54 protein-coding genes, 1 tRNA gene and 1 riboswitch (2 of these 56 only partly in view) are annotated in these 56,937 nt (G+C 71.5%); of the genes, 41 read left to right on the top strand and 14 right to left on the bottom strand.

The features are described 5' to 3' along the window. The 3 genes from secF to H283_RS0114770 all read left to right on the top strand — a co-directional run. Positions 1–921: the 3' portion of a protein translocase subunit SecF gene (gene secF / locus H283_RS0114780; protein ID WP_020144304.1), read on the top strand. The gene continues 234 nt to the left of window position 1, outside the view; 921 of the gene's 1,155 nt are visible here — the last part of the coding sequence; its start codon lies off the left edge, out of view; it ends in the stop codon at positions 919–921. A gap of 72 nt (positions 922–993) precedes the next feature. After that, on the top strand, positions 994–1,518 hold the full coding sequence (locus H283_RS0114775) for an adenine phosphoribosyltransferase (RefSeq protein WP_020144303.1): 525 nt from the start codon (positions 994–996) through the stop codon (positions 1,516–1,518). A gap of 28 nt (positions 1,519–1,546) precedes the next feature. Continuing rightward, positions 1,547–3,832, top strand: coding sequence for a bifunctional (p)ppGpp synthetase/guanosine-3',5'-bis(diphosphate) 3'-pyrophosphohydrolase (locus tag H283_RS0114770; RefSeq protein ID WP_020144302.1), 2,286 nt, complete (start codon positions 1,547–1,549; stop codon positions 3,830–3,832). 96 nt (positions 3,833–3,928) lie between these two features. Here the strand turns inward: H283_RS0114770 and H283_RS26760 are convergent, their stop codons facing one another. Together H283_RS26760 and H283_RS0114760 are read right to left on the bottom strand one after the other, a co-directional pair. Beyond that, a complete protein-coding gene (locus H283_RS26760) occupies positions 3,929–5,965 on the bottom strand; it encodes a DUF349 domain-containing protein (RefSeq protein WP_020144301.1) in 2,037 nt (678 codons plus the stop codon). Then, entirely contained in the window at positions 5,962–6,804 is an 843-nt protein-coding gene (locus H283_RS0114760) for a peptidylprolyl isomerase (RefSeq protein ID WP_020144300.1), read from the bottom strand. Before H283_RS0114760 ends, H283_RS26760 begins: the two co-directional genes overlap by 4 nt. Before the next feature lie 227 nt (positions 6,805–7,031). Between H283_RS0114760 and H283_RS0114755 the strand changes: the two genes are divergently transcribed. Both H283_RS0114755 and hisS read left to right on the top strand, forming a co-directional pair. Continuing rightward, complete coding sequence (locus H283_RS0114755) at positions 7,032–7,733, top strand: MBL fold metallo-hydrolase (RefSeq protein ID WP_020144299.1); 702 nt, start codon at positions 7,032–7,034, stop codon at positions 7,731–7,733. Further along, complete coding sequence (hisS, locus tag H283_RS0114750) at positions 7,730–9,085, top strand: histidine--tRNA ligase (RefSeq protein ID WP_020144298.1); 1,356 nt, start codon at positions 7,730–7,732, stop codon at positions 9,083–9,085. The genes H283_RS0114755 and hisS overlap by 4 nt, the downstream gene beginning before the upstream one ends. A 30-nt stretch (positions 9,086–9,115) precedes the next feature. Here hisS and H283_RS0114745 read toward each other — a convergent pair whose 3' ends face one another. Beyond that, entirely contained in the window at positions 9,116–9,727 is a 612-nt protein-coding gene (locus H283_RS0114745) for a hypothetical protein (protein WP_020144297.1), read from the bottom strand. Further along, positions 9,724–10,095, bottom strand: a complete 372-nt coding sequence (locus H283_RS27805) for a hypothetical protein (protein ID WP_156023207.1) — start codon at positions 10,093–10,095, stop codon at positions 9,724–9,726. The genes H283_RS0114745 and H283_RS27805 overlap by 4 nt, the downstream gene beginning before the upstream one ends. A gap of 201 nt (positions 10,096–10,296) precedes the next feature. Between H283_RS27805 and ald the strand changes: the two genes are divergently transcribed. From ald to H283_RS27800, 14 genes are all read left to right on the top strand, one after another. Next, complete coding sequence (gene ald / locus H283_RS26755; RefSeq protein WP_020144295.1) at positions 10,297–11,412, top strand: alanine dehydrogenase; 1,116 nt, start codon at positions 10,297–10,299, stop codon at positions 11,410–11,412. Continuing rightward, on the top strand, positions 11,409–12,395 hold the full coding sequence (gene xerD / locus H283_RS0114730; protein WP_028785609.1) for a site-specific tyrosine recombinase XerD: 987 nt from the start codon (positions 11,409–11,411) through the stop codon (positions 12,393–12,395). The genes ald and xerD overlap by 4 nt, the downstream gene beginning before the upstream one ends. Positions 12,396–12,599: 204 nt before the next feature. Next, complete coding sequence (locus H283_RS0114725; protein ID WP_156023224.1) at positions 12,600–13,436, top strand: ParA family protein; 837 nt, start codon at positions 12,600–12,602, stop codon at positions 13,434–13,436. 14 nt (positions 13,437–13,450) lie between these two features. After that, positions 13,451–14,488, top strand: coding sequence for a ScpA family protein (locus H283_RS0114720; protein ID WP_020144292.1), 1,038 nt, complete (start codon positions 13,451–13,453; stop codon positions 14,486–14,488). After that, positions 14,481–15,137 (top strand): SMC-Scp complex subunit ScpB, encoded by a 657-nt coding sequence (gene scpB, locus H283_RS0114715; RefSeq protein ID WP_020144291.1) that lies wholly within the window; start codon positions 14,481–14,483, stop codon positions 15,135–15,137. The genes H283_RS0114720 and scpB overlap by 8 nt, the downstream gene beginning before the upstream one ends. Further along, complete coding sequence (locus H283_RS0114710; RefSeq protein ID WP_028785608.1) at positions 15,134–16,096, top strand: pseudouridine synthase; 963 nt, start codon at positions 15,134–15,136, stop codon at positions 16,094–16,096. The genes scpB and H283_RS0114710 overlap by 4 nt, the downstream gene beginning before the upstream one ends. 46 nt (positions 16,097–16,142) lie before the next feature. Continuing rightward, positions 16,143–17,225 carry a prephenate dehydrogenase gene (locus H283_RS0114705; RefSeq protein WP_020144289.1) on the top strand — a complete coding sequence of 361 codons (1,083 nt, stop codon included), beginning with the start codon at positions 16,143–16,145 and terminating at the stop codon, positions 17,223–17,225. A 58-nt stretch (positions 17,226–17,283) separates the two neighbouring features. Beyond that, complete coding sequence (gene cmk / locus H283_RS0114700; RefSeq protein ID WP_020144288.1) at positions 17,284–17,991, top strand: (d)CMP kinase; 708 nt, start codon at positions 17,284–17,286, stop codon at positions 17,989–17,991. Next, positions 17,988–18,653, top strand: a complete 666-nt coding sequence (locus tag H283_RS0114695) for a 1-acyl-sn-glycerol-3-phosphate acyltransferase (protein WP_020144287.1) — start codon at positions 17,988–17,990, stop codon at positions 18,651–18,653. Before cmk ends, H283_RS0114695 begins: the two co-directional genes overlap by 4 nt. A gap of 12 nt (positions 18,654–18,665) precedes the next feature. After that, the gene (der, locus tag H283_RS0114690) at positions 18,666–20,165 is read left to right on the top strand and encodes a ribosome biogenesis GTPase Der (RefSeq protein ID WP_020144286.1); all 1,500 of its coding nucleotides are present in this window, start codon (positions 18,666–18,668) and stop codon (positions 20,163–20,165) included. Positions 20,166–20,274: 109 nt separating this feature from the next. Next, positions 20,275–20,348 (top strand) — tRNA-Pro (locus H283_RS0114685). Between the two features lie 278 nt (positions 20,349–20,626). Further along, positions 20,627–21,130, top strand: a complete 504-nt coding sequence (locus H283_RS0114680) for a hypothetical protein (RefSeq protein WP_156023206.1) — start codon at positions 20,627–20,629, stop codon at positions 21,128–21,130. Positions 21,131–21,238: 108 nt separating this feature from the next. Then, positions 21,239–22,222 (top strand): hypothetical protein, encoded by a 984-nt coding sequence (locus tag H283_RS0114675; protein WP_020144284.1) that lies wholly within the window; start codon positions 21,239–21,241, stop codon positions 22,220–22,222. Next, positions 22,222–23,964, top strand: coding sequence for an Ig-like domain-containing protein (locus H283_RS27800; protein WP_156023205.1), 1,743 nt, complete (start codon positions 22,222–22,224; stop codon positions 23,962–23,964). Before H283_RS0114675 ends, H283_RS27800 begins: the two co-directional genes overlap by 1 nt. Before the next feature lie 21 nt (positions 23,965–23,985). Here H283_RS27800 and H283_RS25275 read toward each other — a convergent pair whose 3' ends face one another. Both H283_RS25275 and H283_RS0114660 read right to left on the bottom strand, forming a co-directional pair. After that, positions 23,986–24,789, bottom strand: coding sequence for an acyltransferase (locus H283_RS25275; protein ID WP_043649474.1), 804 nt, complete (start codon positions 24,787–24,789; stop codon positions 23,986–23,988). Between the two features lie 130 nt (positions 24,790–24,919). Continuing rightward, positions 24,920–26,344, bottom strand: coding sequence for a YibE/F family protein (locus tag H283_RS0114660; protein ID WP_156023204.1), 1,425 nt, complete (start codon positions 26,342–26,344; stop codon positions 24,920–24,922). A gap of 158 nt (positions 26,345–26,502) precedes the next feature. Here H283_RS0114660 and H283_RS0114655 point away from each other — a divergent pair, with 158 nt between their 5' ends. The 11 genes from H283_RS0114655 (at position 26,503) to H283_RS0114605 (ending at position 37,588) form a co-directional block, all read left to right on the top strand. Further along, on the top strand, positions 26,503–27,111 hold the full coding sequence (locus H283_RS0114655) for a CDP-alcohol phosphatidyltransferase family protein (protein ID WP_020144280.1): 609 nt from the start codon (positions 26,503–26,505) through the stop codon (positions 27,109–27,111). Further along, positions 27,108–28,157 (top strand): DUF881 domain-containing protein, encoded by a 1,050-nt coding sequence (locus H283_RS0114650; RefSeq protein WP_020144279.1) that lies wholly within the window; start codon positions 27,108–27,110, stop codon positions 28,155–28,157. Before H283_RS0114655 ends, H283_RS0114650 begins: the two co-directional genes overlap by 4 nt. Then, positions 28,154–28,486 carry a small basic family protein gene (locus H283_RS0114645; protein ID WP_028785606.1) on the top strand — a complete coding sequence of 111 codons (333 nt, stop codon included), beginning with the start codon at positions 28,154–28,156 and terminating at the stop codon, positions 28,484–28,486. Before H283_RS0114650 ends, H283_RS0114645 begins: the two co-directional genes overlap by 4 nt. Before the next feature lie 2 nt (positions 28,487–28,488). After that, entirely contained in the window at positions 28,489–29,559 is a 1,071-nt protein-coding gene (locus H283_RS28470; protein WP_020144277.1) for a DUF881 domain-containing protein, read from the top strand. Positions 29,560–29,746: 187 nt separating this feature from the next. Then, positions 29,747–30,136, top strand: coding sequence for a glycine cleavage system protein GcvH (gcvH, locus tag H283_RS0114635; RefSeq protein WP_020144276.1), 390 nt, complete (start codon positions 29,747–29,749; stop codon positions 30,134–30,136). A gap of 105 nt (positions 30,137–30,241) precedes the next feature. Further along, positions 30,242–30,712, top strand: coding sequence for an FHA domain-containing protein (locus H283_RS0114630; protein ID WP_020144275.1), 471 nt, complete (start codon positions 30,242–30,244; stop codon positions 30,710–30,712). Further along, positions 30,709–31,434, top strand: coding sequence for a MerR family transcriptional regulator (locus H283_RS0114625; protein ID WP_020144274.1), 726 nt, complete (start codon positions 30,709–30,711; stop codon positions 31,432–31,434). The genes H283_RS0114630 and H283_RS0114625 overlap by 4 nt, the downstream gene beginning before the upstream one ends. Before the next feature lie 41 nt (positions 31,435–31,475). Beyond that, positions 31,476–31,994 carry a bifunctional nuclease family protein gene (locus H283_RS0114620; protein ID WP_020144273.1) on the top strand — a complete coding sequence of 173 codons (519 nt, stop codon included), beginning with the start codon at positions 31,476–31,478 and terminating at the stop codon, positions 31,992–31,994. 201 nt (positions 31,995–32,195) lie between these two features. Further along, complete coding sequence (locus H283_RS0114615; RefSeq protein ID WP_028785604.1) at positions 32,196–32,780, top strand: MerR family transcriptional regulator; 585 nt, start codon at positions 32,196–32,198, stop codon at positions 32,778–32,780. Between the two features lie 108 nt (positions 32,781–32,888). Next, positions 32,889–32,988: riboswitch (glycine riboswitch) on the top strand. Positions 32,989–33,065: 77 nt separating this feature from the next. Continuing rightward, positions 33,066–35,993, top strand: a complete 2,928-nt coding sequence (gene gcvP, locus H283_RS0114610) for an aminomethyl-transferring glycine dehydrogenase (RefSeq protein ID WP_020144271.1) — start codon at positions 33,066–33,068, stop codon at positions 35,991–35,993. A gap of 107 nt (positions 35,994–36,100) precedes the next feature. Further along, positions 36,101–37,588: a hypothetical protein gene (locus tag H283_RS0114605; protein ID WP_020144270.1), complete on the top strand. Its 1,488-nt coding sequence runs from the start codon at positions 36,101–36,103 to the stop codon at positions 37,586–37,588. A gap of 88 nt (positions 37,589–37,676) precedes the next feature. On the opposite strand, the gene H283_RS0114600 is transcribed toward H283_RS0114605, so the two are convergent. Further along, positions 37,677–38,303, bottom strand: a complete 627-nt coding sequence (locus H283_RS0114600; protein WP_020144269.1) for a histidine phosphatase family protein — start codon at positions 38,301–38,303, stop codon at positions 37,677–37,679. Between the two features lie 72 nt (positions 38,304–38,375). Between H283_RS0114600 and H283_RS0114595 the strand changes: the two genes are divergently transcribed. Continuing rightward, positions 38,376–39,248, top strand: a complete 873-nt coding sequence (locus tag H283_RS0114595) for a PhzF family phenazine biosynthesis protein (protein ID WP_020144268.1) — start codon at positions 38,376–38,378, stop codon at positions 39,246–39,248. 1 nt (position 39,249) lies between these two features. Continuing rightward, a complete protein-coding gene (locus H283_RS0114590; RefSeq protein WP_020144267.1) occupies positions 39,250–39,789 on the top strand; it encodes a DUF1697 domain-containing protein in 540 nt (179 codons plus the stop codon). 137 nt (positions 39,790–39,926) lie between these two features. Here H283_RS0114590 and H283_RS0114585 read toward each other — a convergent pair whose 3' ends face one another. Next, entirely contained in the window at positions 39,927–40,688 is a 762-nt protein-coding gene (locus tag H283_RS0114585; RefSeq protein ID WP_020144266.1) for an RNA methyltransferase, read from the bottom strand. Between the two features lie 190 nt (positions 40,689–40,878). On the opposite strand from H283_RS0114585, the gene H283_RS0114580 reads away from it, so the two are divergent. The 3 genes from H283_RS0114580 (at position 40,879) to H283_RS26745 (ending at position 43,993) form a co-directional block, all read left to right on the top strand. Beyond that, the gene (locus H283_RS0114580; protein ID WP_020144265.1) at positions 40,879–42,042 is read left to right on the top strand and encodes an LLM class flavin-dependent oxidoreductase; all 1,164 of its coding nucleotides are present in this window, start codon (positions 40,879–40,881) and stop codon (positions 42,040–42,042) included. Next, complete coding sequence (locus H283_RS0114575; RefSeq protein ID WP_020144264.1) at positions 42,039–42,650, top strand: CE1759 family FMN reductase; 612 nt, start codon at positions 42,039–42,041, stop codon at positions 42,648–42,650. The genes H283_RS0114580 and H283_RS0114575 overlap by 4 nt, the downstream gene beginning before the upstream one ends. 101 nt (positions 42,651–42,751) lie before the next feature. Then, positions 42,752–43,993, top strand: a complete 1,242-nt coding sequence (locus H283_RS26745; protein WP_156023202.1) for a WXG100 family type VII secretion target — start codon at positions 42,752–42,754, stop codon at positions 43,991–43,993. A gap of 31 nt (positions 43,994–44,024) precedes the next feature. On the opposite strand, the gene lhgO is transcribed toward H283_RS26745, so the two are convergent. Next, a complete protein-coding gene (gene lhgO, locus H283_RS0114565; RefSeq protein ID WP_043649665.1) occupies positions 44,025–45,224 on the bottom strand; it encodes an L-2-hydroxyglutarate oxidase in 1,200 nt (399 codons plus the stop codon). A 7-nt stretch (positions 45,225–45,231) separates the two neighbouring features. Then, positions 45,232–45,639: a GNAT family N-acetyltransferase gene (locus H283_RS0114560; protein WP_020144261.1), complete on the bottom strand. Its 408-nt coding sequence runs from the start codon at positions 45,637–45,639 to the stop codon at positions 45,232–45,234. Positions 45,640–45,664: 25 nt separating this feature from the next. Between H283_RS0114560 and H283_RS0114555 the strand changes: the two genes are divergently transcribed. The 3 genes from H283_RS0114555 to H283_RS0114545 all read left to right on the top strand — a co-directional run bounded on the left by H283_RS0114555 (position 45,665) and on the right by H283_RS0114545 (position 49,557). Continuing rightward, a complete protein-coding gene (locus H283_RS0114555; protein WP_020144260.1) occupies positions 45,665–46,285 on the top strand; it encodes an L-threonylcarbamoyladenylate synthase in 621 nt (206 codons plus the stop codon). 63 nt (positions 46,286–46,348) lie between these two features. Next, positions 46,349–48,310 carry an amylosucrase gene (locus tag H283_RS0114550; protein WP_051103644.1) on the top strand — a complete coding sequence of 654 codons (1,962 nt, stop codon included), beginning with the start codon at positions 46,349–46,351 and terminating at the stop codon, positions 48,308–48,310. 59 nt (positions 48,311–48,369) lie between these two features. Then, the gene (locus H283_RS0114545; protein ID WP_020144258.1) at positions 48,370–49,557 is read left to right on the top strand and encodes a Fic family protein; all 1,188 of its coding nucleotides are present in this window, start codon (positions 48,370–48,372) and stop codon (positions 49,555–49,557) included. A 77-nt stretch (positions 49,558–49,634) separates the two neighbouring features. Here the strand turns inward: H283_RS0114545 and H283_RS0114540 are convergent, their stop codons facing one another. From H283_RS0114540 to H283_RS0114530, 3 genes are read right to left on the bottom strand one after another with little or no spacing between them, the layout of a single operon-like run. After that, positions 49,635–50,774 carry a DUF2332 domain-containing protein gene (locus H283_RS0114540; RefSeq protein ID WP_156023201.1) on the bottom strand — a complete coding sequence of 380 codons (1,140 nt, stop codon included), beginning with the start codon at positions 50,772–50,774 and terminating at the stop codon, positions 49,635–49,637. A 4-nt stretch (positions 50,775–50,778) separates the two neighbouring features. Then, positions 50,779–51,312 (bottom strand): DUF664 domain-containing protein, encoded by a 534-nt coding sequence (locus H283_RS0114535; RefSeq protein ID WP_020144256.1) that lies wholly within the window; start codon positions 51,310–51,312, stop codon positions 50,779–50,781. Then, on the bottom strand, positions 51,309–52,511 hold the full coding sequence (locus tag H283_RS0114530) for a methyltransferase domain-containing protein (RefSeq protein ID WP_043649662.1): 1,203 nt from the start codon (positions 52,509–52,511) through the stop codon (positions 51,309–51,311). Before H283_RS0114530 ends, H283_RS0114535 begins: the two co-directional genes overlap by 4 nt. Positions 52,512–52,792: 281 nt before the next feature. Here H283_RS0114530 and helR point away from each other — a divergent pair, with 281 nt between their 5' ends. After that, a complete protein-coding gene (gene helR / locus H283_RS0114525) occupies positions 52,793–54,973 on the top strand; it encodes an RNA polymerase recycling motor ATPase HelR (RefSeq protein WP_020144254.1) in 2,181 nt (726 codons plus the stop codon). On the opposite strand, the gene H283_RS25260 is transcribed toward helR, so the two are convergent. After that, the gene (locus H283_RS25260) at positions 54,960–55,532 is read right to left on the bottom strand and encodes a MarR family winged helix-turn-helix transcriptional regulator (RefSeq protein WP_020144253.1); all 573 of its coding nucleotides are present in this window, start codon (positions 55,530–55,532) and stop codon (positions 54,960–54,962) included. The two genes, helR and H283_RS25260, sit on opposite strands and share 14 nt — an antisense overlap. Positions 55,533–55,608: 76 nt before the next feature. Here H283_RS25260 and H283_RS0114515 point away from each other — a divergent pair, with 76 nt between their 5' ends. Both H283_RS0114515 and H283_RS0114510 read left to right on the top strand, forming a co-directional pair. Further along, positions 55,609–56,139, top strand: a complete 531-nt coding sequence (locus H283_RS0114515; RefSeq protein WP_020144252.1) for a hypothetical protein — start codon at positions 55,609–55,611, stop codon at positions 56,137–56,139. Between the two features lie 117 nt (positions 56,140–56,256). Next, a protein-coding gene (locus H283_RS0114510) for an MFS transporter (RefSeq protein ID WP_020144251.1) crosses the window boundary here: on the top strand, positions 56,257–56,937 show its beginning. Its footprint extends 696 nt past the window's final position; only the first 681 of its 1,377 coding nucleotides appear in the window; its start codon is at positions 56,257–56,259; the stop codon falls past the right edge of the window.

Below are 56,937 nucleotides of genomic sequence, written 5' to 3'. Positions count from 1 at the left end.
TCCAGCGCCGGCATCGAGGGCAACGTCGTCACGACGATCGTCGGCCAGGACACCGTCCGCGTGCAGTCCGAGGCCGCGGCCGACCGCACCGACGAGGCCAGCACGGCCCTCGCCCAGCAGTTCGGCGTCGACAAGGGTGCGGTCAGCGCATCGCTCATCGGCCCGAGCTGGGGGCAGTCGGTCAGCCAGCAGGCGATCCGTGGTCTCATCGTCTTCCTCGTCATCGTGACCCTGGTCATGGCGCTCTACTTCCGCACGTGGAAGATGGCCGTGTCGGGTCTCGTGGCCCTGCTGCACGACCTCGTCATCACCGTCGGCATCTACGCGCTCTTCGGCTTCGAGATCACGCCGTCGTCGATGATCGGGTTCCTCACGATCCTCGGGTACTCGCTCTACGACACGGTCGTCGTCTTCGACAAGGTGCGCGAGAACACCGCGGACGCGTTCCGGACGAAGCGCATGACGTACTCCGCGGCGGCCAACCTCGCGGTCAACCAGACGCTGGTCCGCTCGATCAACACGACCGTCGTCGCGCTCCTGCCGATCGCGGCCGTGCTCTTCGTCGGTTTCACGCTGCTCGGCCCGGGCACGCTGCTCGACCTGTCGCTCGCCCTCTTCATCGGCATCGCGGTCGGTGCCTACTCGTCGATCTTCATCGCGACGCCCCTGCTCGTCGACCTGCGTCGCAACGAGCCCGCCGTCCGTGAGCTCGACAAGTACGTCGCGCGCCACGGGGCCAAGCAGGGTGCCTCGGCAGCAGCCGCTGGGGCCGAGCCGGCCTACGTCGGCGCGGACTCCACCGGTGCCGCCGCTGACGGGGCTGCCGACGCCTCGGTCGACGGCGCACCGCGCCCCGTGCACAAGTACGCCCAGGCCCGACCGCGCAACCAGCCCAAGCGTGCGCCGAAGTCGCGGCGCTGACGCGGGGCCGCCTCGGCGGCCCCGCGCCCGCCCGCGGTTCGCGCCGCACGTTCGACCACCCCAGGAGACGGCGTGAGCCAGATCAGTGACCGCGTCGCGAGCAAGCTGCGCGACATCCCGGACTTCCCCAAGCCCGGGGTCCTCTTCAAGGACTTCACTCCGCTCATCGCCGACGGTGCCGCCCTCGGGGAGCTCGTCCGCGACATCGCCCAGCGGTATGCCGGTCAGGTCGACGTCGTCGTCGGCATCGAGGCCCGCGGCTTCATCCTCGGCGCGGCCGTGGCCTACGAGCTCGGCCTCGGCATGGTGCCCGTGCGCAAGGCCGGCAAGCTGCCGGGGGAGACCCTCAAGGAGTCCTACGCGCTCGAGTACGGCACGGCCGAGATCGAGGTGCACACCGACGCCTTCGAGCCCGGACAGCGCGTGCTCGTCCTCGACGACGTGCTCGCCACCGGGGGCACCGCCGAGGCGTGCGCCCTGCTCGTCGAGCGGGCCGGCGCCACGGTCACCGCGATCGAGGTCGTCCTCGAGCTGGCCTTCCTCGAGGGACGCAAGCGTCTCGCGGACCGGCCGGTCAACGCCATCCTCACCGTGTGATCACAGAGGGACCGCCTAGACTCTCTTCATGAGCGAGGACGTCCGCAACGAGCTGTCCACCCCGTCGCGGGTGCGCGCCCGTTTCGCCCGGTTCGGGGCCACCCGGCCGGCGGGCAACCCCGTGCTCGAGCCGCTCATGACGGCGGTGCGCCAGAACCACCCGAAGGCCGACCTCTCGGTCATCGAGCGGGCGTATGCCGTGGCCGAGAGCGCCCACGAAGGGCAGATGCGCAAGAGCGGCGACGCCTACATCACGCACCCGCTCGCCGTGACGACGATCCTCGCCGAGCTCGGGATGACGCCCCCGACCCTCGCGGCGGCGCTGCTGCACGACACGGTCGAGGACACGGCATACGGCCTCGACGAGCTGCGCCACGACTTCGGCGACGAGATCGCGATGCTCGTCGACGGCGTCACCAAGCTCGACAAGGTCACCTACGGCGAGGCGGCCCAGGCCGAGACCGTCCGCAAGATGGTCATCGCGATGGCGCGTGACATCCGCGTCCTCGTCATCAAGCTCGCCGACCGCCTGCACAACGCCCGCACGTGGCGTTACGTCAGCCCCGAGTCGGCCAAGCGCAAGGCCAACGAGACGCTCGAGATCTACGCACCGCTCGCGCACCGCCTCGGCATGAACACCATCAAGTGGGAGCTCGAGGACCTCTCGTTCGCGACGCTCTACCCGAAGGTCTACGACGAGATCGTGCGCCTCGTCGCCGAGCGCGCTCCGGCCCGCGAGGAGTACCTCGCCGGGGTGCGCACCCAGGTCACCGAGGACCTCACGGCCGCCAAGATCAAGGCCGTCGTCACGGGCCGGCCCAAGCACTACTACTCCGTGTACCAGAAGATGATCGTGCGGGGCCGCGACTTCGAGGAGATCTACGACCTCGTCGCCGTCCGGGTCCTCGTCGACACGGTGCGCGACTGCTACGCGGCGCTCGGCGCCCTCCACTCGCGGTGGAACCCGGTCCCGGGCCGGTTCAAGGACTACATCGCGATGCCGAAGTTCAACATGTACCAGTCGCTGCACACGACGGTCATCGGCCCGCAGGGCAAGCCGGTCGAGATCCAGATCCGGACCCATACGATGCACCGTCGCGCCGAGTACGGCGTCGCCGCGCACTGGAAGTACAAGGACCAGAGCAACGGCGGCGGACCCGCGCGTCCGGGCGAGATCACGCCGCAGAACGACATGGCCTGGCTGCGGCAGCTGCTCGACTGGCAGCGAGAGACCGAGGACCCGGGCGAGTTCCTCGACTCGCTGCGCTTCGAGATGGGCAGCAGCGAGGTCTACGTCTTCACCCCGAAGGGCTCGGTCGTCGCGCTCCCGATGGGCGGCACGCCCGTCGACTTCGCGTATGCCGTCCACACCGAGGTCGGGCACCACTGCATCGGGGCCCGCGTCAACGGGCGCCTCGTGCCCCTCGAGTCGACCCTCGAGAACGGCGACGTCGTCGAGGTGCTGACGTCCAAGGCCGACGGCGCCGGTCCGTCGCGTGACTGGCTCCAGTTCGTCAAGAGTCCGCGGGCCCGCAACAAGATCAAGCAGTGGTTCTCCAAGGAGCGCCGCGAGGAGGCCATCGAGGCCGGCAAGGACTCCATCGCCAAGGCGCTGCGCAAGCAGAACCTCCCGCTCCAGCGGCTCATGAGCCACGAGTCGATGACCGCGGTCGCGACCGACCTGCGCTACCAGGACATCGAGGCGCTGTACGCCGCCGTGGGCGAGGGGCACGTCTCCGCGCAGCACGTCGTCGGCAAGGTCGTCGCGTCGATGGGTGGCGTCGACGGTGCCACGGAGGACCTCGCCGAAGCCACGGTCCCGACGCGGGCCGCGAGCAGGCGCAAGCCCGGCGACCCGGGCGTCGTCGTCGTCGGCACGGCAGACGTGTGGGTCAAGCTCGCCAAGTGCTGCACCCCGGTGCCGGGCGACCCCATCATCGGCTTCGTGACGCGCGGCAACGGTGTCTCGGTGCACCGCGTCGACTGCACCAACGCCGACCAGCTGACGGCCAATCCGGAGCGGCTCATCGACGTCGAGTGGGCGCCGAGCTCCGCCAGCGTCTTCCTCGTCCAGCTGCAGGTCGAGGCGCTCGACCGCAACCGTCTCCTCAGCGACGTGACCCGCGTCCTGTCGGACCAGCACGTCAACATCCTGTCGGCGTCCGTGCAGACCTCACGCGACCGGGTGGCCATCTCCCGCTTCACCTTCGAGATGGGTGACCCGGCCCACCTCGACCACGTCATGCAGGCGGTTCGCAAGATCGACGGCGTCTTCGACGTCTATCGCGTCAACGGCGGCAAGTCGACGATGTAGCCGTCGGCCTCTGGACGCCGCGCCATGCTGCACGCGAAAGGGCCCACCTGACGAGATCACTTGTCGGGTGGGCCCTTTCGTGGGTGGGGCTGGTGGTCAGCCGCCGAACTCGGCGACGCCGGCGCGGGCCTGGTCGAGCCAGACCTGACGTGCATCGAGCGCCTCGCGGGCCTTCTTGATCTTGCTCGCGCTGCCGGACGCCTCGGCCTTGGCGAGGTCGTCCTGCAGGTCGGCGACGGCACGTTCCAGCTGGTCGACCATGGCCCGGGCCCGGGCCGCGACCTCGGGGTTGCTCGACTTCCACTTGCGGTCCTCGGCGTCCCGCACCGTCTGCTCGACCCGGCGCATGGCCTTCTCGACCCGCTCCATGTCAGACCGCGGCACCTTGCCCGCGGCATCCCACTTGTCCTGGATGACGCGCAGCTGGCCCTTGGCCTTCTCGAGGTCGGTCACGGGCAGGATCGCCTCGGCCTCGACGAGTAGGGCCTCCTTGACGGCGAGGTTGCCGCGGTACTGCTCCTCCTCGGCCGCGACGACCTCGTCCTTGGCCGTGAAGAAGGTGTCCTGCGCCGCCTTGAAGCGCGCCCACAGCTTGTCGTCGTCGGACCTGCTGGCGCGACCGGCACGGCGCCACTCGTCCATGAGGCGCTTGAACGCCCCCGCGGTGGCAGCCCAGTCGGTGCTCGTCGCGAGCTTCTCGGCCTCGGCGACGAGCCGCTCCTTGGCACCCTTGGCGTCGGCGTGCTGCGCGTCGAGACCGGCGAAGTGGCTGCGTCGTGCCTTGTCGAAGCCGTTGCGGGCGCTGCTGAAGCGCTGCCACAGGTTCGACTCCGTCTCGCGGTCGAGGCGGGTGGCGGAGCGCTGGTGCGCCTTCCACTCGTCGAGCAGCTCACGCATCCGGGCGCCGCTCGTCTTCCACTGGATCCGGTTCTCCGGCTGGCCGGCGATCGACTCGGCCTCGGCCACGATCTTCTCGCGCTCGGCCGTGGCCGCCATGCGCGCCTCGGCGCGGTGCTGCTGCTCGACGTTGCGCTTGGCCGCGAGGCCGGACTGGATCTCGTCGAGCTTGGTGGCGAGCGCGTCGAGGTCGCCGACGACGGTCGCGTCCTTGACCTGTGCCGCGAGGGTCTTGAGGCCCTCACCGACGTCCTTGGACGGGACCTCTGGCTGCGACAGGCGCTGCTCGAGCAGCACGGCCGACGCGAAGAGCTCGTCGTACTTGCGGGCGAAGTAGGTCAGTGCCTCCTGGTCGCTGGCGCCGGGGTAGGAGCCGACCTCCTGCTCCTCGCCGTCCTTGGTGCGGACGTAGACGGTGCCGTTCTCGTCGACGCGTCCGAAGGCCGCCGAGGCCGAGTGGTCGGTCGTGATCGGCGCCGGCGCGGCGGGCGCGACCGACGGGTGCGGGACCGCCTTGGCGAGGGCAGCCGGCGTCGGGATCGACGAGGGCTTGGGGATGCTCCCCGGGGACGGCACAGCGGGCACAGCGGGCCCAGCAGGCTCCGTGGGCTCCGTGGCCTCCGCGGGGGCCGCAGCCTCGGCAGCGTCACCGGACTCCGTGCTGCTGACCGACGCCACGGCGTCTGCCGTCTCGACAGCGGCGGCAGCCGGCTCGTCTCCCGTGACCGCGGCGGGCTCGGCGACGGCCGGCTCGCTGGCCTCGGGTGTGGCGACGGGCACCTCGGCCTCCGCCTCGGGGGCCGTGCCGGCCGGCTCGACGCTCTCGGGCGCCACCGCGACCGGCTCGGCCTCGACGACCGGCTCGGCCTCGACGGCAGGCTCGGGCTCGACGACGGGCTCGGGCTCGACGACGGGCTCGGGCTCGACGACGGGCGCGACGTCCGCGGCAGCGGCCTCGGCGCTCTCGCTCGTGTCGCCGGACTCGGTGGCCTCCACCGAGGCGACGGCCTCGGTCGTCTCGGTCGTCGCTGCGGGCTCGGTCGTCGCCGCGGGCTCGGACGTCACCGGAGGCTCGGTCGTGGTGGGGGCGTCGGCCGTGTCGGCCGGAGCGTCGTCGTCGACCGTCTCGACGGTGTCGGCGTTCTCGGCCGCCGGTTCGACCGCGGCCTCGCCGTGCTGCTCCTCCGTCACGGTGGCGGTGGTGTCGTCCGGCTCGGGCTGCTTGATGTCGGTCATGCCTTCTTCTCCGTCACGCTGACGCTGAGGATGCTGATCGGGGAGACGGGGGTTCCGTCCGTCGGGCTGGGGGGGAGGGCCTTGTTCGCGGCGATCTTGTCGACGATGTCGAGGCCCTTGGTCACCTTCCCGAAGATCGTGTAGCCACCGCCGTCGGTGGGCAACTGGGTTTCCTTGTAGGTGATGAAGAACTGGCCACCGTTGCTGTTCGGGTCGGAGGTGCGCGCCATGGCGAGCACACCGGTGGGGTACTTCCCGTCCTTGGGCGCGTTCTCGATGCCGAAGGTGTAGCCCGGTCCGCCCTGACCCGTGCCGGTGGGGTCACCGCACTGGAGGACGTAGATGCCCTCGGTCGTGACGCGGTGGCACGGGCTCGGGGCCCAGAAGCCGCTCTTGGCCAGGTTGATGAACGAGGCGACGGTCTGCGGCGCCTTCGTCCCGTCGAGCTCGAACGTGAGGTCGCCGCACGTGGTCTTGACGGTCGCGACGAAGGTCTTGCCGGCAGCCGTGGCCTTGGCCGGGACCTGCTTCTGCTGCTTCGGGGTGGTCTGGTTCGCCGGGGGAGCGGTGCAGCCGGCCGCGAGCTTCTGGCCGGCAGCGAGCCCGCCCGTGCTCGTCGGGGTGCTCGCGGGCGTCGTCGACCCTGCCGCGGGGGTGGCGGTGGCCGAGCTGCCGACGAGCTTGGGCACGACGATGACCGCGGCGATGACGAGGATGACCGCGAGGATCACACCGAAGACCTGCTTGTCGCGCGTCGAGTCGCTCACCGGCGGCTTGGCGGTCTTCTGCTGCTCCTCGTGGCGGCGGCGCGCACGTGCGCGTTCCTGCTCTTTGGTCACGAACCTCTCCTCGTACGGGCCACATGGGCGGTCCCCGGGCGTTCGGTCATTTTATGGAACGACTGCGGCGCGCACGCAGCGGGACGGGTCACGAGTCCGTGACATCTCCCCTCCGACGCGCGGATTTGCGCCCGGAAGCCTCACGGACGGCATACCCAGTGTGTCGGCACCCACTCCCGAGGGCGTATGCCGTCCGCCCCGGAACGCGTCGTCGCTAGGCTCCCAGCGTGCTGACCGTTGCCTTCCCCGCCCAGGCGTTCGACACCAACTGCTACGTGCTCGCCCCGGGTGCGGGGGAGGAGTGCGTCATCGTCGATCCCGGGATCGGCGTGGAGGAGACGCTGCGCGAGGTGCTGTCGGAGCACCGGCTGCGGCCGGCCGCGGTGCTGCTCACGCACGGGCACGTCGACCACGTCTACTCCGTCACCCCCGTCTGTGGTGCCGACACGGCTGCCTACATCCACGCGGACGACCGCTATCGCCTGCACGACCTGCTCGGACGCAGCAACCCGGGACTCGTCGCGATGCTCGAGCAGCAGTTCGGTGCCGCGGCGACGTGGACCGAGCCGACCAACGTCGTCGAGATCACCGACGGCACCCGGCTGACGCTCGCGGGCATGGAGTTCGACGTGCTCCACGCGCCCGGGCACACCGAGGGCTCGGTCATGTTCGGCATCGACCGTGTGCCCGACGGCATCCGCGGCCAGGTCGACGTGGACCGCACGATGGTGACCGGGGACGTGCTCTTCGCCGGTTCGGTGGGCCGCACGGACCTGCCGGGCGGCGACCCCGCCGCGATGCAGCGCAGCCTGCGCGATGTCGTGCTGCCGCTGCCCGACACGACGCTCGTGCTCCCCGGCCACTACCAGGCGACGACCATGGCCCACGAGCGCGCCACCAACCCCTACCTGAGAGACTTGCCCGCGTGAGCACGCGTCCCGCCTCGAAGTCCGCCGGCAAGGTCACCCCGATCAGCGGCTTCCCCGAGTACCTCCCGTCCGAGCGCATCGTCGAGCAGCGCTTCCTCGACGTCATCCGGGAGACCTTCGAGCTGCACGGTTTCTCGTCCGTCGAGACCCGGTCCATCGAGCCCGTCGAGCGCCTCAGTGCCCAGGGTGAGGACGCCGACAAGGAGATCTACGCCGTGTCGCGCCTGGCCGGCGGCAGCGACGACGACGCCCGCTGGGGCCTGCACTTCGACCTGACGGTGCCGTTCGCGCGCTACGTCCTCGAGAACGCCGGCAAGCTCGCCTTTCCGTTCCGGCGCTACCAGATCCAGAAGGCGTGGCGCGGGGAGCGGCCCCAGGAGGGGCGCTACCGCGAGTTCACGCAGGCCGACATCGACATCGTCGACGTCGGCGAGCTCTCGCCGCACTTCGAGGCCGAGATGCCGCTCGTCATCGCCGACGTCTTCAGCAGGTTCCCGGTGGGCGACTTCGTCATCCAGGTCAACGACCGCAAGATCCCCAACGGCTTCTACCAGGGCATCGGCATCACCGACGTCATCGGCACCCTGCGCATCGTCGACAAGCTCGACAAGATCGGTCCGGAGAAGGTCCAGGCCCTCCTCGTCGAGTCGGGCACGACCGACGCGCAGGCCGACCAGTGCCTCGCGCTCGCCGCGATCCGCTCCGCCGACCTCGGTTTCGTCGAGCAGGTGCGCGCGCTCGGCGTCGAGCACCCGCTGCTCGACGAGGGACTCGAGTCGCTCTCGCGCGTCATCAGCACCGGAATGGCCCACGCGCCCGGCAAGGTCGTCGCCGACCTGCGCATCGCGCGCGGCCTCGACTACTACACCGGCACGGTCTACGAGACCCAGTTCATCGGGCACGAGTCCTGGGGCTCGTTCTGCTCCGGTGGCCGCTACGACGCCCTCGCCAGCGACGGCAGGAACACCTATCCGGGCGTCGGCATCTCCATCGGCGTGACCCGCATCCTCGGCCTCCTCATCGGCCGCGGGCTCGTCACCGCGTCACGCTCGACGCCTGCCGCCGTGCTCGTCGCACTGACCGACGACGAGTCGCGCGAGGGCGCCGTCGCCGTGGCCACGGCCCTGCGGCGCCGCGGGATCGCCTGCGAGGTCGCGCCGTCGGCAGCCCGCTTCGGCAAGCAGATCCGCTACGCCGAGCGACGCGGCATCCCCTACGTGTGGTTCCCGGGGGCGGGGGAGTCCGGCGACGAGGTCAAGGACATCCGGAGCGGCGAACAGGTCCCGGCCACCGCCGACGCCTGGACCCCACCGGACGACGACCTCGTCCCCCAGGTCACCCGCGCCGACTGACCGGCCGCTCACGGCACCGTTGCGGGGTGGTCAGGTGCCGGGCGGCGGGCGCAGTCCCTGGTCGCGCAGCTCGAGCAGGGCCAGCTCCCGGATGACGGCCCGGTCCTGGCGCCGCCAAGCACCGGCAGGGTCGTCGGTCACCCGGGCCAGCGCGCGCATCGGTTGTGTCGCCATCGCCCGGAGCGCGAAGAGGTCGAGGTCCTCGCCGGCATCGATGAAGCGCTGCGACTGGGTCGCGTTGCGCACGAAACGAACTCGGACGTAGAGCCAGACCACGAGGACGAGCAGGATCGGCACGAGCGCCGTGGCTGTACCGACCCCGAGGGCGAGCGTGTCGACCGTGTCGGCCATCGACGTCCCGGCCTGCTGCAGCGTCGTCCCGGACCCGGCGGCCTGGGTCAGCCACGTCTTCAGCTGGTCACCCACGAGCGGCAGCTGCCCCGCCTGGTCGCCCGCGCCGGTGAGGGCCCCGTTGACCGACTGCCCGGCCGAGGTGATCGAGTCCGCGGGGGCACGCAGCTGTTCGACCGTGTCGTGGACCTGGCGACCGGCATACACCCAGAGGCCGATCCACAGGAGCATGAGCACGTCGGAGAGCAGCTGTCGGGTGCGTCGGGCGGGGGTGTCTGCGTAGAGCTTCACGGGCCCATGGTGGCGAAGACGACGACGAAGAACACGACGAGGGCGATGAAAGCCGCGAACCCTCCGACCAGGGAGGCGACGACGAAGCCCCCCGCGAACGAGCGAAGTGCCGGAAAGGCCGTGGCCGCGACGGCGACCGCGATGCCGATCACGAGCAGCACGAACGCCCCGGGAGGCTCCACGCCCTGGAAGACCGGCGCCCAGACGGCCGGCACGGCGAAGAGGACGCCGGCGACGACGCCCGGGCGCCGTGTCAGCCGCGCGCCGGGCTCTTCCGGCCGCCGCGAGGGCCTCCGTTCCCGAGGCAGCCGTGAGCCCGCTGGTGCCACCGGCCAGGTGTATCCGTCGTGCCTCGGCGGATCGGTCACGGCCCCTCCTTCTCCGAGCTCGTCGGCCGCGGGTGCGGGTGAGCACACTCTGGCACGGCGCGAGGCGGTCAGCGGCAGTTGCACGAGGTCGTGACCGGGCCGTGACGCCCACGGATACAGTGGCCTCGCGGCCCCTGCGGGCCCCTTCTCACCAGGGCAACGGCGCCATGGTCGAGTCAGTCCGGAAGGAAGTGCAGCAGCATGAAGGTCGGCATCCCCCGCGAGGTCAAGAACCACGAGTACCGCGTGGCCATCACGCCCTCAGGCGTCCACGAGCTCACCGAGAACGGACACGACGTCATCGTCGAGAAGGACGCCGGTGTCGGCTCGCAGATCAGCGACGACGACTACGTCGCGGCAGGCGCCCGCATCCTCGGCTCGGCCGACGACGTCTGGGGCGAGGCCGACATGGTGCTCAAGGTCAAGGAGCCCGTGGCCGAGGAGTACCACCGGATGCGCGAGGGCCTGACCCTCTTCACCTACCTCCACCTCGCGGCCGACAAGCCGCTCACGGAGGAGCTCGTCAAGCGCAAGGTCACCGGCATCGCCTACGAGACCGTGCAGCTGCCCTCCGGGGCCCTGCCGCTGCTCTACCCGATGTCCGAGGTGGCCGGCTGCCTCGCCCCGCAGGTCGGTGCCCACGCGCTGATGCGCGCCCAGGGCGGCCGCGGCGTGCTCATGGGCGGCGTCGGTGGGGTGGCCAACGCCAAGGTCGTCATCCTCGGCGCCGGCGTGTCGGGCCAGAACGCCGCCAACATCGCGCTCGGCATGGGTGCCGACGTCACGCTGCTCGACACCGACCTCGACAAGCTGCGGATGTCCTTCTGGCGCTACGAGAACCAGGTCCACGGCCTGGCCTCCAACCGCCTCACGGTGCAGCAGCAGGTGCAGGAGGCCGACATGGTCATCGGCGCCGTCCTCATCCCCGGTGCGGCGGCTCCCAAGCTCGTCTCCAACGAGCTCGTCTCCCAGATGAAGCCGGGCTCCGTGCTCGTCGACATCGCCATCGACCAGGGCGGGTGCTTCGAGGACAGCCACGCGACGACGCATGCCGACCCCACCTACACGGTGCACAACTCGGTCTTCTACTGCGTCGCGAACATGCCCGGGGCCGTGCCCAACACGTCCACCTACGCCCTGACGAACTCGACGCTGCCGTATGCCGTGAAGCTCGCCAACCAGGGGTGGCGCGACGCGCTGCGCGCCGACCACGCGCTCGGCCTCGGTCTCAACACGCACGACGGGCACGTCACGTACGCCGGCGTCGCCGAGGCCCACGGCATGACGTCGGTCGGTCTCGACGAGGCCCTGTCCTGACCGAGCAGGTCGTCACCGAGCCACCCGCGGCACGGCCCTCGCGCCTCGAGCGCGACGTCCGCGGGTGGCTCGACCACGTCCGCGTCGAGAGGGGCGCCTCCGACAACACCCTCAAGTCCTACGCGCGCGACCTGCGCTCCTACGCGGCGTTCCTGGCGGCCAAGGGGATCGACGACGCGAGCCGGGTCACCGAGGCAGACGTCACCGACTTCCTCGCGTCCCTGCGCGAGCGCGGGCTCGCGGCCTCGTCCGCGGCCCGCACCCTCGTCGCCGTGCGGGGCTTCCACCGTTTCCTCGCCCTCGAGGGCGAGGTGGCCGGCGACCCGGCCGCCAACGTCGCCCCGCCCAAGCCACCCGCCCGACTGCCCAAGGCGATCCCGATCGAGGCCGTGGAGCGGCTGCTCGCGGCGGCTTCGGTCGGCGACACGCCCGAGTCGCTGCGCGACCGAGCACTCCTCGAGGTCCTCTACGGCGTGGGCGCCCGCATCAGTGAGGCCGTCGACCTCGACGTCGACGACATCGAGACCGTCGGGCCCGCAGCCGGCTCCGGAACTCCCCCGCAGGGCGGGGGAGTGGCGTCCGTCCGGCTGCACGGCAAGGGTGGCAAGGAGCGCGTCGTCCCCGTCGGCCGCTACGCGGTCGAGGCCGTGACGGCATACCTCGTCCGGGGCCGTCCGGCCCTCGCCACGCACGGACAGGGGGGCCCGGCGCTCTTCCTCAACCAGCGCGGGGCACGCCTGTCGCGGCAGTCGGCCTGGGCGATCATCCGCCGCGCCGCCGAGCGGGCCGACCTCACCGAACACGTGTCGCCCCACACCCTGCGCCACTCCTTCGCCACCCACCTGCTCGACGGCGGGGCGGACGTCCGCGTCGTCCAGGAGCTGCTCGGGCACGCCTCCGTCACGACGACCCAGATCTACACGATGGTCTCGGTGCACCGACTCCGCGAGGTCTATGCGGGCGCCCACCCCCGTGCCCGCTGATAAGGTCACACGTGATCAGCGCGAGGCTGACCGCAGCATCCCAGGGCAAGGCCGAGCGGAGTGGAACACCCGGTGAACGAGGAGTCACACGACACCATGCAGTCCGTGCCGTCCGAGGACCTCGACCAGCCCCGACAGAGTCCGGTCAGTGCCGCCCCCCGGGTCGCGCACCTACCAGGCACCGAGTCCGCCGGCTCCGGGGCCATGGGCCCGACCGGCCGTCCGCTGCCGGACTTCCCGAACCCCGTGCCGCTCTCGAGCCACGGGCCGGCGCGCATCATCGCCATGTGCAACCAGAAGGGCGGCGTCGGCAAGACGACGACGACGATCAACCTCGGTGCCGCGCTGGCCGAGCTCGGCCGCAAGGTCCTCGTCATCGACTTCGACCCGCAGGGTGCGCTGTCCGTCGGCCTCGGCGTCAACGCGCAGGAGCTCGACACGACGATCTACAACCTCCTCGTCGAGCGCGGCCACGAGATCCACGACGTCATCCAGCACACGCGCACGCCCAACCTCGACCTCGTGCCGGCCAACATCGACCTGTCCGCGGCCGAGGTCCAGCTCGTCGGCGAGGTCGCCCGCGAGCAGATCCTCGCCCGCGTCCTGCGCCCCGTCGTCGACGAGTACGACCTCGTCCTCATCGACTGTCAGCCCTCGCTGGGCCTGCTCACGGTCAACGCGCTGACGGCCGCGCACGGCGTCATCATCCCCCTCGAGTGCGAGTTCTTCGCGATGCGAGGTGTCGCGCTGCTCATCGACACCATCGACAAGATCACCGACCGTCTCAACCCGCGCCTGCAGGTCGACGGCATCCTCGCCACGATGTACGACAGCCGCACCCTGCACAGCCGTGAGGTCGTGCGCTCGGTCGTCGACCACTTCGGCGAGCAGGTCTTCCACACCGTGATCAGCCGCACCGTGAAGTTCCCCGACGCGACCCTGGCCGCCGAGCCGATCACGTCCTACTCGTCCGAGCACTCCGGTGCCAACGCCTACCGCCAGCTCGCCCGTGAGCTCATCGCGCGCGGCGGCGCGGCCTGATCCGCAGTGATCTGATGACCGAGCAGGACACCGTCGACCGCCCCGCGGTCGACACCGACGACGCTGGCGTGCCCCCGGACGCGATCGTCGAGGTCGCACCCGCGCAGGAGCTGACACCTGGCGGTGTCATCACCCGGCGCTCGGCCGCTCCCTTCGAGGTGCACCTCGACGTCTTCTCCGGTCCCTTCGACCTGCTGCTCGGCCTCATCAGCAAGCACAAGCTCGACATCACCGAGGTCGCCCTCGCCAAGGTCACCGACGAGTTCGTGGCGCACATCAAGACCGCCCAGGCCGCCAACAGCGACTGGGACCTCGGCCAGGCCTCGGAGTTCCTCCTCATCGCGGCGACCCTGCTCGACCTCAAGGCCTCGCGCCTGCTCCCGCAGTCGGGGCCGCAGGACGACGAGGACCTCGCGCTCATCGAGGCGCGTGACCTGCTCTTCGCCCGGCTCCTGCAGTACCGCGCCTACAAGGACATCGCGGCCACCTTCCGTGAGCGGATGGCCACGGCCGGGCGCATCACCCCGCGCCAGGCGGGCCTCGAGCCGGAGTTCGCGGCGCTGCTGCCCGAGCTCGTCATCGCCATCACGCCCGAGCAGTTCGCGATGATCGCCGCCCGGGCGATGACGCCGAAGGTGGTGCCGACCGTCGGGCTCGAGCACCTCCACGCACCCCAGGTCAGCGTCCGGGAGCAGGCGGCGATCATCGTCGAGCGCCTGCGCCACCGCGGACAGGTCTCGTTCCGCAGCCTCGTGGCCGACGCCGACAGCACCCTCGTCATCGTGGCGCGCTTCCTCGCCCTGCTCGAGCTGTTCAAGGAGGCGGCGATCGCCTTCGAGCAGGCCGAGGCGCTCGGCGAGCTCGACATCCGCTGGACGGGCACCGACGACGGCGACATCGCCATCGACGACGAGTTCGACGAGGACGACGCGGGCGACGAGGATGAGGACGACGACGCGGGCGCCGAGGGCGACCCGAGCGACGCGCCGATCCCGGACACCGAGGAGACGGGTGGCGACGCCACCTCACGAAGAGGAGCAGACGATGAGTGACCAGTCGGCGCAGGGGCCCGACGCGACCGTCGAGCCCGAGGGGCTAGGCGACCGCGAGGGTGCCGACGAGCAGATCGCCTTCGACATCAACGACTTCCCGGGCGGCGCCCGCTCGGCGCTCGAGGCCGTGCTCATGGTCGTCGACGAGCCGGTGACCGAGGTCGCCCTCGCGTCGGCGCTCGAGCTGCCCGTCGACGACGTGCGGGGCCACCTGCACGCCCTCGAGGAGGAGTATGCCGCCGCGCAGCGCGGGTTCACCCTGCGCAGCGTCGCGGGCGGATGGCGCGTCTACAGCCGGTCCGACTTCGCCCCCGTGGTCGAGAAGTTCGTCCTAGACGGCCAGCAGGCCAAGCTGACCCAGGCCTCGCTCGAGACGCTCGCCGTCATCGCCTACCGCCAGCCGGTGTCCCGCGCCCGGGTCAGTGCCGTGCGCGGGGTCAACGTCGACGGCGTCGTCCGCACGCTGACGTCGCGCGGCCTCATCGAGGAGGTCGAGGACGTGGGCGAGAGCGGTGCCATGCTCTTCCGCACGACCCCCTACTTCCTCCAGCGGATGGGACTGTCGTCGCTCGACGACCTCCCGGCGTTGGCGCCCTACCTCCCGGACGCCGACGTCATCGACGAGCTCATCGAGGAAGGACACGCATGAGCGAGTACTCCAGATCCCCCCGCCAGCCGCGCAAGAAGGGTTCCGGGCCCACCGGAGGCCCCGGGAGCGTCGGCGGTGCCCGCCGTGGCGGCCGACCCGTGGCGGGCGGCAAGAGCAGCGGCGGCAAGACCGGTGGCAAGGGCTCCGGGCCGCGCTTCGCGGGCTCGACGAAGGCCAGCCAGCCCACCCGGCTGCCCGACCGCAAGCCCGCACCCGAGATCGACGTCCACGACCCCGACGGCGTGCGCCTGCAGAAGCTCATGGCCGCCGGCGGCGTCGGCTCGAGGCGTGTCTGCGAGAACCTCATCGAGCAGGGGCGCGTCGAGGTCGACGGCCAGATCGTCACCGAGCTCGGCGTCCGGATCAACCCGCAGACGCAGGTCGTCCACGTCGACGGCGTCCGCGTCAACCTCGACGAGGACCGCGTCTACCTCGCCTTCAACAAGCCCAAAGGCGTCGTGACGACGATGCACGACGAGCTCGGCCGCATCTCGCTCGAGGACTACGTCGGCAACCGCGAGCAGCGCCTCTTCCACGTCGGGCGCCTCGACGCCGACACCGAGGGCCTGCTCCTGCTCACGAACGACGGTGACCTCGCCCACCGGCTGCAGCACCCGGCATACGGCGTCCTCAAGACGTACGTCGCGACGATCCGTGGCCCGGTGCAGCGCGACGTCGGCAAGCGCCTGCGCGAGGGCGTCGAGCTCGATGACGGTCCCGTCAGCGTCGACTCCTTCCGGATCGTCGACCACCAGCCGGGCAAGGCCATGGTCGAGGTGGTGCTCCACGAGGGCCGCAAGCACGTCGTGCGCCGCATGCTCGAGGCCGTCGGGCACCCCGTCCTCGAGCTCGTCCGCACCGAGGTCGGCCCGATCCGTCTCGCCGACCTCAAGTCCGGGCGCACCCGTCGGCTCAACAAGGCCGAGATCGGGGCTCTCTACAAGGCCGCCGGTCTGTGATCCGGACGTCCCGGACCCGGGACGACCGGCTCGCTACGCTGACGGGGTGAGCACGCACGTCCGCATCGTCGGCGCAGGGCTGATCGGGACCAGTCTCGGGATCGCCTTGTCCAACAACGGATTCCGGGTGTCGCTGGACGACCCGTCACCCACGGCCGTGAGGCTGGCGCGCGACCTCCGGGCGGGCCAGACCGCCGAGGACGTGACGGACGCTCCAGATGTCGTCGTCGTCGCGGCGCCGCCCGACGTCGCCGCCAGCGTCGTCGTCGACGCCCTGGGCCGGTGGCCCGACGCGGTGGTCACCGACGTCGCCTCCGTCAAGGAGTCGGTGCTCCGCGTCGTCCTCGACTCGGGGGCCGACGCGAGCCGCTACGTCGGGTCGCATCCGATGGCCGGTCGTGAGCGCTCGGGCGCCGCAGCCGCCCGGGGCGACCTCTTCGACGGCCGGGCGTGGGTCGTCGTGCCGCACGAGGCCTCGACCGACGCGGCCGTGCGACGCGTGAAGGACCTCGCCCTCGCCGTCGGCTCCGCCGTCCGGGTCATGCCGGCGCACGAGCACGACGAGGCCGTGGCGGCGGTCTCGCACGTGCCCCAGCTCGCCGCGAGCATCGTGGCCGCGTGCCTGCGCGAGCTGCCCGAGTCCGCGGTCGGCCTCGCCGGTCAGGGGCTGCGCGACGTCACCCGGATCGCAGCGAGCGACCCGCGGCTCTGGACGCAGATCCTCGCCGGCAACGCGCCCGCCGTCCGTGACGTCCTGCGCCACGTCCGCGACCAGGTCGACGACGTCGTGGTGGCCCTCGACGCCCTCGTCGACGCGGACGGCGCCGGCTCGCTCGGCACGCTGAGCCGGGTCCTCGAGGCCGGCAACCTCGGCCACGCACGGATCCCCGGCAAGCACGGCGCGGCCCCGGCGGCGTACGAGGTCGTCTCCGTCGTGGTCCCGGACGAGCCGGGGTCACTGGCCCGGCTGCTCACGGACGTCGGCCACGCCGGCATCAACCTCGAGGACCTCCACCTCGAACACGGGCTCGGGCAGGCCGTAGGTGTGGCCGAGATCTCCGTGGTGCCTGCGTCCGTCGAGCCGCTGCGGGCCGAGCTGGCCCGGCTCGGCTGGCGCGTGCACGACTGAGGCTCCGGCACTCGGGCACGTCCCGAGGCGCCTCCGGCGAGGCACTATCCTCGTCCGCATGCCGCAGACCCCCGAGGACCCCCTGTCCGGTTTCGTCATCGCCGTGGACGGTCCCTCCGGGTCCGGCAAGTCGAGCGTCAGCAAGCAGGTGGCGCGGTCCCTCGGCTACGGCTACCTCGACACCGGAGCGATGTACCGCGCCCTGACGTGGTGGTGCCTCCACGAGGGTGTCGACCTGACCGACGCCGACGCGATCACCGCTGCGGCCCAACGCTTTCCGCTCGCCATCGGCATCGATCCCGATGCTCCCACGGTGGAGGTCGGCGGCACCGACGTCGCCGCGGCCATCCGTGAGACCGGCATCTCGACCAACGTGTCCGCGGTCGCCACCGTCATTCCCGTCCGCGAGATCCTGCGGGTCCTCCAGCGCCGCCTGATCTCCGAGGCGGCCGCGACCACCGGCGGTGTCGTGGCCGAGGGACGGGACATCACGACCGTCGTCGCGCCCGACGCGCCCGTGCGCATCCTGCTCACCGCCTCCGAGGAGGCCCGGCTGGCGCGCCGCTCGACGGAGCTGCACGGAGCGGCGGACGCCGTCGCCGTCGCCGCGACCCGCTCGCAGATCGTCGACCGCGACAAGGCGGACTCCGCCGTGTCGGAGTTCACCGTCGCCGCCGACGGCGTCACGACGATCGACACCTCGCACCTCGACTTCGAGGGCTCGGTCGAGGCGGTGCTCCAGGTGGTCGAGGCGGCCCGGGCATGAGCCAGGCGGTCGCTCCCCACCCGAACCGGGCCCGGATCGGCCGCCCGATCGGCAAGGTCATCTTCAGCACCCTCTACCGCGGCGTCGCCCTGCACCCCGAGCGGGTGCCGCGCACGGGGCCCGTCATCCTCGTCGCCAACCACGCCGCGTTCCTCGACGGACCCCTCGTCTTCGGTCTGGCGCCCCGTCCCGTGAGCTTCCTCGTCAAGCAGGAGGCCTTCTCGGGCTTCTGGGGCTGGACGATCCGCAACGTCGGCCAGATCCCCATCGACCGCTCGGTCGGCGACCGCGCGGCGCTGGCATCTGCGAGTGCCGTCCTCGAGGGCGGGGGAGCGGTCGGCATCTTCCCCGAGGGCAACCGCGGCGACGGCGAGGTCCACCAGGTCAACCACGGAGCCGCCTGGATCGCGCTACGCACCGACGCGCAGATCGTGCCCGTGGCCGTCAGCGGCACGCGGGTCCCGGGTGCGACGAAGGACGACTGGCCGTCCTTCCGCTCCCGCCTGCTCGTCGACTTCGGGGAGCCGTTCCGACTCACCGTCGACCCGTCTGCGCCCGGCCGCGACCGCCTCCGACTGTCCAGTGACCAGCTGCGAGACGCCCTCGCGTCACATGTACGCCGCTCGCGGGTGGAGAATGGTTCCTCAACAGACGTTCACTGATTCGAGGACACCGTGACTGACGAGACCGCCCGCCCCATCGACGAGGGCGTTCCGATCTCGACCCCCGACCCCTCCGTCGACGACGCCGCCGTGGAGCGCGCCCTGCGCGCCGGGCTCGACGACTTCGAGCTCAGCCCTGAGGACCAGGCTCTGCTCGACGCCCAGGGGCCGGTCTCCGACGGAGGCGCGGCACAGGGGCCGCTGCCCGTCGTGGCCGTGGTCGGCCGACCCAACGTCGGCAAGTCGAGCCTGGTCAACCGCATCCTGCGGCGCCGTGAGGCCGTCGTCGAGGACGTGCCGGGTGTGACGCGCGACCGCGTCTCCTACGAGGCCGAGTGGGGCGGGCGCCGCTTCACGATCGTCGACACCGGCGGCTGGGAGGCGGACGCCACGGGCATCCACCTGCGGGTCGCCGAGCAGGCCGAGATCGCCATCGACCTCGCGGACGTCGTCATGTTCGTCGTCGACGCCACCGTCGGCGCCACGGACGACGACGAGGCGGTCGTCAAGCTGCTGCGCCGCTCGGGCAAGCCGGTCGTGCTCGTGGCCAACAAGGTCGACGACCAGCGCGGCGAGGCCGACGCGGCCATGCTGTGGAGCCTCGGACTCGGCCAGCCCTACCCGGTCTCGGCCGTCCACGGCCGCGGGAGCGGCGACGCCCTCGACGCCGTGCTCGAGGTGCTGCCCGACGTGTCGGCCCACGGCGCGTACGCCCAGGGTGGACCTCGACGCGTCGCGCTCGTCGGTCGTCCCAACGTCGGCAAGTCGAGCCTGCTCAACCGTCTCGCGGGCTCCGAGCGTGTCGTCGTCGACAACGTGGCGGGCACAACCCGTGACCCGGTCGACGAGCTCATCGAGCTCGGCGGCACCACCTGGCGCTTCGTCGACACGGCTGGCATCCGTCGCCGCGTCCACCAGAGCCGTGGCGCGGACTTCTACGCGTCCCTGCGCACCCAGACGGCCCTCGAGAAGGCCGAGGTGGCCGTCGTGCTCATCGACGCCGAGGAGCCGATCGCCGAGCAGGACATCCGTGTCGTGCAGCAGGTCATCGACTCGGGACGCGCCCTCGTCATCGCCTACAACAAGTGGGACACCCTCGACGAGGAGCGCCGCTACTACCTCGAGCGCGAGATCGAGAAGGAGCTCGTCCAGGTCCCGTGGGCGCCACGGGCCAACATCTCCGCGCGCACCGGACGCCACATGGACCGCCTGGTGCCCGCCATCGAGACGGCCCTGGAGTCCTGGGACACCCGCGTCCCCACGGGCCGGCTCAACGCCTTCCTCGGCGAGATCGTGGCCGCCCACCCGCACCCGCTGCGTGGTGGCAAGCAGCCCCGCATCCTCTTCGCGACGCAGGCCTCGACGCGTCCGCCGCGCTTCGTCATCTTCGCGTCGGGCTTCATCGAGGCCGGCTACCGCCGGTTCATCGAGCGTCGCCTCCGTGAGCAGTTCGGCTTCGAGGGCACGCCGATCGAGGTCTCGGTCCGCGTCCGCGAGAAGCGCCGACGCTGACCTGACGCTGACCTGACGCGGTCTCGACGGGGCACACGGCCGCTCACGGGGGCCGATTGGGACCAGCGGCACCCGGTGCGCTAATGTTCCTTTCGCCCCGAGGGGCATTCGGGCTGTGGCGCAGCTTGGTAGCGCACTTGACTGGGGGTCAAGGGGTCGCAGGTTCAAATCCTGTCAGCCCGACCGAACGACGAAGGGCCGCACTCTCCACGGAGAGTGCGGCCCTTCGTCGTGCCGCCGCCGGGCGCAGATCGTCCGCGACGACGAGCGTCTGAATCCGCTTGTTGTGCAAGGTGTCCCGGCCACATCTGCAAGGACTTCGTCGCGGTCACAAGCAACCCGCAAGGTATGCGCAACGTTGCCCGAGGTGTCCCCGAATCGGCCGAAACGCGTGTCACTGTTCCCTCAGCAGCACACCACAAACGTTGAAGCCACTCGAGGGAAAGGTCATGGGGGACACCATGCGCACTCAGAAGAAGTCCAGCTCCAGGAAGAAGAAGTCCGCAGCCTTCGTCGCAGCCGGCGTCATCGGCCTCGCGACCGCCGGCGGTGCCTACGCGTACTGGACGAGCCTCGGTGGCGGCACCGGCACGGCGACCACGCGGGCCGGGGCGAGCAACGTGTTCCTCGTCACCGGTGGCAGCGCGACCGCGATGTACCCCGGCGACTCGGCCCAGACGATCACGGCCACGGTCAAGAACACCGGCACCGAGAACTACAAGATCCAGGCGGTCAAGGCCTACGTCACGACGAACAAGGCGGACTGCGACGGCACCGACTACAAGCTGAACGGCGCGGTGGCCCCGGTCTCCGAGGCGACGGCAGCCTCACTCGGCGTCACGCCGGTCGACCTCGCGCCGGCCGCGACGACGACCGTCGACTACACCCTGCAGTTCAACAACAAGACGACGAACCAGGACGCCTGCAAGGGCGCCACGGTGACGATCAACTACGTCGCCAGCTGAGACCCGGAAGGGGTGGGACGCCGCTCGACCCCGGCGTCCCACCCCTTCCGCGTCCGTCGCTCTGACCGCACGACCGCTCGACCGCATCGACCACGACCGGGGAGTCCCATGAAGACGCCGACGAACGCCAGGCACACGGCCCTGGCGCTGCTCGGCGTCTTCGTCGCGCTCCTCGTCACGGTCCACGGGATGCCCCGTGCGGCCTCGGGGCCGTCGGTCGCCGCCCCCGTCCTCACCACGCGACCGGCCGATCCGTCAGCCAGCACGACGGCGACCTTCGCCTTCGCGGCCCCGTCCGGTGCCGGCTTCCGGTGCGCCCGCGACGGGTCCACCTCCACGACGTGCACGAGCCCGGTCACCTACTCCGGCCTGTCACAGGGCCGTCACACCGTCAGCGTCACGGCGGTCGTCGCGGGCACGGAGAGCATCCCGACCGCCTACGCATGGGTCGTCGACACGATCGCGCCACCGGCGCCCGTGCTGACGTCGACCCCGGTCAACCCCACGTCGACGGCGACGAACACCGCGACCTGGACCTCCGCCGAGGCGGGCGTGACCTTCCGGTGCTCGCTCGAGAACGGCCCGTGGACGGTCTGCACCACGCCGTTGACGTGGGTCGTCAACACGTCGAACAACGGGCAGCACCAGCTCGCGGTGCAGGCCGTGGACGCAGCGGGCAACGTCTCCGCCACCACCGCCTACGCCTTCAAGTACGAGAAGGGCCTGCCCGAGACCGGACTGCCCTTCACCGTCGCCGGCAGCGTCGGCGACCTCGTCCCGGGTGTGTGGCGGCCCCTCACGGTGACGGTCTCGAACCCCAACCCCGTCACCATCAGGGTGTCGGCGCTCACCGTCGCCGTGACAGCCGACAGCACCCCGCCCGGCTGCACCTCGTCGGCGAACCTCGAGCTGCGTCAGCCCTCGGTCACGACGAGCTCCGTGCTCCTCGTGCCGGCCCGCGGCTCGGTCACCCTCCCTGCGCAGGGACTGGCGACCGCGGAGATCCGCCTGCGCAACCTGCCGACCGTCAACCAGGACGTCTGCAAGGGCAAGAGCTTCGCGCTCACGTGGTCGGGGACGGCGAGCAACTGATGCCCGCCCCGACGCCCCCGAAGACGCGCGCACGCCGTGCAGCCCCGAGCCGCGGCGTGCGCGCCCTCCGCGTCACCGTCCTCATGGCGGTGCTGATGACGGTGTCCGGCACCGCGTGGGCGTCCTGGACCGTCAGCGGGCGCGGCACCGGCACCGCACCGACCGCCACCCTCTCGGCCCCCTCGTCCGTGACGGCGACGGCCGCCGCCGGCGCCACGACCGTCTCCGTCGCGTGGACCCCGCCGTCGGCGGGCGTGGCCCCCACCGGGTACCGCGTCGACCGCACCGACGTCACGACCTCCGCCACCGTCGCCGCCTGTGGCACCTCGCCGTCAACTCTGCTGACCACCACGTCCTGCAACGACCCGTCGGTCCCGGACGGGACCTTCCGCTACACCGTCGTCGCGGTGCGATCGGGGTGGACCGCGACGAGCCCCTCGAGCGCTTCCGTCACCGTCCAGGCGTCGGTCGCCACGAGCACGTCGGTGCGCTCGTCCGCCAACCCGTCGGTGGTCGGACAGCCCGTGACGTACACCGCGACGGTCAGCGCGGTCTCCGGCACGCCGACCGGGTCGGTCACCTTCCGTGACGGCGGGTCCGCCCTGACGTGCGCGGGCGGCTCCCAGACGCTCAGCGCGGGCACCGCGACGTGCACCGTCGCCCCGGCGTCCGCAGGCACGAGGTCGATCACGGCGGCGTATGCCGGCTCGGCGCCGTACGCGGGATCGTCCTCGGCCGCGGTGTCGCAGGTCGTGAACGCCGCCGCCACGACGACGTCGGTCACGTCGTCGACGAACCCGTCGGTGGTGGGGCAGTCCGTCACCTTCACCGCCACGGTGTCGGCGTCGGCTCCCGGTGGCGGCACTCCCGGTGGGACGGTCACCTTCAAGGACGGCGCGACGACCCTGACCTGCACCGGCGGCACTCCGACGCTCACCTCCGGGTCGACGACCTGTGTCGTGAGCCTCGTCTCCGCAGGGACCCGGAGCATCACCGCCGTCTACTCCGGCTCCGCCGACCACCTCACGTCCACCTCGCCGACCGTCAGCCAGGTCGTGGGAGCCGCCGTCACGACGACCACCCTGACGACCTCGGCGCAGACGGTCCGGACCGGCCAGAGCGTCACCTACACCGCGACCGTGGCCGCCACGGCTCCCGGCGGGGGAGTGCCGACGGGCGGCGTCACCTTCAAGGACGGCTCCACCGTGATCACCTGCGCGTCGGGCAGCCAGACCCTCAGCGCGGCGGGTGTCGCCACCTGCACGACGACCTTCGCGACCGCCGGCTCCCGTTCGGTCACGGCTGCGTACGTCGGCACCGCGAACCACTCGGCGTCGACGTCCGCTCCGCTCAGCCAGGGCGTCGTCAACGGCGGGGCGGTCGGGCTCGTCTTCTCGGGCGTCACGGTCAACGGGACGGCGGTGACGCCGAGCTGCACCGGCACGGTCGGCTCGTCGTACACCTGCACGGTCGCCGGTGGCAACAACGCGGTCGTCGCGGCGAACGTCGCCTTCGGGAGCAGCACGCAGACGCCGGTGTCCTACAGCGGCGCGACCGAGAGCATCGGCTGGACGTCGACGGGCAAGAGCGCGGGCTCCGGGACCGTGACCGTGGCCCCGAACGCCACGACCTCGACCGCGACGGTGACGGCCACGAAGAACGGCGTCAACGCGGCGTCCGTCACCGTGACGTTCACCGAGTCGGGCGGGTCGACGTGGACCGCGGTGCTGACGGTCTCGTGACCGTCGGTGTCCCCAGAGGGCTCAGGTGCGTCGAGTCAGCGCGTCGGCCCTGGCCCGGACGGCCTTGAGGCTCCGGCGCGTGCGCCGACGGGCGCCAGCGTAGATCTCCCGGCTTCGTGACGGCCTGCTGCCGGGGTCCACGGTCAGGGTCCAGTAGTCGGTCGACTTCTTGACCGAGGCCACGGTCGGCTTCCGGTAGGGCGGGTCGAGGGTGAGGTGCGGGCGCTCCCAGGCCACGTTCCGCTTGACGACCTTCGCCGGTGAGCCCGCTCCGACGACGTTGTTGGGCAAGGAACGCGTCACGACCGAGCGCATCCCGACGACGGTGCCGTCGCCGATGGTCACGCCCCCGAGGACGCAGGCGCCGAGGCCGAGCCACACGTGGTTGCCGATGACGATCGACCGGGCCGCGTTGACGCGCTTGCCGGTGCGGACGTCGAAGATGGGGTGTCCGTCGTCGGCGCGGATCTGGATGTCGGACGCGATCATGACGTCGTCGCCGATCGTGATCGACGTGCCCTCCGCCGTCGACATGGCCACCGTCGTCGTCGACGACACGTTCTTGCCGATGCGCACCTGGCAGCCGTCCCCGACGCGGATGGCCGCGCGCAGGCCCGGCACGCCACGGCTGCTGCCGATCTCCACGAGGCCGTCGTCGCAGTCGAAGTCGACGAAGAGCTGGGCGATGTTGTGCTGGGCCGCGACACGCAGGACGTTGTTGCGTCCCTTGAACTTCACACGGATGTTCTTCTCGACGCTCCCGCTGAACTCGATGCGGTTCCCCCGGTCGTCGTCGTACGCCTCGAGGGTCGTCACACGGTTCATGGCGGGCAGCCTAGTGGTTGCTGAGAAGTGGTTGAAAGCCCCACGAGTGTCGGCTGATGCGATGCCCGAGCTGACCTGCGCTGATGCCCGTCGTGGAGGGTGCCAGGCCCTCGCCGGCGGCACGAAACGGTCAGGAGGAGGACATCCTCGAGCGTGCCTCGGCCCGCGTCAACGGAGCCGGCGGCCCGCTGGCAGCTCGGACGAGGTCAGCTGCCGTGGGGCCATGCTGCTCCGGCTCGTCGAGGGCTCGCGGCTGACCGGGGCTGCGTCCGTCGCCGTCCGCCGGCGCCGGCGGACGCGCTGCACCGACGGTGAGCGCGGCGACCGCCGTCGTGACGGGGACGGCGAGCACGAGACCGATGGCGCTGGCGAGCGTGCGGACGATCTCCTCCGACAGCGACTCCGTCTGGAGCATCTCGAGCACCGGGCGCTCGTAGAGGAAGAGGAGGAGCAGCACCGGGAGGGCGGCACCGGCATACGCGAAGACGATCGTGTAGATGGTCGAGGCGATGTGGTCGCGCCCGATGCGCATGCCCGACTGGAAGAGCGCCCGTCGCCCCATCGAGGGGGCAGCCGCACGCAGCTCCCACACGGCCGAGGACTGGGTGATCGTCACGTCGTTGAGGACGCCCAGACCGGCCACGATGATCGCGCACGTCAGCAGCTCGCGCGGGTTCATCGTCGTGACGAAGGAGGCCAGGGTGGCACCCTCGTCGTTGGCGACCCCGCTCAGGCGTGCCAGGTCGACGGCGAGCAGACCCAGACCCGCAATGATCGCGACGCCGAAGAGCGTGCCGGCGAGGGCCGTGCTCGTCCGCACCGAGAGCCCGTGGGCGAGGTAGAGGACGACGAACATGATCGCCGAGGAGCCGATGAGGGCCACGAGCAGCCCGGACTGGCCCTCGAGCAGGGCCGGCAGCATGAACTTGACGACGACGAAGCCGCCGAAGACGAGACCGACGAGGGCCAGGATCCCGCGCCAACGCGCGACGACCGCCACGACGAGGAGGAAGAGCGCGAGCATGAGCGACAGGGGAGCGCCGCGCTGCACCTGGAGGAAGGAGTAGGTCTCGGGCTGGGTGTCCTGGGGCGGGGTCCGCAGCAGCATGACGGTGTCGCCGTCGCGCAGGCCCGACGTGGAGACCGCGGGGGGCACCGAGACGGACACGACCGGACGCACGTCGCCCGAGGTCGCGGTGGGTTGTTCGAGCTGCACCGTGATCGCGCCGCAGGTCGGGCTCCCGTCGACGACGTCACCCCCCTGCCCGGCGGCAGGGGCGGCCCCGGTGCCGGCCTCGGCACCCTCGCAGGCCGGGAGGACCCGCTGGACCTCGGCGACGGGGAAGGTCACCCCGGGAGCCGCGAAGTCGGACGTGCCCACCCGGTCGGCCGCCTGCGACTCCGCCGGCCAGTAGCGCACGAGACCGAAGATCGTGGCCGCGGCGGCGAGCGCGATCAGGAGGGTGAGGCCGAACCGCGCCAGCGTGCTGACCTCGACGGTGCCGGACGCTGCAGAGGATCCGTGGGCATGGCTGTGCGAGTGTCCGCCGGGCATGGGGCCGAGTGTGCCAGAGCGGATCGGCGAGCACGCACCTGCGCCATCGAGCATCGAGTGCTCCTCACGGACTCCACTCCCGCCCGCCGACGGGTCGTGTCCGGATCGATGCCGGGGACGCATCTCGACCACTCCGGACGCCCGTTAGGCTTGCCGCCGTGGAGGTCGAGAGAGCGGGGGAGCGCGAGCACGTCGTGACGGAGCGCCTGCTGACGATCCCCAACGTGCTGTCGGTGCTCCGGCTTCTCGGCGTGCCGGTCTTCCTCTGGGCGATCGTCTCGGAGCGAGACGGCCTGGCCTTCCTGCTGCTGCTCTTCTCGGGCGTCACCGACTACCTCGACGGCAAGATCGCCCGCCGGTTCAACATGGAGAGCCGCCTCGGCCAGTTCCTCGACCCCATCGCCGACCGGCTCTACATCCTCACGACCCTGGTCGGGCTCATGTGGCGCGAGATCATCCCGGTCTGGCTCGTCGTCGTGCTCCTTGCCCGCGAGGTCGTCATGGCCCTGATGCTGCTCTACCTGCGCACCAAGGGACAGCTCGGCCTGCCCGTTCACTTCGTCGGCAAGGCCGCCACGTTCAACCTGCTCTACGCCTTCCCCCTGCTGCTCCTCGCGCACCGGGACGACTGGCTCGGCGACCTCGCCCGCCCCATCGGCTGGGGCTTCGCGTGGTGGGGCGTCGTCCTCTACTGGCTCGCCGCCGTGCTATATGCCGTCCACGCGCGCCTCGTGCTTGCGCAGCGTCCTCGGGTGGTGACCCCATGAGCCCCGAGCGACGTCCGGACGAGTCGATGACGCTGCTGACCACGATGATGGAGCGGCCGCTCGACGCGGGTTACCAGGAGGCCGCCGACCGACGGGTCGCGGCCGGGCTGCCCGGAGCCACCTCGACGCGCACCGTCCTCGTCGTCGTCCTGGCCATCCTCACCGGCTTCCTCTTCGCCGTGGCGGCGCAGTCGCTCCGGCCGAAGCCGACCGCTGCCGCGGCCGTGAAGAAGGAGCTCGTCACGCGCATCGAGGCGCTGCAGAAGCACGGGACCGACCAGGAGGCCAAGGTGGCCGCCCTCGGCAAGCAGGTGCGTGACTACGAGGCCCTCGCCCTCCAGCAGTCTGGCGGCACCGACCTCACGAGCACCATCAAGGACCTCGAGGTCCAGGCCGGCGCCGTGCCCCTCACCGGGCCCGGCCTCACGCTGACCCTCGACGACGCAGCCTCGACGGACGCCGGAGCCGACGCAGGGAACCGCCCGAGCAGCGGGTTCCAGGAGGGCCGGGTGACCTCCGGCGACCTGCAGATCATCGTCAACGGCCTCTGGGGGGCCGGCGCCGAGGCCATCTCGATCAACGGGCACCGGCTCAGCTCCACCGCGGCCATCCGGTTCGCGGGGCAGGCGATCATCGTCGACTTCCGACCGCTGTCACGGCCCTACGTCATCACCGCCCTCGGCGACTCCCAGGGCATGCAGCAGCTCTTCGAACCCTCGTTCGCGGGGCTCTACCTCTCGCAGCTGACCGACGAGTACAAGATCCGCTCGATCATGGCCGGGAGCGACTCCCTGACCGTGCCCGGCGACTCGGCCGTGCGGCTCGAGGTCGCCGAACCCGTCGGTCCGCCCGTAGGCTCGACCGCGCCGGGCACCACGACGCTGCAGCAGGGCACGACCACCCCGAAGCGGAGCGCGGGTGCGGGGGTGGCCCCCACCGGCACCGGCGCGTCGACGACGCGCTCGCCCTCGGACACCCCGAGCGGCACCACCGACTCCGGCACCGGCAGCCCGGCGTCACCGACCAGTGAGGAGACCCCTTCGTGATCCCAGTTCTCGGCCTTCTGGCCGGACTCGCGGTGGGGCTCTTCCTCGATCCGTCGGTGCCGGTGTGGCTCCAGCCCTACCTGCCGATCGCGGTCATCGCCGCCCTCGACGCGGTCTTCGGCGCCATCCGCGCGATCCTCGACGGCATCTTCAACGACAAGGTCTTCGTCGTCTCGTTCCTGTCCAACGTCGTCGTCGCCGCGTTCATCGTCTTCCTCGGGGACCAGCTCGGCGTCGGCTCGCAGCTCTCGACCGGTGTCGTCGTCGTCCTCGGCGTGCGGATCTTCTCCAACGTGGCCTCGATCCGCCGGCACCTGTTCAAGGCCTGAGCATGGGCAAGCGCAAGAAGGGTCGTCCCGCACCCCCTCCCGTCGACCGGCCGGAGGCGCTCGTCGGCGCACAGGGGGAGGCCCCCGAGATCGAGCCGGCGCCCGAGACCCCGACCGATCCGGTTCCCGAGTCGACTTCTGAGAAGCCGACCGAGAAGCCGACCGAGCCCGCGATCGAGCCCGCGCTCGAGTCGCCCGCCGTGGCTTCGGCTCCGGTGCTCGACTCCGAGGCCGGAGAGTCACGGTCGTCCGACGCGCCGCCGCCCGAGGCTCCGTCGCCCCAGACCACACCCGAGACGACACCCGAGACGACGGGGTCCGGCGCGCCCGAGAACGGGACGAGCCGGGTGCCGGTCGAGGGGCAGGCCGCCTGGACCCGCCTGCTCAAGATGAGCCGACCGCGCGCCACCCGGGCCAACCTGCTGGCGGCCCTGCTCGCCGTGCTCCTCGGTGCCGGCATCGCGGCCCAGGTGCAGCTGACCAACCAGCGCGGACTCGATGAGCTGAGCCAGACCGATCTCGTCCGGGTCCTCGACGACATCTCGCTGCGCTCGTCCCGCCTCGACCAGCAGGTGCGCGAGCTCGAGTCCACCCGTGACCGGCTCAAGAACGGCACGGGCACGGCGGCCGAGGCCCTCGAGCAGGCTCAGAAGCGCGTCGACACCCTCGGCATCCTGGCCGGCACCCTCGCGGCCAAGGGTCCCGGCATCACGCTGCGCATCACGGACCCGACCAATGCCGTGACGGGACCGATCGTCCTCGACATCATCCAGGAGCTCCGGGACGCCGGCGCCGAGTCGATCGACGTCGGCGGTGTCCGCGTCGTCGCCTCGTCGTTCGTCGGCGACCGGGGCGGCGAGATCCTCGTCGACGGGGTTCAGGTGACTCGCCCTCTCGTGATCAAGGTGATCGGCGACTCGAAGACCCTCTCGTCGGCGATGACGATCCCCGGCGGCATCGTCGAGTCCGTGCGGCAGAAGGGCGCGGAGGCCAGCGTCACCGAGTCGAGCCTCGTCGAGATCACCTCGCTGCACCGACCCACCGAGATGACCCACGCGAAGCCCGTCGAGTGACGGCACCGGGCTGCCGGCGGCGACTCGTGACCAGCCGGTGTGGCACTCGGCGAGGCCCACTTCCTGCGCTCGTCGCGCGGGCATGGCATCCTCTCAGGTGCCACCGCATCGCCGGCGACACCAGCGCCCAGCAGCACGCGCATCCACCACGACCCCGACCGGGGCCGTCCACTGACGAAGGAGCGACATGAGCGACCTGGACTACCCCTCCGACCTGCGCTACACCAGCGACCACGAGTGGGTCCGCGTCGGCGACGACGGAGTGGTCCGCATCGGCATCACGTCCTTCGCCCAGGACGCGCTCGGCGACGTCGTCTACGTGTCCCTGCCGGCCGTCGGCGACACCGTGACGCCCGGGGACTCGTGCGGCGAGGTCGAGTCGACGAAGTCGGTCAGCGACGTCTACGCCCCCCTCGAGGGCGAGGTGACGGCCACCAACGCCGCCCTGGACGCCTCACCCGAGCTGATCAACTCCGACCCCTACGGTGAGGGCTGGATGTTCGAGCTGCGCCTGGCCGACGCCTCTGCCGTCGAGGGGCTCATGGACGCCGCGACCTACACCGCGTCGCTGTCCTGACGCCCCGCGCCACCCTGTCCACCGTGTTGCCGGGCAGGCTCCGACCCGCCCGGGTCAACTAGAGTGGATGGACCCGAATCCGCCCGCACCACAGAGGAGGACCGCATGTCGAGCGACCTGCCCGACCCCGACGACATGAACGTCGAACCCCGCACCATGCGGTTCCAAGGCGTGCCGTCGCTGGACAGCGACCACGTCGACACCGTCGACGCCCGGGGCCTCACGGCCGAGGACCAGGCCACCATCGAGGCCCTGCGACCCGGGACCGCCCTGCTCGTCGTGCTCCGCGGTCCCAACACGGGTGCCCGCTTCCTGCTCGACGACCAGGAGGTGGCCGCCGGCCGCCACCCCGACTCCGACATCTTCCTCGACGACGTCACCGTGTCGCGCAAGCACGCGGCTTTCGTCTCGCAGGGTGGCGGCTACGTCGTGCGCGACGCGGGCTCCCTCAACGGCACCTACGTCAACCGCGAGCGGATCGACGAGGCGCCCCTGCACCAGGGTGACGAGGTCCAGATCGGCAAGTTCCGCCTCGTCTACTACTCGTCCGGAGCGCCCCAGCAATCACCCGCATGACCGCAGCCACGGTGGCCGGCGACGGGGGAGCGCCGGCACCTCGCCGTCTGACGATCGGCAAGGTGCTCGCGGCCCTCTCCGAGGACTTCCCCGACGTCACCGCGTCGAAGATCCGCTTCCTCGAGGCCGAGGGCCTCGTGACCCCGCACCGCACCGCCTCGGGCTACCGCACCTACACCGACGACGACGTGCGTCGGCTGCACTACATCCTGACCGCGCAGCGGGACCGCTACTGGCCGCTGAAGGTGATCCGGGAGGCGCTCGACGCGCTCGATCGTGGTCTGTCGGACCCCGGAGGCGAGGCGGGTGGCAGGCCCCGGCCGCCCGCGCCGTCGGCCGACCCCGAGGTCCCGGCACCGCACGACCTGGTGGCTCGACGAGACGTGTGGCTCACGGGCCCGGAGCTGCGTGAGGCGACCGGCATCGACCGCGACACGATGCTCGCCCTCGAGACGTACGGTCTGCTCCAGCCCGACGAGAAGGGCCACTTCGGCCACGACGCGCTGGCGGTCGCCGCCGCAGCCCGGACCCTCGCCGGACACGGACTCGAGCCCCGTCACCTGCGTCCGTTCCGCACCGCCGCCGACCGCGAGATCGGCCTCGTCGAGCAGGTCCTGGCGACGCGTTCCGGGAGCGGCACGAGGGAGGAGCGGGCGGGCGAGATCGCCTCTGCCTGCATCGCGTTGCACGTCGCGCTGGTCCGCGCGGGCCTGTCTCGCTGAGGCCCGTCCCCACCGTCCACGCGCCGGGGTACGGTGGAGGAGTGAGAGAGGTCGATGTCCTGGGCGTCCGCGTCGAGATGCCCACGAACCAGCCGATCGTCCTGCTGCGTGAGCGGGACGGCGGGCGCTACCTGCCGATCTGGATCGGCGCGGCCGAGGCTGCTGCGATCACCTACGCCCAGCAGGGTGTCGTGCCCCCGCGGCCACTGACCCACGACCTGATGCGCGACCTCCTCTCGGTCCTCGGTCACGAGCTGACGGAGGTGCGGATCGTCGCCCTCAAGGACTCCGTCTTCCACGCGGCACTCATCATCGACGGCAAGGCCGAGGTGAGCTCGCGAGCCAGCGACGCCATCGCCCTCGCCCTGCGCACGGGCGCCAAGGTGCTCGTCGAGCCGGGCATCCTCGACGAGGCGGCCATCGTCGTCTCCTCCGAGGAGGACGACGAGGTCGAGCGCTTCAAGGAGTTCCTCGACCACGTGTCCGCCGAGGACTTCGAGGGCCCGGCGCCCGAGGCCGAACCGGGTGACCGTCCTGACGTGCCGGACCGCCCGGACTGACCGGACCCGCCATACCTTCACGTTCACGTAGTACCTGAAGGTTTCTCCGACGCCTCGACACGCCGTCGACTCGGGCCCGTGGTGATTGACCGAACGGGGGTCGCGGCCTACCGTCAGGAGAACGACGTGACTGTAGTTATCCGGATGTCGTCTGCGCGCACGCACCACCGCGGCCCGCAGCCTGAGCAGGAGGAGGACGGCATGGCCGCCATCGAGGACGCGCACGACGCCGGTCGGGTCATGCCCGCCGGGTCCCAGGGCCTGCTGTTCACCGACGACCTGCCCGAGCTGTCCGAGGACACCGGCTACCGCGGTCCGACCGCCTGCAAGGCCGCCGGCATCACCTACCGACAGCTCGACTACTGGGCCCGCACGGGTCTCGTCGAGCCGTCGGTCCGCAGCGCCACCGGCTCCGGCACCCAGCGCCTCTACGGCTTCCGCGACATCCTCGTGCTCAAGGTCGTCAAGCGCCTGCTCGACACCGGTGTGTCGCTCCAGCAGATCCGCGTCGCCATCAGCTACCTCCGCGAGCGCGGCGTCGAGGACCTCGCCCAGATCACCCTGATGAGCGACGGTGCCTCGGTCTACGAGTGCACGTCCGCCGACGAGGTCATCGACCTCGTCCAGGGCGGCCAGGGGGTCTTCGGCATCGCCGTCGGTCGGGTGTGGCGCGAGGTCGAGGGCGAGCTCGCCCTGCTGCCGAGCGAGCGGGCCGACGACGATGCACCGGCCGACCACCCCGACGACGAGCTCAACGCGCGCCGCCAGGCCCGGCGACTGGCCTGACCCGAGCACCGCTCCGACGACGTTCGACACGGCCCGACCGGACACTCCGGCCGGGCCTTGTCCGTGCCGGGGCATCGGCGACCTGCTGGTAGATTTGGAGGTGCCGATCGACCCTGCGTGGGAGAGTCCTCGGGGTGCCCAGCACCTGCGAGGCGCCGAAGGGGCAACATCCCCGGAACCTCTCAGGCGCCAGGACCACGCGGGCGAGGCAACTCTGGAGGCACTCCCACGGTGCTCGACAGACGGGGAGCGTGTGTCGTCCGCTCGAACCCGTCAGGAGCCCGCATGTCGATCGACCAGCTCGTGCCCGTCACCACCGGAACGTCCACCGAGACGGTGATGGCCGACTTCGTCAGCCGTCACGTCGGCCCCGCCGGCGACGACGTGCGTCACATGCTCGAGGTCGTCGGCCAGCCGAGCCTCGACGCGATGTGCGATCGCGCCATCCCCGGTGCCATCCGGTCCGAGTCGCCCCTGCGCATAGAGGCGGCCGCCAGCGAGAGCGCCGTTATCGAGGAGCTGCGCGGGTTCGCCTCTCGCAACACGGTCCTCACCTCGCTCATCGGCCTCGGCTACTACGGCACCGTGACCCCGCCGGTCGTGCGCCGCAACGTGCTCGAGAACCCCGCCTGGTACACCGCCTACACGCCGTACCAGCCCGAGATCTCCCAGGGCCGGCTCGAGGCGCTGCTCAACTTCCAGACGGTCGTCACCGACCTGACCGGACTCGACGTGGCGGGGTCCTCCCTCCTCGACGAGTCGACCGCCGCCGCCGAGGCGATGTCGCTCATGCGTCGTGCCAGCAAGGCGCCAGCCGACGCCGTCGTGCTCGTCGACGAGCGGGTCTTCCCGCAGACCATCGCCGTGATGCGCACCCGCGCCGAGGCGCTCGGGCTGCCTCTGGCCGTGGCCGACCTCCGAGCCGTCACCGACGGCGACTCCCTCTCCGCAGCAGCGGGAGGACGCGCCGTCGTGGGGGCGATGGTGCAGTACCCCGACGCCACGGGTGAGCTCGTCGACTGGGCACCACTGACCTCCGCCGTCCACGAGGCCAAGGGCCTCGTCACCGCCTGCGCCGACCTGCTCGCCCTGACCCTGGCCAGCGCGCCGGGGGAGTGGGGCGCCGACATCGCCGTCGGCAGTGCCCAGCGCTTCGGCGTCCCGATGGGCTTCGGCGGCCCGCACGCCGGCTACATGGCCGTCCACCGGGGTCTCGAGCGCCAGATCCCCGGCCGGCTCGTGGGCGTCTCCGTCGATGCCGAGGGGCACCAGGCCTACCGCCTCGCCCTGCAGACGCGTGAGCAGCACATCCGTCGCGAGAAGGCGACGTCCAACATCTGCACCGCGCAGGTGCTCCTCGCCGTCATGGCGAGCATGTATGCCGTGTGGCACGGTCCCGCGGGCCTCGTGGCCATCGCGCGGCGCGTCGGCGGTCTCACGGCCGCGCTCCGTGGCGCCCTCGTCGACGGCGGCCTCGACGTCGAGACGACGGCCTTCTTCGACACGCTGACGGTCGTGCTGCCCGGTCGAGCCGACGAGGTCACGACGGCCTTCGCCGACCGGGGCATCAACGTCTGGCGCGTCGACGCCGACCGCGTGTCGCTGAGCCTCGACGAGACGTCCACGCCCGCAACGGTGCTCGCGGTCCTCGACGCCTTCGGGGTGACGCCGTCGGACGACGTCACCGCCGGCGTGAGCGCGACCGGGGCGCTCGGCATACCCCAGGCGCTGGCGCGAACGTCGGAGTTCCTGACCCACCCCGTCTTCCACGCGCACCACTCCGAGACGGCGATGCTGCGCTACCTGCGCCGTCTGTCGGACCGCGACTTCGCCCTCGACCGGGGCATGATCCCGCTCGGATCGTGCACGATGAAGCTCAACGCCACCACCGAGATGGAGGCGGTGACCTGGCCGGAGTTCGCCAACCTGCACCCCTTCGCCCCGGCTGAGCAGACCGTGGGCATCCGCGCCCTCATCGACGACCTGTCGTCATGGCTGTGTGAGATCACCGGCTACGACGCGGTGTCGCTCCAGCCCAACGCCGGCTCGCAGGGCGAGTTCGCCGGGCTGCTCGCGATCCACGCCTACCACCAGGCCAGGGGTGAGGGACACCGCCGCGTCTGCCTCATCCCGGCCAGCGCCCACGGCACCAACGCTGCCTCGGCCGTCATGGCGGGCCTCAAGGTCGTCGTCGTCAAGACCGCGGCCGGCGGCACCGTCGACATGGACGACCTCCGCGCCAAGGTCGAGGCGCACCGCGACGACCTCGCCGCGATCATGGTGACCTACCCGTCGACGCACGGCGTCTACGAGGACACGATCACCGAGCTGTGCGAGCTCGTCCACGAGGCCGGCGGCCAGGTCTACGTCGACGGCGCCAACCTCAACGCCCTCGTGGGCCTCGCCCAGCCCGGCACGTTCGGCGCCGACGTCAGCCACCTCAACCTGCACAAGACCTTCTGCATCCCGCACGGGGGCGGCGGTCCCGGTGTCGGCCCGGTGGCGGTGCGTGCGCACCTGGCCCCGCACCTGCCCAACCACCCCCTCGCGGCCGAGGCCGGTCCCGAGTCCGGGGTCGGTCCCGTCTCCGCGGCCCCCTACGGCTCGGCGAGCATCCTGCCGATCTCGTGGGCCTACGTCCGGCTCATGGGCGGCGAGGGTCTGCGGCACGCCACCCAGATGGCGGTCCTCGGCGCCAACTACATCGCCGCCCGGCTGCGCGAGCACTACCCGGTGCTCTACTCCGGCCACGACGGCCTCGTCGCGCACGAGTGCATCCTCGACGTGCGCCACATCACCGCCGAGACCGGCGTCACGGTCGACGACATCGCCAAGCGCCTCGTCGACTACGGCTTCCACGCGCCGACGATGAGCTTCCCGGTCGCGGGCACGCTCATGGTCGAGCCCACCGAGTCGGAGAACCTCTACGAGCTCGACCGCTTCTGCGACGCGATGATCGCGATCCGCGGTGAGATCGAGGCGATCCGAGCCGGGGAGGTCGCCGTCGGCGACAGCATGCTGCGCCACGCGCCGCACACGGCCCTCAACATCGCGGGGGAGTGGGACCACCCCTACGAGCGCACCGAGGCCGCCTTCCCCGTCGGCATCGACGCCGCCGACAAGTACTGGCCGCCGGTCAGCCGCATCGACGGCGCCTACGGCGACCGCAACCTCGTCTGCTCGTGCCCGCCGCCGGAGGCCTTCGAGGGCTGAGCGGCCCCGCACGACGACTGGTCACCACCCGGCCGGGCACCGGTCCGGTGGTGACCAGTCCGTGCGCGCCTCTCGCGTCGAGACCGTGAGTGTGGTTGTCTCGGCACGTGGGAGCCGACGTCGAGCAGGCCAGGTACACACGCGAGCAGCGGCAGCAGTACCGGGAGAAGGTGCGCCGCGACCTCGACGTGTTCGAACGCATGCTCGGCAAGAGCGAGTTCGAGTTCGACCGGCCCATGACGGGTCTCGAGATCGAGCTCAACCTCGTCAACGAGGACCTCGGTCCCAAGCTCGACAACAAGACGGTGCTCGAGCAGATCGCCGACGAGGACTACCAGACCGAGCTCGCGCGCTACAACATCGAGCTCAACGTCCACCCGCGCCCGCTGCCGGGCGACTCGGCCATCGAGCTCGAGCAGCTGCTGCGCGAGTCCCTCAACCGCGCCTCCGCCAAGGCCGCCGAGGCCCACGCGGGCATCGTCGCCATCGGCATCCTGCCGACGGTCATGCCCGAGCACTTCGAGGGCGACTGGATCAGCGAGAACATCCGCTACGCCGCCCTCAACAACGCCGTCCTCGACGCCCGCGGTGAGGACGTCTGGCTCGAGCTCGAGGGCCCGACGGGCGAGCGGATCGCCCGCTACTCCGACAGCCTCGCACCCGAGTCGGCGTGCACGTCGATCCAGCTGCACCTTCAGGTCCAGCCGGAGCGCTTCGCCGACCACTGGAACGCCGCCCAGGTCCTCGCCGGACCCCAGCTCGCCCTCGGCGCCAACTCGCCCTTCTTCCTCGGCCAGCAGCTGTGGGCCGAGACGCGCATCCCGCTCTTCACCCAAGCCACCGACACCCGGTCGGTCGAGCTGAAGAACCAGGGCGTGCGCCCCCGCGTCTGGTTCGGCGAGCGGTGGATCACCTCGATCTTCGACCTCTTCGAGGAGAACGTCCGCTACTTCCCGGCCCTGTTGCCCGAGCTCTACGACGAGGAGCCCGAGGAGGTCTTCGAGCGGGGCGAGGTGCCTGAGCTCAAGGAGCTGCGCCTGCACAACGGGACCGTCTACCGCTGGAACCGCCCCATCTACGACATCGTCGGCGGCCGCCCGCACCTGCGCGTCGAGAACCGCGTCCTGCCGGCGGGTCCGAGCATCGCCGACGTCATGGCCAACGCCGCGTTCTACTACGGCACGATGCGCGTGCTCGCCGAGGAGGACCGTCCGGTGTGGACCCGGATGAGCTTCTCCGCCGCCGAGTCGAACTTCGAGGAGGGCGCCCGCCTCGGCATCGACGCCCGCACCTACTGGCCCGGCCTCGGCGACGTGCCCTCCACCGAGCTCGTCCTGCGCCGACTGCTCCCGATGGCCCACGAGGGCCTCGAGCGGTGGGGCGTGTCGGCCGCCGTGCGCGACCGCTTCCTCACGATCATCGAGCAGCGCTGCCTCCTGGGCGTCAACGGGGCCTCGTGGCAGACCGAGTGCGTGGCCCGACTCGAGGCGCGCGGCCTGACGCGTGACAAGGCCCTGCGCGAGATGCTGCGTCACTACATCGAGGGCATGATGGCCAACGAGCCCGTGCACACGTGGGAGCTTCCCCGGGACTGACCGGCTGCTGCGGGTCCCCCTGTGCCACGGCGCAACCCGCGTATGCCGCGTGCCGCCGGTCACGGCATACGCCCTCCTCGTACGGGGCTCAGTCGGTCAGCAGGCGCCACGGGGAGAGGTTGTACATCCCGAGGCACCGGGTGGACCGGTGGTGCGTCAGCACGCTCATCGAGCCAGCGTCGAGGATGAGCTGCTGGCCGAACCGTGGGTCGAGCCCGAGGTAGGTCGCGGTGAGGACGCGCAGCGCGTGGCCGTGGCCGAAGAGCGCGACGTCGCCGTGCTCGAGGTCCGGCCACACCTTGTCGATGACCTGCTGGGCCCGCGCCGACACCTGCTCGACCGTCTCACCGGGGGTGACGCCTGGCTGCACGCCGTCGACGAACACCTCCCACGGGTGGCCGATCTCGGCGCTGATCTGCGTCGTCGTGATGCCCTCGTAGGCGCCGTAGTCCCACTCCCGCAGCAGCGGCTCGACCTCGAAGTCCCCGAGCCCGGCGAGCTCGGCCGTGCGCTTGGCGCGCTGGAGGGGGGAGACGAGGACGCGCTCGAAGCGGTGCTTGCGCAGCACGTCGGCGAGCTCGCGGGCCGCGGCCTCGCCCTCGGGCAGGAGCGGGAGGTCGGTCGTGCCGGTGTGCTGCCCGCTCAGCGACCACTCGGTCTCGCCGTGCCGGAAGAGGTAGATGTTGCCGGGGACGACACCGTCGGGGGAGGCCATGCCGCCACAGTATCGGCGTGGCAGGCCCCTCGACCCTGCCGTCCGGGCCGGCGCTCGGGCACACTCGGGTGCATGGACCTGCCCTTCCACCTGCTCAACGTCTTCTCCATCGAGGGAGAGCCCTTCTCGGGCAACCCGCTGTGCGTCTTCCCCGAGGCGGGTGGACTCTCCGACGACGAGATGCTCGCGTGGGCGCGACAGTTCAACCTCAGTGAGTCGACCTTCGTGACGTCGCTCGGCGAGGGCGCCACGACGGGTGACGCAGCCGTGCGCATCTTCACCCCGGGCCACGAGATGCCTTTCGCCGGGCACCCGACCCTCGGCACCGCGGAGGTCGTCGCGACGCTCGGTGGAGGCCTCGACCGCGTGCACCTCAGCATGCCGGCCGGACGCATCCCCGTCGGGCGGGTCGACGGTGGCTGGCGTCTCGCGGCTCGGCCGGCGACGGTGCGCGAGGTGACGTCGAGCGGCGCCGAGCTGGCCGAGGCCCTCGGCATCGACCGCATGCTCGTCGTGCGCTCCGACGCGTCCTGGGTCGACGCCGGCGTCGAGCAGCTGCTCGTGCGCCTCGACTCCGTCGACGCCGTGCGGGCCTGCGACCCCGACGCGCACCTCATGGCCGCGCACATGACGTCCCCGCCACGGGCACCGCACGTGTACGTGTGGGCCTGGACCGGGCCCAAGAGCATCGAGGCCAGGCTCTTCTACACCCAGGGCCAGGCGGTCCTCGAGGACCCGGCGACCGGGTCGGCGTGCGCCAACCTCGGCGGCTGGCTCGTCTCCCAGGGCGCCCGCGACGTCTCGGTGGTCGTCAGCCAGGGCACGGCCGTGGGACGCCCCTCGCGCCTGCTGCTCGACATCGACGCCGACGGAGCGGTCCACGTGGGAGGGCGCGTCGAGACCGTCGGCCGCGGCACCTGCTCGCTCGGCGTGGTCGGGGCCTGACGTGCCGGTCTGGATCGGGTTCCTCCGCGCCGTCAACGTCGGCAAGCGGCAGGTGCGCATGGCGTCGCTGCGCACGCTGCTCGAGGCGGAGGGCTACGAGGACGTCGAGACGCACATCCAGAGCGGCAACCTCAAGGTCCGCTCGTCCACGCGCAGCGCGGCCAAGGTCGAGGCCGACCTGCGCCGGGCCATCAGCGCCGAGTTCGGTTTCGACGTGCCGGTCGTCGTGCGCACGCCGGCGCAGCTGCGGACGCTGGCCGACGAGGCCGACGCCCTCGAGTCACCCATCGCCGCGGACGCGAAGCGCTACGTGACGTTCATGACCGGCGACCTGGACCCCGAGGGCGTCGCCGCGCTGCACGAGTGGGACGTCGCCACCGAGGGCGCCCGCGTCGTCGGCAACGACATCGTGCTCTTCCTCTCCGACGGCGTGCAGGCGGCCAAGCTGTCCAACGCCCGCATCGAGAAGCTGACGGGCGCGGTGGGCACGGCGCGCAACATCACCGTCGTCCGGGCCCTCGCCGAGAAGTGGGGCGACTGACGCACGCCGATGACGAGCGGGCAGACGCCGGGCCGACGCGCCGACGGACCGCCACCGACCACGGCGGACGGTGCGGTCGGGCGCGAACCGTGCCGGACGGCACACCTCGTGGCAGTCCGTCGGGTCCGTGCGGCGGCTCAGAGCCGCGCGCGGCGGACGAGCTCGAAGCAGACGACCGCGGCGGCGGCCGAGACGTTGAGCGACTCGACACCCGCGGCCATCGGGATCGACACCCACGTGTCGACGAGGTCGGCCACCTCGGGAGTCAGTCCCGCCGTCTCGCTGCCGAGCACGAAGGCGACGGGCTCGGGCAGGTGGGCTGCGAAGAGGTCGTCGTCGCCGTCGGCATCGAGCCCGACGACGTGGAAACCGGCCCGCTTGAGGTCGTCCACCGCGTCGGCGGCGGTGAACGCCTTGAGGATGGGCGCCCGGAACGCGACGCCGGCCGAGGCCTTGACGACGAGCGGGTCGAGCGAGGCGACCCCCTTGCGCGGGACGACGATGCCGTCGACGCCGGCCGCCGTGGCCGAGCGCAGGATCATGCCGACGTTGGCCGGTGTCGTCACACCGTCGAGCACGAGCACGGCGCGCAGCGAGCCGGCGTCCTCGGCGAGCGCCGCCTCGAGGGGGCGCATCCGCGGCGCGACGACGTCGGCGAAGACACCCTGGTCCTGCCGTCCGTTGCCCGCGAGCTTCTTGACCCGCTCGGCGCTCGCGTACTGCACGTCGACACCTCGGCGGCGAGCCGCCTGCTGGATCTCGCGCAGGCCGCTGCCCCGGGCACCGTCGGCGATGACGACCTTGTCGACGTGGAGGTCACCGTCGAGGAGCACCTCGTGGACCGGGTTGCGTCCGTAGACCGTGATGAAGCGGTCCTTGGGGGAGATCTCAGCGCTCACCGCGACAGGATCCCACGTGCCCCCGCAACACACCGAGAAGGTCACAACTCGCCGCGGTCGGACCCCGGTGGTTTGCGACCTCCACGGTGAGTTGGCCGGTCCCGGGCGGGGGGTGGGCGTGGTCGGGAATGGGGGAGCCCCCACCGACGTTCGGTATGATTGAATCGTCAATCAAAAGGAGCTGGGACACATGCAGTTCGGGATCTTCACCGTCGGCGACGTGACCACCGACCCCACGACGGGCCGTACGCCGACCGAGCACGAGCGGATCGAGGCCACCGTCGCCATCGCCAAGAAGGCGGAGGAGGTCGGCCTCGACGTCTTCGCGACCGGACAGCACCACAACCCGCCGTTCATCCCGTCGGCCCCGACGACGACGCTCGCCTACATCGCCGCTCAGACGGAGCGGATCATCCTGTCGACGTCGACGACCCTCATCACGACGACCGACCCCGTGCGGATCGCGGAGGACTACGCCACGCTGCAGCACCTGAGCAACGGGCGCATGGACCTCATGATGGGCCGCGGCAACACCGGCCCGGTCTACCCGTGGTTCGGCAAGGACATCCGAGACGGCATCCCGCTCGCGATCGAGAACTACGCGCTGCTCCACCGGCTGTGGCGCGAGGACGTCGTCGACTGGCAGGGCAAGTACCGCACCCCGCTCCAGGGCTTCACGTCGACGCCGCGCCCGCTCGACGGCATACCGCCCTTCGTCTGGCACGGCTCGATCCGCAGCCCCGAGATCGCCGAGCAGGCGGCCTACTACGGCGACGGCTTCTTCTCCAACCACATCTTCTGGCCGGCCAGCCACACGAAGCAGATGGTCCAGCTCTACCGCCGCCGCTTCGAGCACTACGGCCACGGCAGCGCCGACCAGGCGATCGTCGGGCTCGGCGGGCAGGTCTTCATGCGCAAGAACAGCCAGGACGCGGTGCGAGAGTTCCGTCCGTACTTCGACAACGCACCCGTCTACGGCCACGGCCCCTCGCTCGAGGAGTTCACGAGCCAGACCCCGCTCACCGTCGGCAGCCCCCAGGAGGTCATCGAGAGGACGCTCGGCTTCCGCGAGTACGCCGGCGACTACCAGCGTCAGCTGTGGCTGCTCGACCACGCGGGCCTGCCCCTCAAGACCGTCCTCGAGCAGCTCGACATCCTCGGCGAGGAGGTCGTCCCCGTCCTCCGCAAGGAGTTCGCCGCCCTCAAGCCCGCCCACGTCCCCGACGCTCCGACCCACGCGAGCCGGCTCGCCGTCGCGGGCGGCGCCCACGACGCCACGGTCCACGCCGTCGACGACGTGACCGGTGCCTCGCCCGAGCCCACCACCGCAGCCACCCTGGAGGTGACGAAGTGACCCCCTTCCACATCGCGGTCATCACCGCCGGCATCACGCAGCCGTCGTCGACGCGCCTGCTCGCCGACCGCCTCACCGAGGCCACGGTCCGGGCGCTGGCGCCCCACGAGGTCGTCGTCGAGGTCGTCGACGTCCGCGACGTCGCCCACGACCTGACGAACAACGTCCTCACCGGCTTCGCGTCGCCCGACCTGCAGGTGCGTCTCGACGCGATCACCGAGGCGGACGCCGTCATCGTCGCCACCCCGGTGTATGCCGCGTCGTACAGCGGGCTGTTCAAGATGCTCGTCGACGTGCTGCCCAAGGACGCCCTGCGCGACACCCCGGTCCTGCTCGGCGCGACCGGCGGCACGGCCCGTCACTCGCTCGCGATCGACCACGCGCTCCGCCCGCTCTTCGCCCACCTGGGCGCGCTCGTCGCGCCGGTGGCCGTCTTCGCCGCCAGCGAGGACTGGGGCAGCGTCGACGCAGGTCGACTGGGGGAGCGCATCGATCGCGCGGGCGCGGCCTTCGCGGGCCTCGTCAACGGTTCGCCGCGACGTGACCGGGTCGACCCGTTCGAGCAGGTCACACCCTTCGAGTCGATGCTCACCGACCTCCGGGCCTGACCAGCCAGGACCCGGTCGGACCCGGTCGGACCCGGTCGGACCTCGGGTCCGACCGGGTCCTGTCGCACGTCCGGGTCGCGACACGCGGGGGAGTGCTCCCCATGGACCGTCGGCAGGGGCCCACCTACCGTGGGCCACACCGTCGACAGGAGGCCCACGTGCTCTACCGCAAGGGTGCAGACCCCGAAGCCCTCGAGCGCGCCGCACGCGAGCTGACCGCGTGCGCCGGCGAGGTGGACGGCATCCGGGCGGCGGGAACCCGCGCGCTCGCGGCCATCGGCCGCTCGTGGGGTGGCGACGACGCCCAGTCGGCACAGGAGAGCTGGCGGTCGACCTCGGCCGCCCTCGTGGCCCTCGGATCGACCCTGGAGACGATGTCGCGCCGCCTCACCGACAACGCCCGGGCCCAGCGCAGCACGAGCAGCGACGGTGTGTCGCTGGTGGCCCTCCCGGGACTACCAGGGCTCTTCCCGGGGCTCGGTGGGTCGGGAGCACTGGGCGGCGAGGCCGTCCCCGAGCCGATGCCGCTCGGCGAGCAGGTGCGCGGGACGTCCCCGCAGGACATCGACCTCGAGCTCGCCCACGTGGCCGACAACGTCTACCACCCCAGCGAGGTCGACGGCTGGACCCCGCTCGACGGCGAAGCCCTGGCGGACCTCGGCATCGACCCCGCCGGCCTGCACCGAGGGGACGGCTTCGACGCGGCGGTCTACCGCAACGACGCCGGTCAGTACGTCCTCGCCTTCGCGGGGACGTCCTCGCTCACGGACTGGGGTACGAACCTCCAGCAGGGCGTCGGCGCGCTGAGCGGGCAGCACCTGCAGGCGATCGCCCTCGCCCAGAGCCTCTCGGGTGCCGTGGGCCACGAGAACATGGTGATCACCGGACACTCGCTCGGTGGTGGGCTCGCGAGCACCGCCTCGGTCGCGACCGACATCCCGGCCGTGACCTTCAACGCCGCGGGCGTTCACCCCAACACCGTCCTGGCGGCGGGCGCGCTCGGACAGGGCGACGCAGGCTACTCCCCGGGACAGATCCGCAACTACCACGTGCGCGGAGAGATGCTCACGACGCTCCAGAACCCCCTCGGCTCCTTCGTCGACCACGTGCCCTTCGTCGGCGACGACCCGCTGCCCAACGCCTTGGGCACGCAGATCGCGGTCGACCCCACCCACGGCCCCGAGATCAGGGTCTCGAGGTGGGCCGGGCTCGCCGGCACGTTCGCGCCGGCTGTCGTCGGCATCGATGCGGGCCTCGACGTCATCGGCTGGTCCAAGGACGCCCACGGAGGCGACTCCGTCGTCGACGCCATGGAGGCGAGCACCTACTTCGGCAAGCAGTGACCGACGACCGCCGAGCGGGGACGGCGGCCCTTCATCCGAGGTCGAGCCGGTCGACGACGAGGTCCGCGATGGCGAGCGATGCGGTCGCTGCCGGCGACGGCGCGTTGCGGATGCACAGGACGGGGCCGACGCGACTGAACCGGAAGTCCTCGACGAGCGCACCGTCCCGGTCCATCGCCTGCGCCCGGACCCCGGCAGCGGCCGGCAGCACATCTGCGTGCCTGATCTCGGGGACGTAGGACCGCACCCGCTCGACGAAGGCGTGGCGGCTCAACGACCCCAGGACCTCGTGCACGCCCGTCCGCAGGTTGGCACGGGCGAACCGCAGGAACCCGCGGGAGGAGACGAGCTCTCGGACGACGCCCAGGTCGACGTCCCGTCGTCGGTAGCCCTCGCGGGCGGTGGCGAGGACGGCGTTCGGACCGAGCAGCACGCCGCCGTCGACGCGCCTCGTCAGATGGACCCCGAGGAACGGGTAGCGGGGGTCGGGTACCGGGTAGAGAAGCCCCCGCACGAGGTGCTCGGCCGACGGCGCGAGCCGGTGGTACTCGCCGCGGAACGGCACGATCGCCGGGTCGGGACCGTCTCCGGCCAGTCTGGCGAGCCGGTCGGCGTGCAGCCCGCCCGCGAGGACCACGCGGTCGGCGAAAAGGCGCCGCCCGTCTGCAGCACGCACCTCGACGCGACTGCCGCGGTGGTCGAGTCCCGAGACCTCGAAGCCCGTGACGACCTCGGTCCCGGCGGACGCCGCGTCCGCGAGCAGGGCCGCGGCGACAACGGCGAAGTCGGTGATGGCCGTCGTGGGGGAGTGCAGGGCGGCGCGGCCCACGGCGTGCGGCTCCACCTCGCGCAGCCCCTCAGGCCCGAGCCAGCGCAGCCCCGGCACGCCGTTGGCCCGGGCACGGACCTCGAGGGCGCGTAGTCGCTCCTCCTGCGCCTCGTCGAGCGCGACGACGAGCTTGCCCACCTCGTCGTAGGGCAGCGCCCGCTCGGTGCAGTACCGGCGCAGGCGCCGGACGCCCTCGCGCGAGAGCGTGGCCCTGGCCGAGCCGGGTTCGTAGTAGAGGCCGGCATGGACGACACCGCTGTTGCGTCCCGTCTGGTGCCGGCCGGGCGAGGCCTCCTTCTCGACGACGGTCACCTCCGGGCGCGGCGTCGCGAGGCTCAACCTGCGGGCCACCGCCGAGCCGACGATGCCACCACCCACGACGACGACGTGCGGGCGCGTCACCGAGACGTCACCCCGCTGCGGCCGCCGCTCGCTCGGCCGCGGCGACGTCCTCCCGAGTCGGCGCGAGCACGTGGGCGGCATACGGCTCCGGGTGCCGGCGGAGGTAGACCTTGATGTACGGGCACAGCGCGACGATGGAGCGGCCCGAGGCGAGCGTGGCGTCGAGGGCGTATGCGGCGAGGCGCCCGGCGAGCCCGCGGCCTTCGTACGCGGGACTGACCTCCGTGTGGAAGAAGACGACGCGGGCGGGCCCGTCGGGTGTGGCACCCGGGACGACGGCGTAGCTCGCCACCCCGATGACGCGGTCCCCGTCGCGCAGCTCGAAGCGCCCGCGGTCGGGGTTGTCCGACACCTCGATCCCGTCGTGCGCGCCGTCGCCGGCCACGATCCGGCCCTCACCCGTCTGCTCGGTCATGGGCCCAGCATGGCAGGGTGGCCCCATGGCGAAGTACTTCGACGTGCACCCGGTGGACCCTCAGCCGCGGGCGATCGGGCAGGCGGTCGACATCCTGCGGTCCGGTGGGCTCATCGCCTACCCCACCGACTCGTGCTTCGCGCTCGGCTGCTCCCTCGACAACCCCGAGGGCAAGGAGCGCATCCTGCGGATCCGGCACCTCGACGAGAAGCACCACTTCACGCTCGTGTGCTCGGACTTCGCCCAGCTCGGCCAGTTCGTCCACCTCGACAACTCGGTGTTCCGTGCCATCAAGGCGGTGACCCCCGGGCCGTACACCTTCATCCTGCCCGCGACGAAGGAGGTGCCGCGGCGCCTGCTCCACGCGAAGAAGAAGACCGTGGGTGTGCGCATCCCGGAACACCCCGTCGTCCGCGAGCTGCTCCGGGAGATGGGTGAGCCGATCCTCTCCAGCACGCTGCTCATGCCCGACGACGACGAGCCGATGACCGAGGGCTGGGAGATCAAGGACCGCCTCGACCACGTCATCGACGCCGTCATCGACTCGGGGGAGTGCGGCCTGGAGCCGACGACGGTCGTCGACTACTCCGACGGCTTCCCCGTCGTGACCCGCGTCGGGGCAGGGGACCCCAGCCCGTTCGAGTGAGGTGTCGGCGCTGACGCCAGCGTGCCCCTGTCGCGCGGGCGCCGGGTGCTGTTCAATCGGGCCATGAGCGACGCTGCGCACGACGTCCGACCGACGACGGATTCGGTGACCTCGCTGCTCGCGGGCCTCGACGACCACGACCGCGAGACGATCGAGCTGAGGCTCGAGCGGTGGTCCGACGACCTCGTCGCCGCACTCATGGTCCTCTACCCCGAGCACGACGTCTCGGCGCTCGCCCTGCGCCTCGTCGAGAGCGCCGTCGCCGGCTACCGGCAGCGCTCGCCCGAGCTGCGACGCCTCGACCAGCGCCGGCTGCTCCGGCCGGACTGGCTCCAGCAGCCCGACATGTTCGGCTACGCCTGCTACACCGACCGGTTCGCCGGCAACCTCGACGGACTGCAGGAACGAGTGGGCTACCTCCGCGACCTCGGTGTCAGCTACCTGCACCTCATGCCGTTGCTCCGGCCCCGAGAGGGGGACAACGACGGCGGCTACGCTGTCCAGGACTACCGCACGGTCCGCTCGGACCTCGGGGACGTCGACGACCTGCGCCGACTCGCGAGCCACCTTCGGGGGCAGGGCATCTCGCTCGTGCTCGACCTCGTGCTCAACCACGTGGCGCGCGAGCACGAGTGGGCCCGACGCGCCCGGGCGGGGGAGTCGCACTACCGGGACTACTTCCACGTCTACCCCGACCGCGTCATGCCAGACGCCTACGAGCGCACGCTGCCCGAGGTGTTCCCGGACTTCGCGCCGGGCAACTTCACGTGGGACGAGGAGCTCGGTGGCTGGGCGTGGACGACCTTCAACGAATGGCAGTGGGACGTCAACTGGGCCAACCCCGACGTCCTCGTCGAGTACGCCGACATCGTCCTGTACCTGGCCAACCTCGGTGTCGAGGTGCTTCGGCTCGACGCCATCGCCTTCACGTGGAAGCGGCTCGGCACGAGCTGCCAGAACCAGCCGGAGGTCCACGCCGTCACGCGGGCACTGCGCACGGTGGCGCGCATCGCGTGCCCGGCGCTCGCGTTCAAGGCCGAGGCGATCGTCGGTCCGCGTGACCTCGTGCAGTACCTCGGGCAGGGCGAGCACGCCGGCCGGGTCAGCGATCTCGCGTACCACAACAGCCTCATGGTGCAGGTCTGGTCGATGCTCGCGACGGGCAGCAGCGGACTCACCAAGCAGGCGCTCTCGGCGCTCCCGACGACCCCGCCGAGCGGCACGTGGATCTGCTACGTCCGGTGCCACGACGACATCGGGTGGGCCATCGACGACGGGGACGCGGCCTCAGCAGGTCTCGACGGCTATGCGCACCGCCGGTTCCTGTCGAACTGGTACTCCGGCGACCACCCGGGGTCGTGGGCGCACGGTCTCGTCTTCCAGCACAACCCGGCGACCGGCGACAAGCGGATCAGCGGCACGGCAGCATCGCTGACGGGGCTGGCCGACGCGGAGGCACGCGCCGACGAGGACGGGATCGGTCAGGGACTGGCGCGCCTCTTCCTGGCCCACGCGGTCGTCGCCGGCTGGGGAGGCATCCCCGTCGTGTGGAGTGGCGACGAGCTCGGCCTGCCCAACGACCCGGACTGGGCGCGCGAGCCCGGTCACGAGGACGACAACCGGTGGGCGCACCGGGAGCGTCTGGACTGGGCCGTCGCGGCCCGGCGCGGCGACCTCGACACCGTCTCCGGGAAGGTCTTCCAGGGACTGCGCCACCTTGCGGGCGTGCGCGCGGGTCTGCCGCAGCTGCACGCCTCCGCGCAGACGAGGGTGATCCTCCAGACCGACGACGGGGTGCTGGCGGTCGTCCGCACGCACCCGAGCGGCTCGATGGTCTGCGTGTACAACGTCACGACGTCGTGGCAGACGGTCGAGGTCCGCCACTTCGCCGACGTCGGCATCGTGCATCCCTTCGACGCGCTCGGCGGCTATCCCGTCTTCGGTGGGGCGGACGGGCTGGCGTCGTTGAGTCCGTATGCCGCGTGGTGGATCGTCGAGGCCCCGGTGGACGTCGTGCACGCCTGACAGCGGAGCCCTCTTGGTAAAGGTTGTGCGTTAACCTTAACCAAGGAGGTGTCATCGACATGGAAACCACGTGGCCCGTGCTCGGCTCGACGACGGTCCCCTGGCAGCCCGTCGAGGGCCTGCTCGACCTCTCCCGACGCGCCCAGCGCTCCACGCCCGCCACCTTCGAGGCAGCCGTCGTGCCCCACATCGCCGGTGCCGAGCTCGTCCTACCCGGAGACCTCGCCGCCGACCTCGACGAGGCCACCCGGATGCTCGCCACCTTCGACGCGGGGGGAGCCGGGGAGATCGCCCCGTTCGCCTCGGTGCTGCTGAGGTCCGAGAGTGCCGCGAGCTCGCAGATCGAGAACCTCACCTCGTCCGCACGGGCCCTCGCCGAGGCCGAGATCGGCGAGGGCAACCGCGCCAACGCCGCCGTCATCCTCGGCAACGTGCGCACCATGCAGGCCGCGCTCGACCTCGCCGGGCGCCTCGACGAGGACGCCGTGCTCGCGATGCACCGGGCTCTCATGGCGCAGCAGTCGCTGCACCCGGCCGGCCGCTGGCGCGAGCAGCAGGTCTGGGTGGGTGGGTCCCCCCTCCACCCGGGGGAGGCGCAGTACGTACCGCCCGTGGCCTCCGACGTGCCGGCACTGATGGCCGACCTCGTGACCTTCATGGACCGCGACGACCTGCCGCCGCTCGCCCACGCCGCACTCGCGCACGCCCAGTTCGAGACCATCCACCCCTTCACCGACGGCAACGGCCGCACCGGTCGGGCACTGCTCCACTCGGTCCTGCTCCACACCGGCGCGATCCGTCGGGTCACCGTGCCCATCTCCGCCGGGCTGCTCGCCATCCGCGACGACTACTTCGCGGCACTGACGGCCTACCGCGGGGGAGAGGTGGAGCCCATCCTGAGGTGCGTGGCCGAAGCCGCGCGCAACGGCACCCACATCGGCGAGGGGCTCGTGGGGACGCTTCGACAGGTGCGCGCCGACTGGGCGGCGAGGGTCACGGCCAGAGCCGGTTCCGCGGCCTGGTCGATGCTCGACCTGCTGCTCCGCCAGCCCGTCGTCACGGCGCGGGTCGTCGTGCGCGAGCTCGGGGTCTCGGCCCCCACGGCACAAGCCGCCCTGCAGCGGCTCGTCGACGACGGCATCCTGCTCGAGTCGACCGGGCACCGACGCAACCGCGTCTACCGCGCACCGACGGTGCTCCGCGCGCTCGACGCGTACGCCGCAGGTCTGGGCCGTCGCATGCGGTGATGAATTCGCTTGCAGCACAATACACTTCGCCCATAATCGACATTATGCAATGCGTCGCCTGCGGGGCGTTTGCTGGGTCACGGCGCTGACGGCGGTAGTGACACATCGATCCACGCCCCGTGCGGGTGGCAGGTCCCGAGGACCGCTGCAGGCAGCGCGTGTCCGTGGCGCCAGCGCTGCAGGCCGAGCACGGTGCCTCCCTCCACCGGGACCTCGGGCCCGTCGAGTCCCGGAACGCAGCCGGGCGGCTCGGCCGTGAGCCACGACAGGTGCGAGACGGTTCCGGCCAGCCCGTCGAGGACCGCGGCCAGGTCACGACGACGCGGTGCGGGGAGGTAGGTCATCGCCCACGAGCTGAGGACCACGACGTGCGCGCCGTCGCCGGCATCAGCGCGGGCGAGGTCCACCGCCTCGGTCAGACGGTCGACCATGTCGCCCCGAAGCACCGTGGGAGGGTCGCCGCGAAGCAGGTCGACAGCGGCACGGAAGCGCTCCACGCGGCCCGGCACCTCCGGCCACAGGCAGGACTCGAGCCAGCGCACCTCGTCGACGGCTGCGAGGTCGACGGGGTCGAGGTCCACTCCGACGCGGCCACGCACGGCCGGCAGGGCAGCACCCGAGGCCATGAGCAGCGTCCCGACGCCGGTCCGGTCCTCGCCCGAGCACCGGACCGGAGAGGCGCCGTCGCCCAGGAGCACTGGTCCGGTGGGCGACGACAGCTCGACGGCGTAGTGGTCGACGCCGAGCAGCAGACCTGCGCTCGCACCGAGCTCGACGACGGCGAGGGGGGCCGCGCCGGAGTCGGCCGCCGCAGCAGCGAGTCCCACGGCGACGTAGACGGCCCGGTTCACCTCGTTGGTCTGGGTCCCGTGCGTCGCGATGAGCCGGGTCAGCTCGTCGGCGTGGTCGAGGACCGTGCGCCGCACGTCAGGCCAGGGGTCGCCCGGCGGTACGGTCGCCGCCCCGATGACACTCGGGTACCACCGTGCCGCAGGCAGATCCGGGCGGGACAGGACCAGGTGGTGCAGGGCGGCGAGCCAGAGCACCGGCCGAGCCTGACCGGGCCTGGCCGCGAGCAGCAGCGACGCGGTCTCGTCGTCGCCGGCGACGCGTCGGCAGACGGTCGAGTAGAGCGGGAGAGCGGCATACTCCGTCGCGAACTCGCTGAAGCGCCGCTGGATCCTCGCAAGCCGGACGGGGTCCGGTGACGATTGCACCGGGTCAGGCACCGGTGGCACCGTCGACGTGCTCGCGCACGAGGTCGGCGTGGCCGTTGTGTCGGGCGTACTCACCGATGAGGTGGAGGTAGACGAAGCGCAGCGAGAAGGGGTCGCCGCCGGACTCGACGACGTCGTCCAGGCTGCGTCCCGCGACGGCCCGGTCGGCCAGCACCCACTCGTCGAGCAGCGCCTCGTAGTCGGCCCGGGCGGCCGCGGGGTCGAGGTCCTCGAAGTCGAGATCCCGTCCGCTCCCGAAGCCGTGCAGGGACTCGACCTCCTCGCGAGCCACCCGCTGGCGCAACCAGATCCGCTCCACCTTGCGCAGGTGACGCAGCAGGCCGAGCAGACTGAGGGCCGAGGGAGCGACCGAGCGCTCGGCCAGCTGCTCGCCCGTCAGTCCGGAGCACTTGGAGAGCAGCGTCGAGCGGTGCCAGGCGAGCATCTCGGGCAACATCTGCGCCTCGGGCGCCACGAGAGAGCCTCCCGGGCGCTCGACGTCGGGCGCCGTCCAGGGAGTGTCGGGTGCGTGAGTCATGTCGGCACTGCTCCTTTCGCGGAATCGCTGTACTGCGAGGGTGATTCACGTTCCAGCAGGACGATGACCTCATGGTGCGACGTCTGGGGGAACATGTCGAAGAGACGTGCCTCGCGAGCCCGGTAGGACGGCAGGCGGCCCAGGTCACGGGCCAGGCTGTCGACGTTGCAGCTCGAGTAGGTGACGTGCGCGGCGCCGCAGCCCTCGAGCCAGCGGGCCAGGTCAGGGCCGATCCCGCGACGCGGCGGGTTGACGACGACCATCGTCCGGCCGGATCCCGGCAGGTCCCGATCGAGCGCGCGGACGTCCGTGGCGTCGCCCGCACGGAACTCGAGCCGGCCGAGCTCAGGGTGTTCGGTGCGCAACCGGGAGGCACTGGTCTCGGCACTGCGCACGGCCGCGGCCGAGACCTCGACACCGATGACGTGGGAAGCGCCGGCCCGTGCGCAGTGCAGCGCGAATCCGCCCACGCCGCAGTAGAGGTCGAGGACCGTGGTGGGGCCCACAGTGCGCGTCCAGGCCTGCGCCTGGTGGTAGAGGCCGGCGGCGACGGTGGTGTTGGTCTGGAAGAAGCTGTTGGGACGCAGGTGGAGGACGACGTCGCCGACAGGCATCGCGAGGTCATCGTTCTCGGTCAGGACGATCTCGGTGTCACCTTCGAGAACGGCCTTGTGCTCCGGCTGGAGGTTCACCGTGACGACCGACACCTCAGGCAGCCGGGCCAGGAGCGACGACAGGCGAGACTCGAGCAGGGCCAGATGGCGCCGGGATCGCAGGACGAGCCGGAGCATGACGTCTCCGGTGGGGGAGAGGGTGAGGATGAGGTGCTTGAGCTCGCCACGGCGGGCGGCCACGTCGTACGGCTCCAGACCGATCTCGTCGACGACGGACGCGAGCCGAGGGATGAGGCGCTGCAGCGGCAGCTCGTACAGTCCGCAGTCACGCAGGTCCACGCCGTTGGCGTCGGCGTCGAGGATGCCGACGGTCACGGCGCCGGTGACACCACCGACGACGAGCTTGGCCTTGTTGCGGAAGGCCGACTCAGCGCTGGGGAAGGGGTCGAGCCAGGTGAGGTCCGGGGCGACGTCGGCCAGGGCGTGCCGGCAGCGCTCGTCCTTGTCGGCGAGCTGGACGGCATACGGCACGCCCATGAGGGCACAGGAGCGGCAGCGGCCGGCGTCGAAGTAGTCGCACTGCATCACGGGCAAGGCTACGGCGCGGTGTCACCGTCCAGGACCACGGGTGGAGTCCGCCTTCGGGGAGGGGCTCGTTCACCCAAAGTGACATAATGTCGATTATCGGCGTTATGGGGTAAGCGACGAGAGCAGCTCACCCCGCGCCGACACATCAAAAAGGAAGGAAACGCCGGGCGCTTCCTTCCACTCCCAACGTATAGCGCACCCCCGGTCTTGCGGCAAGACCCTCGTCGTCACCGAGAATCACTGGCCGACACCAGAAACCTCGGGACGGAGCCCACTGCGTGAACCCGCTGACGACCAGCGCCTTCGACCTTCGCGGCCACCTGACGCCCAAGGCCGACCCGGCCCTCATCGCCCACGACGACATCCACTTCGCCGCTGTCGCCGAGACCCTCGACGCGACGATCGCCGAGCTGTCCGACCGTCTCGACGCCGCCCGTCGTTCACCGGCACGCACCGGGCAGGCCGCGCTCGACCGTGACCAGGAGGTCCACCGCCTCACCGGCCGTCTGCGGACGCTGCGCCGCTACGGCATCGACCTCTGCCTCGGCCACATCGTCCCTGAGAACGATTCTCAGCCGGTGTACATCGGTCGCCTCGGGCTCACCGACGGCTCCGGACGTCGGCTGCTCCTGGACTGGCGCTCCCCTGCGGCCGAACCGTTCTTCGGCGCCACCCACGGCAACCCCATGGGTCTGGCGAGCCGCCGCCGCTACCGCTGGACCCGGGGACGCGTCACGGACTACTGGGACGAGGTGTTCACCACGGACGGTCTCGACGGGCGCGTGGCCCTCGACGACGAGTCCGCCTTCATCGCGTCACTCGGCGCCAGCCGCTCGCCGCGCATGCGGGACGTCCTGAGCACCATCCAGGCCGACCAGGACGCCATCATCCGCGCGGGCTCCCGCGGTGCGCACGTCGTCGACGGTGGCCCGGGCACGGGCAAGACGGTCGTCGCGCTCCACCGGACGGCATACCTGCTCTACTCCGACCCGCGCCTCGGCCACCGACGGGGCGGCGTGCTCTTCGTCGGCCCGCACGAGCCCTACCTCGCCTACGTCTCCGACGTGCTGCCCAGTCTCGGCGAGGAGGGTGTGCAGACGTGCACGCTGCGCGACCTCGTCCCCGAGGGTGACGCGGCGGCCCCGGAGACCGACCCGGAGGTGGCCCGCCTCAAGGCGTCCATGGACCTCGTCCGCGCCATCGAGCCGGCTGTGGCGCTCTACGAGGAGCCGCCTACCCGCGGCATGGAGGTCGTGACGCCGTGGGCGGACGTGTGGCTCTCCCCCGCCGACTGGGCCGAGGCCTGCACCGACGGCCTCGGCACCCCGCACAACGAGGCCCGCGACGACGTGTGGGAGGCGCTGCTGACGATCCTCGTCGAGCGGCACGACCTCGAGGACCGGATCGACGACGACGGCGCCGACGTCGAGCTCGAAGCCACGCCCGCCATGGTGCGGCGATCGCTCGAGCAGAACCGGGAGCTGCGCACCGCGTTCGACCGGACCTGGCCGCTCCTCGACGCCGCGGACCTCGTCGGCGACCTCTGGACCGTCCCTGCCTACCTGCGTCGGTGCGCCCCGGCCCTGACGGTCGATCAGGTGCGCCGGCTCCAGCGCGCCGAGCCGACCGCGTGGACGGTGTCGGACCTCCCCCTGCTCGACGCGGCCCGGATGCGGCTCGGTGACCCGGAGCTCTCGCGACGGCGACGACAGCGTGAGGCGGCCCTCGCGGCGGAGCGCGCGGAACGGACCCGGGTCGTCGAGCACCTCATCGCCTCGGACGACTCCGACATGCACGTCATGTCGATGCTCCGCGGTGACGACCTCCGGAGCGCCCTCGACGAGGACTCGGGGCCGGGTGCCGACCCCGACCTGCTGGCCGGCCCGTTCGCCCACGTCGTCGTGGACGAGGCGCAGGAGCTGACCGATGCCGAGTGGCAGATGCTCCTGGCCCGCTGTCCGTCGCGGAGTCTCACCATCGTCGGCGACCGCGCCCAGGCGCGGCACGGGTTCACGGAGACGTGGCAGGAGCGCCTGGGCCGCGTGGGCCTCGACCGGGTCACGCTGTCGTCACTGACCATCAACTACCGCACCCCGCACGAGGTCATGCTCGAGGCCGAGCCCGTCATCCGCGCCGCTCTCCCGGACGCGAACGTGCCCACCTCGATCCGGGAGAGCCGCGTGCCCGTTCAGCACGGCTCCGCCGCCGACCTCGAGACGATCCTCGAGACGTGGCTCGACGCGCACCCCGACGGAACGGCCTGCGTCATCGGCGCCCCCGGCTTCGAGGAGCGGCCGCGGGTGCGGTCGCTCAGCCCGGCGCTGTCCAAGGGGCTCGAGTTCGACCTCGTCGTGCTCGTCGGTCAGGAGGCCTTCGGCGACGGCATCGAGGGTGTGGTCGACCGCTATGTCGCCATGACACGCGCGACCCAGCAGCTCGTCGTCCTCACCCAGGGGTGACGTCGCGCAGGACGGCCGGGACGGCCGGGGCCGCCGCGTCCGCCGGGACGGTCCGGCCGCCCGGCTCGAGCACGGTGAGCCACGCGCGCAGCAGCTCCTCCAACGCGGCGCGCTGCCGAGGGTCGAGGCCGGCCAGCAGGGACTCGTCGCCGGCCATGACGTCCGCGAAGAGCCCGTCGAGCCGGGCCAGGCCTTCCGGGGTGAGCTGCACGTGCACGGTGCGCCGGTCCGGCTCCTCCCGGACGCGCTCGACGAGGCCGAGAGCCTCCATGGCCTGCACGCGCTGCGTCGTCGCGCCGGCCGTGACTCGGCACCGCCGGGACAGCTCGCCGGCGGTGAGCCGGAACGGCGCGCCACTGCGTCTCAGCGTCGCCAGGACGTCGAGGTGGCTCTGCTCGAGGCCATGGGTCGCCAGCACGTGGGCCCGGTGGTCCGTGACGAGCGCGGCGAGCCGCACGATCGGGGTGATGATCCCGATCGACGACACGTCGACGTCTGGCCTCTCCCGGTGCCAGGCCTCGATGATCCGGCCGACCTGGTCCCGCGAGGTGCTTGCCATCCCAATACTTTAGGGCTAAACGAGCCGCTCCGCACCGATCGGCGGTGGGACGATTCCGTGAGGGAAAGGAAGCCGCATGGACCTCTCCACGTTCTATGCCGTGGTCTCGGCCACGTGCTTCACGCTCGTCGGCCTGTGGTGGTCCGCCCTCGACCGGCGCCGGGAGCTGCTCGCCGGCGACGAGACCCGTCGTCTCGTGGGCGGCGTCTACCTCACCTTCCTCCTGCCCGGCCTGATGGGCCTCTTCGCCCAGGTCGCACCCACCCAGCCCTGGCTCTGGCGCACGACCTTCGGGCTCGTCGCCCTCGTCGGCGCCTGGTCGACGCTGCGACTCGTCCGCGCCGACCGCGGCCCCCTCGGTCCGGACGGCGCCAGGCTTCGGGGCCCCTTCCGGCGGCACCGCTGGCTCGTCGCGGTGCTCTACGCCGTCATCGTCGTGGTCGCCGCTGCGCCCGAGGTGGGCAGTGCCGTCGGGCTCAGCGGCCTGCAGGCGGCCGCCCTCGCCGTCGTCTGCCTCGTCGTGCTCGCCCACGGTCTGGCGTGGGAGCTGCTGACGACGACCCCCGACGTCCAGCAGCGCCCCCTCCCCTCCCCCACCACCGACTGATCAGTCGAGGAGGATCGACGGGGGCGTATGCCGTCTGCCGACCACGGGCGCCCGACGTCGCGGCGTGTTTCGGCCTCTCCCCCTGCCCTCGCGCCGACCGTGTGGGACAGTCCTCGCATGTCGAACGCCGTCGTCAACGCCGCGCGACCGGAGACCCGGGAGCAGCGGGCCTGGTACTGGTACGACTGGGCCAACTCGGCCTACGTCACGACCACCGCGACGGTGCTCATGAGCCCCTACCTCACGTCGGTCGCAGAGCAGGCGGCCTGCCCCGGGCTGCCGGACGGCCAGGACTGCACGACGAACCTCTCGGTGCTCGGCATCCCCGTGGCGCCCGGCTCGCTGTGGTTCTTCACCGTGACCTTCACGACGATCCTGTCGGCGATCGTGCTCATCTTCATCGGCGCCATCGCCGACCGCAGCCCCCGGCCGACGCGGCTCTTCGCCGGCTTCGCGTGGGCGGGCGCCCTGGCGGCGAGCCTCATGTTCTTCGTCGCCGGCACGAACTGGCAGCTCGGCGCCGTCCTCGTCGTCGTGGCCGGCATCTGCCTCGGGTCCTCGCTCGTGATCTACGACTCGATCCTGTGCCGGATCGCCAACGAGAACGAGCGCGACCGGGTCTCCTCGAAGGGCTGGGCGTTCGGCTACCTCGGCGGCGGCATCCTGCTCGCGCTCAACTTCGCCCTCGACTTCTTCCACGAGGACCTCGGGCTCGACCGAGCCCTGTCCACGCGCATCAGCATCCTGTCCGCGGGTCTCTGGTGGGCGGGCTTCACGATCATCCCGTACCTCGGCCTG

The sequence above is a fragment of the Terracoccus sp. 273MFTsu3.1 genome (assembly GCF_000383675.1).
GTDB lineage: Bacteria > Actinomycetota > Actinomycetes > Actinomycetales > Dermatophilaceae > Terrabacter.
Note: the sequence above shows the minus strand (reverse complement) of the source record. Positions and strands in the feature narration are given on the sequence as shown.

Coding starts and splice junctions, on each gene's coding strand:
- H283_RS0114770 (WP_020144302.1), top strand. CDS start 1,547: ATGAGCGAGGACGTCCGCAACGAGCTGTCCACCCCGTCGCGGGTGCGC.
- H283_RS26760 (WP_020144301.1), bottom strand. CDS start 5,965: ATGACCGACATCAAGCAGCCCGAGCCGGACGACACCACCGCCACCGTG.
- ald (WP_020144295.1), top strand. CDS start 10,297: ATGAAGGTCGGCATCCCCCGCGAGGTCAAGAACCACGAGTACCGCGTG.
- H283_RS0114725 (WP_156023224.1), top strand. CDS start 12,600: ATGGGCCCGACCGGCCGTCCGCTGCCGGACTTCCCGAACCCCGTGCCG.
- H283_RS0114720 (WP_020144292.1), top strand. CDS start 13,451: ATGACCGAGCAGGACACCGTCGACCGCCCCGCGGTCGACACCGACGAC.
- scpB (WP_020144291.1), top strand. CDS start 14,481: ATGAGTGACCAGTCGGCGCAGGGGCCCGACGCGACCGTCGAGCCCGAG.
- H283_RS0114710 (WP_028785608.1), top strand. CDS start 15,134: ATGAGCGAGTACTCCAGATCCCCCCGCCAGCCGCGCAAGAAGGGTTCC.
- cmk (WP_020144288.1), top strand. CDS start 17,284: ATGCCGCAGACCCCCGAGGACCCCCTGTCCGGTTTCGTCATCGCCGTG.
- H283_RS0114695 (WP_020144287.1), top strand. CDS start 17,988: ATGAGCCAGGCGGTCGCTCCCCACCCGAACCGGGCCCGGATCGGCCGC.
- H283_RS0114680 (WP_156023206.1), top strand. CDS start 20,627: ATGCGCACTCAGAAGAAGTCCAGCTCCAGGAAGAAGAAGTCCGCAGCC.
- H283_RS0114675 (WP_020144284.1), top strand. CDS start 21,239: ATGAAGACGCCGACGAACGCCAGGCACACGGCCCTGGCGCTGCTCGGC.
- H283_RS27800 (WP_156023205.1), top strand. CDS start 22,222: ATGCCCGCCCCGACGCCCCCGAAGACGCGCGCACGCCGTGCAGCCCCG.
- H283_RS25275 (WP_043649474.1), bottom strand. CDS start 24,789: ATGAACCGTGTGACGACCCTCGAGGCGTACGACGACGACCGGGGGAAC.
- H283_RS0114660 (WP_156023204.1), bottom strand. CDS start 26,344: ATGCCCGGCGGACACTCGCACAGCCATGCCCACGGATCCTCTGCAGCG.
- H283_RS0114650 (WP_020144279.1), top strand. CDS start 27,108: ATGAGCCCCGAGCGACGTCCGGACGAGTCGATGACGCTGCTGACCACG.
- H283_RS28470 (WP_020144277.1), top strand. CDS start 28,489: ATGGGCAAGCGCAAGAAGGGTCGTCCCGCACCCCCTCCCGTCGACCGG.
- gcvH (WP_020144276.1), top strand. CDS start 29,747: ATGAGCGACCTGGACTACCCCTCCGACCTGCGCTACACCAGCGACCAC.
- H283_RS0114630 (WP_020144275.1), top strand. CDS start 30,242: ATGTCGAGCGACCTGCCCGACCCCGACGACATGAACGTCGAACCCCGC.
- H283_RS0114625 (WP_020144274.1), top strand. CDS start 30,709: ATGACCGCAGCCACGGTGGCCGGCGACGGGGGAGCGCCGGCACCTCGC.
- H283_RS0114615 (WP_028785604.1), top strand. CDS start 32,196: ATGGCCGCCATCGAGGACGCGCACGACGCCGGTCGGGTCATGCCCGCC.
- gcvP (WP_020144271.1), top strand. CDS start 33,066: ATGTCGATCGACCAGCTCGTGCCCGTCACCACCGGAACGTCCACCGAG.
- H283_RS0114600 (WP_020144269.1), bottom strand. CDS start 38,303: ATGGCCTCCCCCGACGGTGTCGTCCCCGGCAACATCTACCTCTTCCGG.
- H283_RS0114595 (WP_020144268.1), top strand. CDS start 38,376: ATGGACCTGCCCTTCCACCTGCTCAACGTCTTCTCCATCGAGGGAGAG.
- H283_RS0114580 (WP_020144265.1), top strand. CDS start 40,879: ATGCAGTTCGGGATCTTCACCGTCGGCGACGTGACCACCGACCCCACG.
- H283_RS26745 (WP_156023202.1), top strand. CDS start 42,752: ATGGACCGTCGGCAGGGGCCCACCTACCGTGGGCCACACCGTCGACAG.
- H283_RS0114560 (WP_020144261.1), bottom strand. CDS start 45,639: ATGACCGAGCAGACGGGTGAGGGCCGGATCGTGGCCGGCGACGGCGCG.
- H283_RS0114555 (WP_020144260.1), top strand. CDS start 45,665: ATGGCGAAGTACTTCGACGTGCACCCGGTGGACCCTCAGCCGCGGGCG.
- H283_RS0114550 (WP_051103644.1), top strand. CDS start 46,349: ATGAGCGACGCTGCGCACGACGTCCGACCGACGACGGATTCGGTGACC.
- H283_RS0114545 (WP_020144258.1), top strand. CDS start 48,370: ATGGAAACCACGTGGCCCGTGCTCGGCTCGACGACGGTCCCCTGGCAG.
- H283_RS0114535 (WP_020144256.1), bottom strand. CDS start 51,312: ATGACTCACGCACCCGACACTCCCTGGACGGCGCCCGACGTCGAGCGC.
- H283_RS0114530 (WP_043649662.1), bottom strand. CDS start 52,511: ATGCAGTGCGACTACTTCGACGCCGGCCGCTGCCGCTCCTGTGCCCTC.
- H283_RS25260 (WP_020144253.1), bottom strand. CDS start 55,532: ATGGCAAGCACCTCGCGGGACCAGGTCGGCCGGATCATCGAGGCCTGG.
- H283_RS0114515 (WP_020144252.1), top strand. CDS start 55,609: ATGGACCTCTCCACGTTCTATGCCGTGGTCTCGGCCACGTGCTTCACG.